At 59.1% G+C, this 56,355-nt stretch carries 56 protein-coding genes and 2 tRNA genes; 18 read left to right on the forward strand and 40 right to left on the reverse strand.

Features of this window, described 5'->3' with window-relative positions; genetic code table 11:
• Positions 1-85: 85 nt before the first annotated feature.
• Positions 86-883 carry a class I SAM-dependent methyltransferase gene (locus QRN33_RS09835; RefSeq protein ID WP_285408288.1) on the reverse strand — a complete coding sequence of 266 codons (798 nt, stop codon included), beginning with the start codon at positions 881-883 and terminating at the stop codon, positions 86-88.
• Positions 884-1,114: 231 nt separating this feature from the next.
• On the opposite strand from QRN33_RS09835, the gene relB reads away from it, so the two are divergent.
• Entirely contained in the window at positions 1,115-1,423 is a 309-nt protein-coding gene (relB, locus tag QRN33_RS09840; RefSeq protein WP_350310279.1) for a type II toxin-antitoxin system RelB family antitoxin, read from the forward strand.
• Here relB and QRN33_RS09845 read toward each other — a convergent pair.
• The gene (locus tag QRN33_RS09845; protein ID WP_024012435.1) at positions 1,398-2,297 is read right to left on the reverse strand and encodes a LysR family transcriptional regulator; all 900 of its coding nucleotides are present in this window, start codon (positions 2,295-2,297) and stop codon (positions 1,398-1,400) included. The two genes, relB and QRN33_RS09845, sit on opposite strands and share 26 nt — an antisense overlap.
• A 160-nt stretch (positions 2,298-2,457) precedes the next feature.
• Here QRN33_RS09845 and QRN33_RS09850 point away from each other — a divergent pair, with 160 nt between their 5' ends.
• Entirely contained in the window at positions 2,458-3,480 is a 1,023-nt protein-coding gene (locus QRN33_RS09850; protein ID WP_285408289.1) for an alpha/beta hydrolase, read from the forward strand.
• A gap of 108 nt (positions 3,481-3,588) precedes the next feature.
• The gene (locus QRN33_RS09855; protein ID WP_042609478.1) at positions 3,589-5,016 is read left to right on the forward strand and encodes a mechanosensitive ion channel family protein; all 1,428 of its coding nucleotides are present in this window, start codon (positions 3,589-3,591) and stop codon (positions 5,014-5,016) included.
• Positions 5,017-5,226: 210 nt separating this feature from the next.
• Here QRN33_RS09855 and ycaC read toward each other — a convergent pair whose 3' ends face one another.
• From ycaC to QRN33_RS09890, 7 genes are all read right to left on the reverse strand, one after another.
• Entirely contained in the window at positions 5,227-5,850 is a 624-nt protein-coding gene (ycaC, locus tag QRN33_RS09860) for an isochorismate family cysteine hydrolase YcaC (RefSeq protein ID WP_016774080.1), read from the reverse strand.
• Between the two features lie 68 nt (positions 5,851-5,918).
• Positions 5,919-7,757, reverse strand: a complete 1,839-nt coding sequence (locus QRN33_RS09865; RefSeq protein WP_042609477.1) for an amidohydrolase — start codon at positions 7,755-7,757, stop codon at positions 5,919-5,921.
• A gap of 40 nt (positions 7,758-7,797) precedes the next feature.
• Positions 7,798-8,424 (reverse strand): antibiotic biosynthesis monooxygenase, encoded by a 627-nt coding sequence (locus QRN33_RS09870; protein WP_285408290.1) that lies wholly within the window; start codon positions 8,422-8,424, stop codon positions 7,798-7,800.
• Entirely contained in the window at positions 8,417-8,830 is a 414-nt protein-coding gene (locus tag QRN33_RS09875; RefSeq protein WP_024012430.1) for a DoxX family protein, read from the reverse strand. The genes QRN33_RS09870 and QRN33_RS09875 overlap by 8 nt, the downstream gene beginning before the upstream one ends.
• Positions 8,831-9,272: 442 nt before the next feature.
• The gene (locus tag QRN33_RS09880) at positions 9,273-13,310 is read right to left on the reverse strand and encodes an RCC1 domain-containing protein (protein WP_285408291.1); all 4,038 of its coding nucleotides are present in this window, start codon (positions 13,308-13,310) and stop codon (positions 9,273-9,275) included.
• A 113-nt stretch (positions 13,311-13,423) separates the two neighbouring features.
• Entirely contained in the window at positions 13,424-14,347 is a 924-nt protein-coding gene (locus QRN33_RS09885) for a LysR family transcriptional regulator (RefSeq protein ID WP_042609475.1), read from the reverse strand.
• A 54-nt stretch (positions 14,348-14,401) separates the two neighbouring features.
• The gene (locus tag QRN33_RS09890) at positions 14,402-15,385 is read right to left on the reverse strand and encodes an MBL fold metallo-hydrolase (protein WP_502944975.1); all 984 of its coding nucleotides are present in this window, start codon (positions 15,383-15,385) and stop codon (positions 14,402-14,404) included.
• A gap of 235 nt (positions 15,386-15,620) precedes the next feature.
• On the opposite strand from QRN33_RS09890, the gene QRN33_RS09895 reads away from it, so the two are divergent.
• A complete protein-coding gene (locus tag QRN33_RS09895) occupies positions 15,621-16,052 on the forward strand; it encodes a helix-turn-helix domain-containing protein (RefSeq protein ID WP_123418609.1) in 432 nt (143 codons plus the stop codon).
• A 134-nt stretch (positions 16,053-16,186) separates the two neighbouring features.
• Positions 16,187-19,024 (forward strand): ATP-binding protein, encoded by a 2,838-nt coding sequence (locus tag QRN33_RS09900; protein ID WP_285408292.1) that lies wholly within the window; start codon positions 16,187-16,189, stop codon positions 19,022-19,024.
• On the opposite strand, the gene QRN33_RS09905 is transcribed toward QRN33_RS09900, so the two are convergent.
• Positions 18,989-20,461, reverse strand: coding sequence for an ATP-binding protein (locus QRN33_RS09905; protein ID WP_252881696.1), 1,473 nt, complete (start codon positions 20,459-20,461; stop codon positions 18,989-18,991). The genes QRN33_RS09900 and QRN33_RS09905 overlap by 36 nt on opposite strands.
• A gap of 90 nt (positions 20,462-20,551) precedes the next feature.
• Positions 20,552-21,502 carry a GlxA family transcriptional regulator gene (locus QRN33_RS09910; protein WP_285408337.1) on the reverse strand — a complete coding sequence of 317 codons (951 nt, stop codon included), beginning with the start codon at positions 21,500-21,502 and terminating at the stop codon, positions 20,552-20,554.
• Positions 21,503-21,721: 219 nt separating this feature from the next.
• Here QRN33_RS09910 and QRN33_RS09915 point away from each other — a divergent pair, with 219 nt between their 5' ends.
• A complete protein-coding gene (locus QRN33_RS09915; protein ID WP_042609469.1) occupies positions 21,722-22,444 on the forward strand; it encodes a pirin family protein in 723 nt (240 codons plus the stop codon).
• A gap of 41 nt (positions 22,445-22,485) precedes the next feature.
• On the opposite strand, the gene QRN33_RS09920 is transcribed toward QRN33_RS09915, so the two are convergent.
• A complete protein-coding gene (locus QRN33_RS09920; RefSeq protein ID WP_042609665.1) occupies positions 22,486-22,923 on the reverse strand; it encodes a hypothetical protein in 438 nt (145 codons plus the stop codon).
• A 250-nt stretch (positions 22,924-23,173) separates the two neighbouring features.
• Positions 23,174-24,049, reverse strand: a complete 876-nt coding sequence (locus QRN33_RS09925) for a LysR family transcriptional regulator (protein WP_042609468.1) — start codon at positions 24,047-24,049, stop codon at positions 23,174-23,176.
• Between the two features lie 111 nt (positions 24,050-24,160).
• Between QRN33_RS09925 and QRN33_RS09930 the strand changes: the two genes are divergently transcribed.
• From QRN33_RS09930 to QRN33_RS09940, 3 genes are all read left to right on the forward strand, one after another.
• The gene (locus QRN33_RS09930) at positions 24,161-25,360 is read left to right on the forward strand and encodes a YbfB/YjiJ family MFS transporter (protein ID WP_285408295.1); all 1,200 of its coding nucleotides are present in this window, start codon (positions 24,161-24,163) and stop codon (positions 25,358-25,360) included.
• Positions 25,361-25,420: 60 nt separating this feature from the next.
• The gene (locus tag QRN33_RS09935) at positions 25,421-26,419 is read left to right on the forward strand and encodes an NAD(P)H-quinone oxidoreductase (protein WP_285408296.1); all 999 of its coding nucleotides are present in this window, start codon (positions 25,421-25,423) and stop codon (positions 26,417-26,419) included.
• 114 nt (positions 26,420-26,533) lie between these two features.
• Positions 26,534-27,478 (forward strand): alpha/beta hydrolase, encoded by a 945-nt coding sequence (locus QRN33_RS09940; protein WP_064363945.1) that lies wholly within the window; start codon positions 26,534-26,536, stop codon positions 27,476-27,478.
• Between the two features lie 29 nt (positions 27,479-27,507).
• Here QRN33_RS09940 and QRN33_RS09945 read toward each other — a convergent pair whose 3' ends face one another.
• A complete protein-coding gene (locus tag QRN33_RS09945) occupies positions 27,508-27,837 on the reverse strand; it encodes a hypothetical protein (protein WP_123418617.1) in 330 nt (109 codons plus the stop codon).
• Positions 27,838-28,032: 195 nt separating this feature from the next.
• On the opposite strand from QRN33_RS09945, the gene QRN33_RS09950 reads away from it, so the two are divergent.
• A complete protein-coding gene (locus tag QRN33_RS09950) occupies positions 28,033-28,308 on the forward strand; it encodes a hypothetical protein (RefSeq protein WP_083353150.1) in 276 nt (91 codons plus the stop codon).
• Positions 28,309-28,381: 73 nt separating this feature from the next.
• Here the strand turns inward: QRN33_RS09950 and QRN33_RS09955 are convergent, their stop codons facing one another.
• The 3 genes from QRN33_RS09955 to QRN33_RS09965 all read right to left on the reverse strand — a co-directional run bounded on the left by QRN33_RS09955 (position 28,382) and on the right by QRN33_RS09965 (position 31,272).
• Positions 28,382-28,669 carry a hypothetical protein gene (locus tag QRN33_RS09955; RefSeq protein ID WP_042609462.1) on the reverse strand — a complete coding sequence of 96 codons (288 nt, stop codon included), beginning with the start codon at positions 28,667-28,669 and terminating at the stop codon, positions 28,382-28,384.
• A gap of 175 nt (positions 28,670-28,844) precedes the next feature.
• Positions 28,845-29,873: an RNA 3'-terminal phosphate cyclase gene (gene rtcA, locus QRN33_RS09960; RefSeq protein ID WP_285408299.1), complete on the reverse strand. Its 1,029-nt coding sequence runs from the start codon at positions 29,871-29,873 to the stop codon at positions 28,845-28,847.
• Positions 29,874-30,045: 172 nt separating this feature from the next.
• A complete protein-coding gene (locus tag QRN33_RS09965) occupies positions 30,046-31,272 on the reverse strand; it encodes an RtcB family protein (RefSeq protein WP_285408301.1) in 1,227 nt (408 codons plus the stop codon).
• A 193-nt stretch (positions 31,273-31,465) separates the two neighbouring features.
• Here QRN33_RS09965 and rtcR point away from each other — a divergent pair, with 193 nt between their 5' ends.
• On the forward strand, positions 31,466-33,070 hold the full coding sequence (rtcR, locus tag QRN33_RS09970; protein WP_285408302.1) for an RNA repair transcriptional activator RtcR: 1,605 nt from the start codon (positions 31,466-31,468) through the stop codon (positions 33,068-33,070).
• A 764-nt stretch (positions 33,071-33,834) separates the two neighbouring features.
• On the opposite strand, the gene QRN33_RS09975 is transcribed toward rtcR, so the two are convergent.
• The 10 genes from QRN33_RS09975 to thrS all read right to left on the reverse strand — a co-directional run bounded on the left by QRN33_RS09975 (position 33,835) and on the right by thrS (position 41,542).
• The gene (locus QRN33_RS09975) at positions 33,835-34,011 is read right to left on the reverse strand and encodes a hypothetical protein (RefSeq protein WP_172667921.1); all 177 of its coding nucleotides are present in this window, start codon (positions 34,009-34,011) and stop codon (positions 33,835-33,837) included.
• A gap of 78 nt (positions 34,012-34,089) precedes the next feature.
• Positions 34,090-34,166 (reverse strand) — tRNA-Pro (locus tag QRN33_RS09980).
• 89 nt (positions 34,167-34,255) lie between these two features.
• Positions 34,256-34,612, reverse strand: coding sequence for a MerR family transcriptional regulator (locus QRN33_RS09985; protein WP_003179985.1), 357 nt, complete (start codon positions 34,610-34,612; stop codon positions 34,256-34,258).
• A complete protein-coding gene (ihfA, locus tag QRN33_RS09990) occupies positions 34,593-34,895 on the reverse strand; it encodes an integration host factor subunit alpha (protein ID WP_002553164.1) in 303 nt (100 codons plus the stop codon). Before ihfA ends, QRN33_RS09985 begins: the two co-directional genes overlap by 20 nt.
• Positions 34,896-34,898: 3 nt before the next feature.
• Positions 34,899-37,277, reverse strand: coding sequence for a phenylalanine--tRNA ligase subunit beta (pheT, locus tag QRN33_RS09995; protein ID WP_285408303.1), 2,379 nt, complete (start codon positions 37,275-37,277; stop codon positions 34,899-34,901).
• A 26-nt stretch (positions 37,278-37,303) separates the two neighbouring features.
• Positions 37,304-38,320, reverse strand: a complete 1,017-nt coding sequence (pheS, locus tag QRN33_RS10000; RefSeq protein ID WP_285408304.1) for a phenylalanine--tRNA ligase subunit alpha — start codon at positions 38,318-38,320, stop codon at positions 37,304-37,306.
• 109 nt (positions 38,321-38,429) lie between these two features.
• A complete protein-coding gene (gene rplT, locus QRN33_RS10005; RefSeq protein WP_002553161.1) occupies positions 38,430-38,786 on the reverse strand; it encodes a 50S ribosomal protein L20 in 357 nt (118 codons plus the stop codon).
• Between the two features lie 27 nt (positions 38,787-38,813).
• Positions 38,814-39,008: a 50S ribosomal protein L35 gene (gene rpmI / locus QRN33_RS10010; RefSeq protein ID WP_002553160.1), complete on the reverse strand. Its 195-nt coding sequence runs from the start codon at positions 39,006-39,008 to the stop codon at positions 38,814-38,816.
• 60 nt (positions 39,009-39,068) lie between these two features.
• Positions 39,069-39,620: a translation initiation factor IF-3 gene (infC, locus tag QRN33_RS10015; RefSeq protein WP_169432615.1), complete on the reverse strand. Its 552-nt coding sequence runs from the start codon at positions 39,618-39,620 to the stop codon at positions 39,069-39,071.
• Complete coding sequence (gene thrS, locus QRN33_RS10020) at positions 39,620-41,542, reverse strand: threonine--tRNA ligase (protein WP_042609455.1); 1,923 nt, start codon at positions 41,540-41,542, stop codon at positions 39,620-39,622. The genes infC and thrS overlap by 1 nt, the downstream gene beginning before the upstream one ends.
• A 369-nt stretch (positions 41,543-41,911) precedes the next feature.
• On the opposite strand from thrS, the gene QRN33_RS10025 reads away from it, so the two are divergent.
• Positions 41,912-42,214 (forward strand): hypothetical protein, encoded by a 303-nt coding sequence (locus tag QRN33_RS10025; protein WP_042609454.1) that lies wholly within the window; start codon positions 41,912-41,914, stop codon positions 42,212-42,214.
• 290 nt (positions 42,215-42,504) lie between these two features.
• On the forward strand, positions 42,505-42,717 hold the full coding sequence (locus tag QRN33_RS10030; RefSeq protein ID WP_003179963.1) for a cold-shock protein: 213 nt from the start codon (positions 42,505-42,507) through the stop codon (positions 42,715-42,717).
• A gap of 65 nt (positions 42,718-42,782) precedes the next feature.
• Here QRN33_RS10030 and QRN33_RS10035 read toward each other — a convergent pair whose 3' ends face one another.
• Together QRN33_RS10035 and QRN33_RS10040 are read right to left on the reverse strand one after the other, a co-directional pair.
• Positions 42,783-43,100: an I78 family peptidase inhibitor gene (locus QRN33_RS10035; RefSeq protein WP_042609453.1), complete on the reverse strand. Its 318-nt coding sequence runs from the start codon at positions 43,098-43,100 to the stop codon at positions 42,783-42,785.
• 167 nt (positions 43,101-43,267) lie between these two features.
• Positions 43,268-43,570, reverse strand: a complete 303-nt coding sequence (locus QRN33_RS10040) for a hypothetical protein (RefSeq protein ID WP_123418622.1) — start codon at positions 43,568-43,570, stop codon at positions 43,268-43,270.
• Between the two features lie 130 nt (positions 43,571-43,700).
• Between QRN33_RS10040 and QRN33_RS10045 the strand changes: the two genes are divergently transcribed.
• Positions 43,701-43,901, forward strand: coding sequence for a hypothetical protein (locus tag QRN33_RS10045; RefSeq protein WP_042609451.1), 201 nt, complete (start codon positions 43,701-43,703; stop codon positions 43,899-43,901).
• Between the two features lie 33 nt (positions 43,902-43,934).
• Here QRN33_RS10045 and QRN33_RS10050 read toward each other — a convergent pair whose 3' ends face one another.
• The 8 genes from QRN33_RS10050 to QRN33_RS10085 all read right to left on the reverse strand — a co-directional run bounded on the left by QRN33_RS10050 (position 43,935) and on the right by QRN33_RS10085 (position 51,543).
• Positions 43,935-44,963 carry a nucleoside hydrolase gene (locus QRN33_RS10050; RefSeq protein ID WP_064363937.1) on the reverse strand — a complete coding sequence of 343 codons (1,029 nt, stop codon included), beginning with the start codon at positions 44,961-44,963 and terminating at the stop codon, positions 43,935-43,937.
• Positions 44,964-44,993: 30 nt separating this feature from the next.
• Positions 44,994-45,398: a D-ribose pyranase gene (rbsD, locus tag QRN33_RS10055; protein WP_041478553.1), complete on the reverse strand. Its 405-nt coding sequence runs from the start codon at positions 45,396-45,398 to the stop codon at positions 44,994-44,996.
• Complete coding sequence (gene rbsK, locus QRN33_RS10060) at positions 45,395-46,312, reverse strand: ribokinase (RefSeq protein ID WP_285408311.1); 918 nt, start codon at positions 46,310-46,312, stop codon at positions 45,395-45,397. The genes rbsD and rbsK overlap by 4 nt, the downstream gene beginning before the upstream one ends.
• Positions 46,313-46,336: 24 nt before the next feature.
• Positions 46,337-47,356, reverse strand: a complete 1,020-nt coding sequence (locus QRN33_RS10065) for a LacI family DNA-binding transcriptional regulator (RefSeq protein ID WP_285408313.1) — start codon at positions 47,354-47,356, stop codon at positions 46,337-46,339.
• A gap of 3 nt (positions 47,357-47,359) precedes the next feature.
• A complete protein-coding gene (locus QRN33_RS10070; RefSeq protein WP_016774040.1) occupies positions 47,360-48,337 on the reverse strand; it encodes an ABC transporter permease in 978 nt (325 codons plus the stop codon).
• The gene (locus QRN33_RS10075) at positions 48,334-49,887 is read right to left on the reverse strand and encodes a sugar ABC transporter ATP-binding protein (RefSeq protein WP_042609447.1); all 1,554 of its coding nucleotides are present in this window, start codon (positions 49,885-49,887) and stop codon (positions 48,334-48,336) included. Before QRN33_RS10075 ends, QRN33_RS10070 begins: the two co-directional genes overlap by 4 nt.
• 55 nt (positions 49,888-49,942) lie before the next feature.
• Positions 49,943-50,899 (reverse strand): sugar ABC transporter substrate-binding protein, encoded by a 957-nt coding sequence (locus tag QRN33_RS10080; RefSeq protein WP_285408316.1) that lies wholly within the window; start codon positions 50,897-50,899, stop codon positions 49,943-49,945.
• A 197-nt stretch (positions 50,900-51,096) separates the two neighbouring features.
• Positions 51,097-51,543 carry a hypothetical protein gene (locus QRN33_RS10085; protein WP_285408318.1) on the reverse strand — a complete coding sequence of 149 codons (447 nt, stop codon included), beginning with the start codon at positions 51,541-51,543 and terminating at the stop codon, positions 51,097-51,099.
• Between the two features lie 335 nt (positions 51,544-51,878).
• Between QRN33_RS10085 and QRN33_RS10090 the strand changes: the two genes are divergently transcribed.
• The 3 genes from QRN33_RS10090 (at position 51,879) to QRN33_RS10100 (ending at position 54,129) form a co-directional block, all read left to right on the forward strand.
• Positions 51,879-52,967: an asparaginase gene (locus QRN33_RS10090; protein WP_039762072.1), complete on the forward strand. Its 1,089-nt coding sequence runs from the start codon at positions 51,879-51,881 to the stop codon at positions 52,965-52,967.
• Positions 52,968-53,165: 198 nt separating this feature from the next.
• The gene (locus QRN33_RS10095; protein WP_016774035.1) at positions 53,166-53,435 is read left to right on the forward strand and encodes a DUF1654 domain-containing protein; all 270 of its coding nucleotides are present in this window, start codon (positions 53,166-53,168) and stop codon (positions 53,433-53,435) included.
• Between the two features lie 4 nt (positions 53,436-53,439).
• Entirely contained in the window at positions 53,440-54,129 is a 690-nt protein-coding gene (locus QRN33_RS10100; RefSeq protein WP_016774034.1) for an endonuclease, read from the forward strand.
• An 85-nt stretch (positions 54,130-54,214) separates the two neighbouring features.
• Here QRN33_RS10100 and QRN33_RS10105 read toward each other — a convergent pair whose 3' ends face one another.
• A complete protein-coding gene (locus QRN33_RS10105) occupies positions 54,215-54,580 on the reverse strand; it encodes an SPOR domain-containing protein (protein WP_083353158.1) in 366 nt (121 codons plus the stop codon).
• Positions 54,581-54,830: 250 nt separating this feature from the next.
• On the opposite strand from QRN33_RS10105, the gene csrA reads away from it, so the two are divergent.
• Positions 54,831-55,025, forward strand: a complete 195-nt coding sequence (gene csrA / locus QRN33_RS10110; RefSeq protein ID WP_003179932.1) for a carbon storage regulator CsrA — start codon at positions 54,831-54,833, stop codon at positions 55,023-55,025.
• 219 nt (positions 55,026-55,244) lie between these two features.
• On the opposite strand, the gene QRN33_RS10115 is transcribed toward csrA, so the two are convergent.
• Together QRN33_RS10115 and QRN33_RS10120 are read right to left on the reverse strand one after the other, a co-directional pair.
• Entirely contained in the window at positions 55,245-55,700 is a 456-nt protein-coding gene (locus tag QRN33_RS10115; RefSeq protein WP_123418631.1) for a DUF2214 family protein, read from the reverse strand.
• A gap of 462 nt (positions 55,701-56,162) precedes the next feature.
• A tRNA-Val gene (locus tag QRN33_RS10120) sits at positions 56,163-56,239 on the reverse strand.
• Positions 56,240-56,355: the final 116 nt, after the last annotated feature.

Consider the following 56,355-nt stretch of genomic DNA (forward strand, 5'->3'; position numbering starts at 1 on the left):
CGAACTGTTCGTCCCACCACCCCTTCAAGTCTAACCATACAAGCGAGCCTGCTCGTGAAGAGGCCCGTCGTCGCGACAATGACTCTCAGACCTTGCTCGCCACCAGGCTAAAGCACATCGGCATCTGCGCCTGCTGGTTCAGGTAGCAGTCATACACCTCTTCCCGATTCGAATGCGCATACTCCTGAAAGTCCACAATGCTCAGCCCCGCTCCAATGGCGCCGCTGAAGATCGCGCCCAGCGTGTGCACGAACCAGTACGACTTTGCCGCCGGTTGCTCGACTTTTCCTACATAAACGATCGGCTCTTCCTGCACAAATGGCTCGGCACGGAAATACGAGCTGACGAGGCGCAAAGGATCATCTGCTTGCGGGTCAACCATCTCCAGAAACGGATGTGTTTCGTAGATCACCAGTTTGCCGCCCGGCTTCAGCACCTGCGCGACATGACGGAAGAATTCGCCGATGTCAGGCATCCAGTTGAGTACCCCGATGGTGATCAGGGCGACGTCGAATCGGTTATGCAGTGACGCGGGGAGACGGTGGATATCACTTTCGATGAACTCAGCATCGTGCGGCGAGCGGCTGTTCAGCTCGCGGGCCTGTGCAAGAAAGGCTGCCGATTGATCCACGCCGACCACACTGCGCGCACCCAGCGCAAACAGCGACAGGCTTTCCCGACCGTTATTGCAGCCCAGTTGAATCACGTCTTTACCGTCGACTTCCAACAAGCCGCGCAAGGTGTCATCGAGACAGCAAAACTCCGCCTGCACGACATCGCGGAGCAATGCCTGCCAGTCCGGTGAATCCTGATGATGGCGGGCGGAATCGTTCCACGCCTGACGATTGCTTTCGATGGCGGTTTTGGGGTTGGGCACTTCCATGGCGCACTCCGGTGAGGCTCGTGATTGAGCGGCCTGAGTCTAGAACAGACCCGGAGTGGCGATTGTTGCAATGTTGTAAGCCCGCAACACGGCGCGAAACAGCGAGTCCTACAGAAAAAGGAAGAAACTCGGGAAACCCCAACCGTTTTCCTACATCTTCCGTCGGTTGGCCGTCGGAAGCGCTCAGTCTAGGATTTGTCGAACTACAGATACTCATGGAGCTCGACCAAGATGCAGTTCATCCAGACAACGACGACAGCAATCCCTGTACCGACTGGACTGCCAGGCATTGACCTCGGAGGCACTATGGACAGCAAAATCTTCCCCGTCGATTCAGGGTTTGAAAGCGACGAGCAGGCTGCCAGTCATGATCGCTGGTTGCGAGCCAAGGTGCAGGCGTCCAGAGATGATCCCCATCCGAGCCTCCCCCATGAGGACGTGATGGCGGACATGCATGCCTTGATCGAATCCATTCGCTCAATCGAAAAGCGCCAGTTCCCTGAAAGTCCCACTATCAAAGATTCACATGACTCTGGTTAAGCCGCTCGCGCAAAAACTCCACCAGCGCCTGCACCGGCCGCGAAGCCTGGCGATGCTGCGGATAAACCGCCGACAAGGTCAATGGCTCCGGGCGTAGATCATCCAGCACCGGCACCAGCCGCCCGTCCTTCAGCGCCGCGCCGACGATGAAGGTCGGTAGATAAGTAATCCCCATCCCCTGCACCGCCGCGTCCCGCAGCAGTTCGCCGTTGTTCACCCGCATGCGCCCGGTGACGTTGATCAGCAGCGGTTTGCCCGGTGCTTCGTTGAAGCGCCATTGCACCGAGCGCCCGTGGCCGTAAGGCAGGCAGTCGTGGCTGTGCAGGTCTTCGGGTTTGAGTGGCGTGCCGCGTTCGGCAAGGTACGCCGGGCTGGCGCAGTACACCCGTTCGATGCTGGCAATGCGTCGGGCGATCAGTGTCGAGTCTTCCAGCACGCCGATGCGCAGGGCCAGGTCATAGCCCTCGCCGAGCAAGTCGACCGGGCGATCGCTCAAGTCGACTTCGACGGTGACCTCACGGTACCGCTGCAAGAACAGCGGCAACAGACAACCCAGATGCGCCACGGCAAACGACAGCGGCGCGCTCAGGCGGATCGTGCCGCGCGGCTCGGCGGTTTCGCCGGCGATGCCCTGCTCGACCTGCTCCACCTCGCCGAGCAAACGCAGCGCCGATTCGTAATAGCTCTGCCCCAGCGGCGTGACGTCGAGGCGGCGGGTCGAGCGATTCAACAAGCGCACCCCGAGGCGCTCTTCCAGTTGCATCAGACGGCGGCTGACGAACTGCTTGGACAGGCCCAACTGATCAGCCGCGGCGGTGAAGCTGCCGGAGTCCATGACCTGGCAAAAAATACGCATGTCTTCAAACGGGTTCATTGTCACTCTCTGGTGGACAGTTAAACGCTTTATAGCCGCTTTTTCGCTTTTCAGCAGCCCATTAATCTGTGCTCACGGTGTTGCTGAGGCCGCAAACCCAGTGCCACAGCAGCCCGAAACTCAGGCAAACAATCAAAATTATTCAAAAGGATTTCCACCTATGAACATCGTCAAGAAAACCCTCGCCGCCTCCCTCCTCGCCCTGTCGGTCAGCAGCGCTTTTGCCGCTGGCAGTCCCGGCGTCGAACACAACACTCAGGCATTCCTCGACGCCCTCGCCGCTGGCGGTGGTCGCCCGCTGGAACAGCTGAGCCCAAAGGACGCCCGTGCAGTCCTGACCGGTGCGCAGGCTTCGGTGAAGGTTGATCTGTCCGGTGTGGAAGTCAGCGACAAAGCTATCAAGGTCGACGGCCAGACCATCAACCTGAAAGTGGTGCGCCCGGCCAAGGTCAAAGGCGAGTTGCCGGTGTTCATGTTCTTCCACGGTGGCGGCTGGGTGCTGGGTGACTTCCCGACGCACCAGCGTTTGATCCGTGATCTGGTGGTCGGCTCCGGCGCTGTTGCGGTGTATGTCGATTACACGCCGTCGCCGGAAGCGCAGTACCCGACCGCGATCAATCAGGCATACGCCGCGACGAAATGGGTGGCCGAACACGGCAAGGACATCGGTGTCGATGGCAAGCGTCTGGCGGTGGCCGGCAACAGCGTCGGCGGCAACATGGCGGCGGTCGTGGCGTTGATGGCCAAGGAACAGAAAGCCCCGGCGCTGCGCTTCCAACTGCTGATGTGGCCGGTGACCAACGCGCAATTCGACGACGGCTCTTACCAGCAATTTGCCGAGGGTCACTTCCTCACCAAGGGCATGATGCAGTGGTTCTGGGACAACTACACCACCAACCCGGCCGAGCGTGCGCAGATCCACGCCTCGCCGCTCAACGCCAGCGCCGAACAGCTCAAGGGCCTGCCCGCTGCGCTGGTGCAGACCGCCGAGTTCGACGTGCTGCGTGACGAAGGGGAAGGCTATGCGCGGCATCTGGATGCAGCCGGTGTGGCGGTGACCTCGGTGCGTTACAACGGGATGATTCATGACTTCGGCCTGCTCAATCCGCTGAGCGAGATTGCGGAAGTCAAAGCGGCGGTGCGTCAGGCTGCGGCTGAACTTAAAACCCACTTGCAGCCTTAACCGCAAAAGATCGCAGCCTTCGGCAGCGCCTACCCTGGAATACCATTTCCGGTAGGAGCTGCCGCAGGCTGCGATCTTTTTTCTCACTAGCGTCGCGGAGTACCGGTCATGACTCTTTTCTACGCCCACCTGCTGTCCTGGAGTGCCGTGCTGTTGCTGCTCGACGCGGCACTCTGGCATTTCTCGCCCTTCACCCATCGCGCGCCGCGAGTCGGTGTGCGTCTGGCGCTGTTTCTGGCATTCAGCGCGCTGGTGATCAATGCCGGTGTCAGCCCGTTGCAGGCTCCGATATTCGCTGATGATCGCGTGGCACAACTGGGAGCGACGGCGCTGGGGATTCTTTGGTGGCTGTACGCAGCACGGGTGCTGACCGAAGTGATTGGCCTGGCGCTGATGCGCCGCATCGGTCACAGCGGTCGCTTGCTGCAAGACGTCATCGGTGCGCTGGTGTTTCTGGTCGCCATTGTTGCGGCGGCCGGCTACGTGCTGGAGCTGCCGGTCAAAGGCCTGCTGGCCACCTCCGGGGTGGTCGCCATCGTTGTCGGTCTGGCCCTGCAGAGCACTCTCGCCGATGTGTTTTCCGGCATCGTCCTCAACACCACCAAGCCCTATCAGGTGGACGATCTGGTGATGATCGACGGCGTCGAAGGCAAGGTCTTCGATATCGACTGGCGCGCCACGCACCTGCTGACCAGCGCCGGCACCATGGCGGTGGTACCGAACTCGGTGGCGGCCAAGGCGAAGATCGTCAACCTCAGTCGGCCGAGCAACATGCACGGCGTGTCGATCAGCATCCAGGTGCCCAACCACATTCGTCCGCGACGGGTGCTCGACGCCCTTGATCGCACCTTGCAGGGCAGCAGTTCGCTGTTGCTCAGCCCGGCGCCGAAAGCCGTGCTCAAAGAGGCTGGCGAAACCATGTCCGAGTACGTCGCCAGCGGTTTCATTGCCGAGCTGGGCAAGAAGAGCGAAGTGCGCAATCAGCTGTTCGACCTCGCCCACCGCCATCTCGAAGCGGCGGGCATTTCGCGCCATCCCGACGGCGTAATCGAACCGTCGAGCCGTGCTCGTGCGTTGCTGGATGAGGTGAAGATTTTCCGCTCGCTGAGCAGTGAAGAACGCGATCGCCTCGCTGAGTCGATGGTTGCGCAACAGTACACGGCGGGTCAGGTGGTGCTGGATCTGGACGAAGTGCCGGACAGCCTGTTCGTGATTGCCACGGGCGTGGTCAGCGCGACGGTGCCGGACGGCAATGGTCAGACCGAGGCCGGACGCATGGGGCCGAGCGAAGTCATGGGTGAGCAGAGCATCCTCGCCGATACGCCGTCGCAGGCGACGTTCACGGCGCTGACGTCGAGCATCATCTATCGCCTCGACAAGCAGTTGACCCGTGAGTGCATGGACAAGCGCAGCGAAGTCGGCCGGGCCTTGAACAAGTTGCAGGCGGTGCGTCAGCAGAACAGTCGCCTCGCGTTGATGGCCAAACCGGTGGCGGTGAAAAAAGGCGGGTTCTTAGGTTGGTTGCAGAAGCGCTGATTCGAGGGCTTGAAAATCAAAAGCTTACCCCCCTCACCCCAGCCCTCTCCCCCCAAGGGGGCGAGGGGGAAAGGGAGCCGATCTCCATGCGTTTCAAGAGCGGAGCTCGGCTCGGTATTGCAGGTCGATGCAACTCTAGCAAACAACGCCGTCAGTCCCCTCTCCCTCCGGGAGAGGGCTAGGGTGAGGGGCTTTTGACGTTCGACCAAATTACTTGGCGGTGAACTTGGTGTAGCTGTTGATCAGGTTGCGATAGTTAGGCAGACGCTCGGACAGCAGGTGCGCCAGGCCTTCCATGTCGTTGCGCCAGTCGCCCTGCAGCTCGCAAGCCACAGCGAACCAGTTCATCAGGTGGGCACCGGCGGCGGACATCCGCGCCCACGCCGCTTGTTGCACGGTGGTATTGAAGGTACCCGACGAATCGGTCACGACGAACACTTCGAAGCCTTCAGCAATCGCCGACAGGGTCGGGAAAGCTACGCAGACGTCGGTCACGACACCAGCGATGATCAGTTGCTTGCGGCCGGTGGCCTTGATCGCTTTGACAAAGTCTTCGTTGTCCCAGGCGTTGATCTGGCCTGGACGCTGGATGAATGGCGCGTCGGGGAATTGCTCGAGCAGCTCGGGCACGATCGGGCCGTTCGGACCTGCGTCGAAGCTGGTGGTCAGAATGGTCGGCAGCTTGAAGAACTTGGCGATGTCGCCCAGTGCCAGCACGTTGTTCTTGAACTCGTTCGGCGAGAAATCCTGCACCAGCGAGATCAGACCGGTCTGGTGATCGACCAGCAGGACGACGGCATCATCTTTGTTCAGACGCTTGTAAGGAACGCTCATGGCAAAACTCCTGGATGGATGGTTGTTGCGTGAAGCGCCGGCCCTGATGACCGGCGCCTTTTTCGAACTCAGAACGCGAAGCAGGAACAGCCGAACGCGCCCCAGAAACCGGCGAAGTCGCTGACGGGTGCATTCGACATCCGCGCTTTTTCATGGCTGTGGGTGTGCACGGCGCACGGCCCGCTGCACTGGTGAACCTGCGCCTGGAGTGGCGAGTTCGGGCGCCAGTGGCCCGGAACCTTGACCACCGGCGACCAGTCCGGCAGCACCGGAATCGAACGCGGACCGAGGTCTTCGAAGTCGCCGGCGGCGTAGACAATCTTGCCGCCGACCACGGTCATCACCGACTCGATCCACTTGATCGCTTCTTCTTCGACGCTGAAGAAGTCCGCGCTCAGCGCGGCCAGGTCAGCCAGTTGACCGACGCGGATCTGGCCCTTCTTGCCCTGCTCCGAGGAGAACCAGGCGCTGCCGTGGGTGAACAGTTCCAGCGCGGTGCTGCGTGGCAGACCTTCTTCGTACAGGGCCAGACCGCCAACAGTGCGGCCGCTGACCATCCAGTACAGCGAGGTCCACGGGTTGTAGCTCGATACGCGCGTGGCGTCGGTGCCGGCGCCGACCGGCACGCCTTCAGCGAGCATGCGCTTGATCGGTGGCGTGGCTTCCGCGGCTTGCTTGCCGTAGCGATCGACGAAGTATTCGCCCTGGAACGCCATGCGATCCTGAATCGCGATGCCACCGCCCAGCGCCTTCACGCGCTCGATGTTTTGCGGGGTGATGGTTTCGGCGTGGTCGAAGAACCACGGCAGACCATTGAACGGAATGTCGCGATTGACCTTCTCGAACACGTCGAGCATGCGGCTGATCGATTCGTTGTAGGTGGCGTGCAGACGGAAAGGCCAGCGCTGCTCGACCAAGTGGCGCACCACCGGCTCCAGCTCCTGCTCCATGGTCTGCGGCAGGTCCGGGCGCGGTTCGAGGAAGTCTTCGAAGTCGGCGGCGGAAAACACCAGCATCTCGCCGGCGCCGTTGTGGCGCAGGTAGTCGTCGCCCTGATGCAATTTGACGCTGCCGGTCCAGTTCTGGAAATCGGTCAGCTCTTCTTTCGGCTTCTGGGTGAACAGGTTGTAGGCGATGCGTACGGTCAACTGGTCGTCTTTGGCCAGTTGCTCGATCACTTGGTAATCGTCCGGATAGTTCTGGAAACCACCGCCGGCGTCGATCGCACTGGTCAGGCCGAGACGATTGAGTTCGCGCATGAACTGGCGGGTCGAGTTGACCTGATATTCCAGCGGCAGCTTCGGCCCCTTGGCCAGTGTCGAGTAGAGAATCATCGCGTTCGGCCGCGCAACCAGCATGCCGGTCGGGTTGCCGTTGCTGTCACGGACGATCTCGCCACCTGGCGGGTTCGGCGTGTCGCGGGTGTAACCGGCCACGCGCAGAGCGGCGCGGTTGAGCAGCGCACGGTCGTAGAGGTGCAGGATGAACACCGGGGTATCCGGCGCCGCCTGGTTGATTTCTTCCAGGGTCGGCATGCGTTTTTCGGCGAACTGGAATTCGTTCCAGCCACCGACCACGCGCACCCACTGCGGGGTCGGGGTGCGATCGGCCTGATCCTTGAGCATGCGCAGCGCGTCGGCCAGCGACGGCACGCCTTCCCAGCGCAGTTCGAGGTTGTAATTCAAACCGCCGCGAATCAGGTGCAGGTGCGAGTCGTTGAGGCCAGGAATGACGCAGCGGCCTTTCATGTCGACCACTTGCGTGGCGCTGCCCTTGAGGGCCATGGCCTCGGCATCGTTACCGACGGCAACGAAGCGGCCGTCCTTGATTGCCACGGCGCTGGCCAGTGGTTTTTCCCGGTCTACGGTATGAAATTGGCCATTGAATAAAATCAGATCGGCGCTCATCGCAGTTCCTCAAGCAAAAGTGAAAAGAAGCAAACCCCGCTCAACGCGGCGAGGTTTCTTGGGAATCGAGGTGTTCATGGGCCTGGCTGGCTTCCAGCCACGGGGTGAACAAACGGGTGACTGGCGGCATTACCACGTACACCACCGAGAGGACGATGGTCAGGGTGATCAGCAACGTGGCGACCACGTAGTTGGACAGAAGCGGATGCAGCGCCAGCAGCGGCCCCCAGATCAGCGGCACCAGCAAGGTGTGCGGCAGAATCACCAGCAGCGAAACCACGGCCTGCTTCCAGCGCGGCGGCGGCGAAGCGGCATCGGCCAGGGGCGAGAACCAGAACTCGTTGACCGGGGCGACTTCAGTCTGATCACCGTCGGCCAGCATCGGCGCAGCTTCGGCGACCAGCGCCTGACGCTCGGAGGATTCCAGCCAACCCTGCATGGCCTCGGTGGAGCTGAAGCGCAGCACGCAAGTGTAAAAATCCAGACGCCCGCGCTTGCCACGCACCACGTCCACACCCAGATGCCCTTCGCGCTGCCCGGCAACGCGCACGATGTTGCGCAGCCACGCTTCATACGCTGATTCGAAACCGGCCTTGACCGAGTGTTTGATGATCAACGTGACAGTCTCATCGGCCCCCGGTGCTTGTTGATTAAGGACTTCAGGCATAACGCAGCACTCCGGGCAAACGAACAGGAATCGCCAGCCGTCCAGGCCCAGCGATCAATACAGTGGTGAAAAGAATCAACAGCAACCAGCCGAACTGCCCTTCAGCCACACTCCATTGCGGATGCACGACCAGCAACGCCACCAGCAGCACAAAGAGAATAGGCAAGCAGGCCAATCGCGCCAGCACGCCGGCGACGATCAGTAGGGGGCAGAGGACTTCGGCGAAGATCGCCAGGATCAGGGTCAGGTGGGCGCCGAGGTGAAACGGATCTTCGATCAGTTGCAACTGCGCGGTGAAGTCCAGCAGCTTGGGCAAGCCGTGCACCCACAACAGAAACAACCCGCCGCTGACCCGCAGGAACAGCAACCCGATGTCGCGCGCCTGTTCATCCCTCGTAGCAATCATGACCCGACCCTTTGAATGTCATTGAGGGAATGATGCCAAGGCCGGGGCGGGAGAAATTGGATGGGTGTGCTTAGTTGCTTTCCATGCCCAGACCGTCTGCCGCCAACGACAAACAAAGGTGGGAGCGAGCCTGCTCGCGAAGGCGTCAGGTCAGTCGAAAAATACTTTGAATGACGCACCGCTTCACTTGAGTCGCGCTAACCCCGAGGCCCTGCCAATACGTGTCCTTTACACATAATCACGGTAGGCCATGCCGTCATAAGGTTTGATTCTGACCGTCACGCCTTTGGCCGGAATGTTTGCAGGATCGAGTACATCGTTCTCCGCTTCGTCTACTGACGGTTTGAGCGGGATGTTTGTTGTTTTGTGCAGGGTGAGACCTCACACGGCGCTCGGTCGAGCGCCGTGTTCCCGGGTTGAAGCAAGGCTCAAGGGCAAGCGTTCATCGCTCGGTATTCAGCTCGGCCCAGCGACTGGCCAGAAGTGCCCGGCCTCTGGAGGTCGGTGTAGCGTGATAAGACACCTTGCCCCTCAGCCGCTCCTGTACGGCGCTGCTGTCCCCGCCGCCATCGGCATGTCCCCAGGTCACGACGCGGCCGTCAGCGGTGAGCGCAGTAAATCCATGAGTGTTGTCGTATAGCGCTTGTACCTGAGTCAGCTCGGTGACGACCGTCGAGGTGTCGCCACCTACGGTCGCATCCCCCCAGGCGACCACTGTGCCGTTCTTGCGCAACACGGCGAAAGCCATGGAGGAACCACACACCTGAACAATGTCATCGAGCGCCGCGATTTCGGCAGGCACCAGACCACCCTCCGCGGGAGTGCCCCATGCCACTACATGACCGTTGCCTCGGCGCGCTGCGAATGCGCGCCAGGTGGAACTGACCTCGACAATGTCCGTGAGCCCGCCAATCAGCGCGTCGATCGTCCCGCCATACGCGGCCGTTCCCCACGCCACCACCTGCCCGGTGGCACGCCTTGCAGCGAAGGCCTGCGCATTGGCGCAGCTCAATTCGATGATGTCGGTCAGAGACGCAATTTCAGCCGGCACAACGCCGCCATAGGTGGCGTCGCCCCAGCCGACAAGTCGCCCATTGCCACGATGCGCGGCAAAGGCACCATAGCTGCCGATCAGATTGTCGATATCGGTGAGGCCTGCAATTTCACCGGGAACCACCCCACCATTTGCCGCCAAGCCCCAAGCCACAACATTCCCGGCGGATCGTTTTGCTGCAAAAGCCTGACCCGCCGCCACCACTCGTACAATATCCGTCAGCGCGCTGATCTCTATGGGAATACTACCTCCATCGTCAGGTGTGCCCCAGGCAACCACCTGCCCGGTCGTCTTCAACCCGGTGAACGCGGTCGCATTACCGATGACTTCGACAAAACCCAGCGGATCTATACCGCTCATGCTTCCGCCCTCGGCGGCGGTTCCCCAGGCGACAACTGCACTATTGGCGCGGCGAGCCGCATAAGCGCTGCGCGTGCAGCTCACCTCAACGATGTCATCCATGGTGATAATGGTCGGAGGAATATCGGCGCCGTAAGCAGCGTTGCCCCAACCGGCGACATCCCCGACATCCCGGTGAGCGACGAAAGCAGCGAAACCAGTGACCGTGGTGTCGATCCCGTTGCCAATGATATTCGCCGAGTTGAGCGTGACCAGATCATCGGCAGTGCGCACCTGCAGCAGCTGCTGCGGTGCGGTGTCGCGCCAGATGGCAGCGGTCATCCACTCTGTGTCCGAAGCGTACTTCCACTGCGCTTGCAGCGGCTGCCCCGTGGTGGCGTTGAATGCGCTCAGCACACGCGTGGCACTGGACGCGCGATAAGTACTGCGGTTATAGCGCGCCCCCATGATCTTCAAGGTACCGCTGCCAATAACCCGGCGAACATCGTAAACCGTCGGCGTCGACGGGCCATCGGTCCCTCCCGCCTTGCGCTTGACCTCATAACTCAACGCGATGCTGTCATCGAGGTTGGCGCTGATGACCGTGTGGGCCACCTTGATCACGCTGAGTTCTTTGTCGGCCTCTGCTGCCAGAACCCTGTGGGTGTAAGGAGTGGAGGTTTTACCGACCACGGTCACGGTAACTTCATCGTCGGTCTTCAATTGCGCGGTGGCCGGGATCACCACCGTCGCGCCGCTGGGGTAGACATCGTCCGGGTTCAACTGATCCTTCTGTGTCCCCGTGGCTTCCCTGAAGGTGGCAACCGGTAGCCGGATCTCTTGCGCTTGCACGTTGAAGTCATAAGGTTTGCCGTCGGCCTCGCCGCCGTCAAACAACTCGACCCGATAATCGATAGTCACTTTTTTGTTCAAGCTGGCCTGCACAACGGACAGGTCAACAGTGAACTCGATCGGCTTGCCCTTGTTGTTGCCACTGACCGCTTTGTCATCGGTGTGATTGACCACTCCATCCGATGATGTCCAGGTCATATAGAAGTGATCGCCGGCATTCTCGGGATCATTGGCCGGTATCTCGACTGTCGCTCCGTCTGGAGTATTGGCCGGATCGAGTATGTCATCGGCCGCCTGCACAACGCGGGCCGGATCCAGCAATTGTGTGGACTCGCCGACGGAGAACACGAGGGGGTTGGAATGACTGATCGTGTCAGTTTCTTTGCGCCAGATTTCGTAACTGGCCGTGATCTTGGCACCGCGATTGGGCTCGATATGCTCGGCCACAAACTTGTCGCTGAGCCGGAATGGCACGTCGCTGTTCTCGTTGAGCGCAGTAATGTCGATGGAGTCGCCGGTCTTGCCTGATTGTTCCCCATCCCATTTGTAAGTCACCTTATCGCCGCGTTTCGTCGGTGTGACGATGGGTTTGGGAACAGTCAGCTGACCAACGCCGTTGGGTAAATCAGCAGGCTCCAGTGAGCCATTGCTTTCTCCGAGCACGATCGGTTTAACCAACTCGAATTTTCGCTCGCCTACGCTCAGCGTTGCCGCGGGACGTGACACACGCCTGACAATGGCGCCGCTCCCATCCACACTCAGATGGACATATGACAACACCAGTGTTCCGCCCTCAATGGACTTCAAGTGCAAGCCTTCGACAGTGAGGAAAAAACCGATCGGGTCGGCGATTTCCTCCCGGCTCGGTATATACCTTTCGAATTCCGGGACATAGACGCTGCCTTCCGAACGTTTACCGAACCACACCAGTTCAAACGCATCGCCATAGTTGAACGCCGAATCAGAGCGAATCAGAACCCGGGTATATTCCAGGTCAGGTTCAATGGCACCCTGGTTTTCATCCTCAGCAACAGGGGCATCCAGGCGCGTGGCCTCACCGTTGACTTGCACGAACTGACCTTTGGATTGCAGATCGGAAGTTCCTTCACGCTTGACCTCATAAGAAAAAATCACCTGGGTTCCGACAAGCCTGCGCAGATCGGCATTTTCGAAATCGAATTCATAGGTGTGGGGAAGATTGTCGACCTCCTGCCTGGGCGCAGTGAACGTGACGGTTTGACTGTCCACTGTGGTACCGCTGACTTTTACTTCAATCCAGTCCTGATGTTTGAATTCGCTCGAAGTTGCCCAGACCTGGACAACGACGTTTTTATCACCCAACCGGTCAAGGTCCACGACATTGTTGAGCGCATCCTTGGCAATAGGGGCAACCAGCCGATTGGTGTTGAGCGAAACCCTGATCCGGGTTTCTCTACACCAGTCCTCCGAATAATTGTGGACGATATCCCGCACGCGAAAGCTCACGGCCAGGCCCACCTCATCGGTATCACCTGCCTTTTCTATAACTGCCCGCTTGACGTAAACAGTGATGGGATTCTTCACCGGATCACTGATTTGCTCCGCCGTCACCGGGTCGGACAAGATCAGAATGCCCCCCCAACTGAGCTGAACTTGATCGCCCACGGCAATACCAGGATAGGGTTCGCCGCTACCGGATGCGTTTCGAATGACGATAGGCAAACCTACTGTCGGATCCGGATCATCCGGATCCTCCTTCGGCGGAGCGTTCCCGCTGTCAACTCCACCAGAGACAAACTCCGGCGGGATGAACATGTATAGATTGGAATGCCCCGGCCCCTCCTCCGTATCCTGTCCGCCGGGAATTTCCAGCTTGACGAATATTTTCAATGGCGGCGCGTACGTCTCGGCGGGATCCAGGCCTAAACGCTTTACCCAATAGTCGATTTCATGGGATCCCGAAGCAAGATGCCGTGGAGCAACGAACAGGGTCGCACGCTGATCAGATTCTGATTGATCACGAATGGTGTACCGATCCACCTCGACAGAGCCTTTCCTGAGCACCACCAGGTCGCCTTTATTCTTGGTCGCCCATGGGCTGAGGTAGACCTGCAATCCATCGTCCGGATAGATCCCTTGCGCCGCAGCCCGATTGATCCCCCACTCTCCCGAAGGAAGGATGGGAAGCATGCGACCGGTGATATCCGGGTCAGGAAGTGCCAGCGTTGCGACGTGTTTCTTGAGTTTCAAAAGCATGACAAAACACTCCTGCCGAGGGATTAGGCGACGGAGTGATTAACAGTCAGAAACAGTAAATCGTCACCTGTCACATCTGACAGGTGCAGAGCAGTTTCCGACGAACGGAGGGCTCAAGGTGACGGTATGTCCAGCGGTGCCGCCATGAACTGGCTGATGCGCGAGCGTAGCCACTTCTCCGCCGGGTCGTTGTCGTGCACCCCGCTCCACGCCATCGACAACTGCGCGGCATCAATCGGGAATGGCGGATCTTCGGCACGCAGGGCGCAGCCTTCGACCAGTGCACAGGCCGCATAATCCGGCACGGTGGCGATCATCTCGGTACCGGCGAGCAAGGCACGCAAGCCACTGAATTGCGGCACACCGAGAACCACCCGGCGGCAGCGGCCGATCTTCGCCAGATCGAGGTCGATATTGCCGCTCAGGTCACCCGAGAACGACACCATCGCGTGCGGACGCTCGCAATATTCGTCCAGCGTCAGCGGCCCCGGACGATCATCGCCGCGCAGCACTTTGCAGGGGATGTCGCGCAGCTTCTTGCGCTTGGCGTTGGCGGGCAGATCCGTGGTGTAGCTGACACCCACGGAGATTTCCCCCGAAGCCAACAACGCCGGCATCAACAGGTAGTTGGCGCGGCGCACCACCACGACAATTCCCGGCGCCTCCTGCTGGAGCTGGCGCAACAGCGGTGGAAACAGACCGAACTCGGCGTCGTCCGACAGACCGATGCGGAACACGTCGCAACTGCTCGCCGGTTCGAATTCCTTGGCGCGGCTGACCGCACCGGAAATCACGTCCATCGCCGGTTGCAGCTCCTTGAGGATCGCCAGCGCCCGCGCCGTCGGCTCCATGCCGCGACCGTTGCGCAGCAGCAACGGGTCGTCGAACAGATCGCGCAAGCGGCCCAGCGCCGCACTGACCGCGGGCTGGCCCATGAACAGTTTTTCGGCGACGCGGGTCAGGTTCTTTTCGAACATCAGCGCTTCGAAAATCACCAGCAGGTTCATGTCGACGCGGCGCAGATCGTTACGGTTCATGGGCGTGGTTTCCTTATCGGTGTCAGACGCTTTTTGCCACTGGCGCTGGGCACTTTACTCGATCAATGGCACTTTCGCCGCGCGTTTGTACGGGCCGTACTCCACCGGTACCCACTGGAAATGTTTGCCCTCGGCGGTGATGTGGCCGATGCCCGGGAACGGCAGATGTGCTGCGGTCACCCAGGTCTTGCTTGCTGCCGCGGCACTGAACACGGCCTGACGACTGCTGATCGCTTGCTGACTGTTGACGTCAAAACCGATCGACACTTCCGGGTGCAAAAACTGCACCGCCAGGTTGTGCACCAGATCGCCCATGAACACGATGCTCTGCTGCTGCGAGGTGAAGCGGTACGTCGTGCTGCCCGGCGTGTGCCCGGCTTCGAGGGTGGCTTCGACCAAGCCTGGCAGCGGCGACTGCCCGGGGGCGAAAGTCTTGAAGCGACCGGCGGCAACGTAGGCCGCGGTGGAATCCTGGGCGATTTTGAAAAACTCCTTGGCGCCGGCCGGAGCCTTGGCCAGTGCAGCAGGATCGAGCCAGTAGTCGGCCTCGGCCTTGGCCGCATACACGGTGGCGTTGGCGAACAGCGGTTTTTTCTCTGCATCGACCAGACCACAGACGTGATCGAGGTGCAGGTGCGTCAAGAGAATCGTGTCGACCTGCTCAAGCTTGTAGCCGGCGGCCTGCATGTTGGCCGAAAGCTGCCCGGCGGTGGCGCCGATGCACTGCCCGGCGCCGGTATCCACCAGAATCAGCTGTCTGCCGGTGTTGACCAGGAATGCATTGAACGCCGTCTGCACGCCGGGGGTTTCAATCGAACGGCGGGCGAGGAGCGCGCGAATCTGGCTCTGGCTCATGCCCTGCAACAACTTCGGCGACAAATCGTTGTAACCGTCGAACAGCGCGGTGACTTCGTAATCGCCCACCGCCAAGCGGAAATAACCCGGCGCCTGAGTCCCCACCTGCGGTGCCTGCGCCATCGCGCCGGACATTGCCAGCATGACCGCCACGGTCGTCGCTGCTTTCACCAAGACTTTCATTGCATTCCCCTTGAACCTGGCGGACGGCGGCCGCGCTTTATCGACATCGTCGCGCAAAGTGCCAGGCGCTGACTTGCAAGGATGTGCTGAGTTCCAGCCCGAGCCATGAAATTAACAACGATTAACTCGTCAGGCTTACGCCCTCGCCCAACAATGAAGTCCTCTGCGCAGCGTTGCTTTTTTGACCTGAGGGAATGCGCCGACCGTGCCTTCCCCACCGACACGGACCTAGGCCATGGCTTATCCACAGCAAACCGTCGCCCTCGCCCCTGCCTGCGAACCGCGTAAAAACGCGACTGGCGGACTCAGTCCACAGCGCGAACGCCAGATCAAACAGTTGATTCTCGATCGCTTGGGCGAAAGTCTCGAAGTGGCTGAACTGGCCCGCGCCTGTTCGCTGTCACGCAGTCATTTCTCCCGCGCGTTCAAGTGCAGCACCGGCCTGTCGCCACAGGACTGGATTCGCGCCCAGCGTCTGGCCCGGGCCAAGCTGCTGATCCAGCACACCGACCTCAGCCTGACGCAAATCAGCCTGGAATGCGGGTTCTGCGATCAGGCACACTTCTGCCACATGTTCACCCGCAGCGAGGGGATCAATCCGTTCGCCTGGCGCTGTCGAGTCATGGGCAAACCGAAAAACAACGCAACGCAGCCTGCGGTGTTTTGACTGCTGCCGTTACGCCACCCGTTGCACTGATGCTCAAACCTGAGGATTATGCCCGGACACCCCGGATCAGACGGCCTGCGCACGCGCCAGGCACTGGTTCGCCCTGTTCGCCGCATTACCGCAGGAGCGCGCTGTTGAGCTTTTCCCCGAATCAGGCCATTGCGTTTGGCCCCTATCGGATTCATCCCGGGCAACGACTGCTGATTGAAGGCCAACAGCCTTTGCGCCTGGGACGGCGGGCGATGGACATCCTCCTGATTTTGCTGGCCCACGCCGGCGAAGTGGTGAGCAAACAGCAACTGATGGCTGGCGTCTGGCCAGACAGTGTCGTTGAAGACATCAACCTGCGCGTGCACATGGCGGCGCTGCGCAAGGCGCTGGGCGACGGACAGAACGGGCAGCGCTACATCGTCACCGTGGCGCAGCGCGGCTACAGCTTTGTCGCACCGATTGTGCTCGACAGCATCGAACAAAAGCCTGCAATGCCCGTCGCCAGGCACAACCTGCCGCTGCGCCGAACACGGATGATCGGCCGCCAGCCGGTGGTCGATCATTTGATTGCGCAACTGCCGCGCCGACGCTGCATCACCCTGGTCGGCCCCGGCGGCATTGGCAAGACCACCGTCGCCCTGCGTGTCGCCGAACAATTGATCGGCCAGTATCGCGACGGCATCCGCCTGGTAGATCTGGCGCCCATCGCCGATCCCGCACTGATCGGCTCGCATCTGGCGACGCTGCTCGATCTGTCCGCGCCTGAAGGCGATGCGCAGGCTTGCCTGGTCGATGGCCTGCGTGAACGGCAGATGCTGCTGGTGATCGACAACTGCGAGCACCTGATCGATGCGGTCGCATCGCTCAGCGAGCAGATTCTGCGCGGCGCGCCCAAGGTGCATATCCTCGCGACCAGCCGCGAGAGCCTGCGTGCCGAGGGCGAGTTCGTGCAGCGTCTGGAATCACTCGAATGCCCGTCCATGTCGACCGCGATGGAGCCGGCCCAGGCGCTGGGCTTTGCTGCGCTGCAATTGTTCGTCGAACGCGCCACGGCGGCGCGGGAAAGCTTTCAACTGAGCCACGCCGAGCTGCCGCAAGCGATCGAGATCTGCCAGCGCCTGGACGGTATTCCGCTGGCACTGGAACTCGCCGCCGCGCAGGTCAGCGAATTGGGCATGGACGGATTGCTCAAACAGTTGCGCGAGGGTTTGCCGCCGCTCTCAGCCAGCCACCACAGCAGCGCCGAGCGCCACCTGACCCTGCGCGCAACGATGGACTGGAGTTTCAACCTGCTCAACGTCTGTGAGCAAACCTGTCTGCGCCGTCTGGGCATTTTCCGCGGCAGCTTCACTCTCGCCTCGGCGGCGGCAGTGGTCATCGGCCAACAGATCGATCCCGGCGCAGTATTCAACGCAATCACGCAATTGGTGGCCAAATCCCTGCTTAGCGTCGAAGTGGGCGACGAAGATGTTTTCTACCGCTTGCTCGACACCACCCGCCACTATGCACTGGAAAAACTCGAACAGGCCGATGAGCTCAGTGCAACCCGCCGACGCCACGCCGAGCGTTGCCTGACCTTGATGCAGCAGGCACAAGCGGATTGGGACAACACCCCGACCGTGCTGTGGCTGGAGCGCTATGCCCGGGGTCTGGAGGATTTGCGTGCGGCGCTGGACTGGAGCCTCAATGGGCCGGGACCGGATGAGCTGGGCGTTCAACTGGCAGCCGCTTCGGCGCCGTTGTGGCAGGAGCTGTCGCTGCTGCGCGATTACAGCCGCTACGTGCGCCGCGCACTGAGCCTGCTTGAGGAAACGACCGCGCCCTGCCCTCGCCTGCAAATCGCCTTGAAACTGGCGCTCGGCAGTGCCAGCTATCACACTTGGGGCGGTACGCCACAAACCATCCAGGCCTTCATCGATGCCTGCCAATTGGCCGAAGAACAGGGCGATCTGGCTGGTCAGTTGCGTGCGATATCGGGGCACATGGCGGTCAATCTGAGTTGCGGGCATTACCGCATGGCGTTGGCCCAGAGTGAGCAATTCGACCGCATCGGCGTGCACGGCGAGCCACTGCTCTCGCTGAGCACACATCGCTTGCGCGTGCTGGCCCTGCATTATGCCGGCGACCAACCGCAGGCGCGCGCGCATGCCGAGCAAGTGCTGCAACGCATGGCCCACAGCGGCCATCTCAATCGTTTCACTCATGGTTTTGGCGTGCAATACGACCAGAGCGTAGCCTCGTTGACGGTGCTGGCACGGGTGCTGTGGCTGCAAGGTCTGCCCGAACAGGCATGGCGCGCCGCAAGGCAGGCGCTGGACATCGCCGTGCAGATCAACCACGGCACCTCGATCTGCTACACCCTGGCACTAGCCAGTTGCCTGATCGCTCACTACAACGGCGACCGCGAAAGCGCCCGCGCGCTGCTGCAGCTGCTGCTGGAGCAGTCGCAGAAGCATTCGGTGTTGCTGTTCAATAATTGGGGCCGGCATTACGCGCAGGTCATTGATCCTGACAATGCCGCGCCCGTGTCAGCGCAAAGCAGCGGGCTGATCCGGGAGGTGATGGTTACGCTGGATGAACGTTTCGTGGATGACGCATTGGTTGAGCGAGCGCGCAATGGCGATGCGGGTTGGAGTGCGGCAGAGATATTGCGCGCGCGCGCGGCGGCATTGTTGATGGGTTCAGAGAAGCCCCTTCGCGAGCAGGCTCGCGAATCGGCCCTCTCGGACACCGCTGAAACCCGAGAAGCCGAACAAACCCTGCAACAAGCCTTGACCATCGCCAGAAGCCAAGGCGCGCTGGCCTGGGAACTGCGCAGCGCCACGGACCTCGCAGAGTTATGGCACCGCCAGTCGCGCTACCGCGATGCCCTGGATCTGCTTAACCCGATCTACCAGCGCTTCACCGAAGGCTACGCCACTCCGGACTTGTGCAAAGTACGCCGGCTACTCGACCGCCTGCGCGACCAGTGCCCGGCCTGACGCATTGCGCGTTCGGCTGAGATAGCGCGCATGGCGATGGTCCAGTTCGAGCTTGTCGTCGCTGCGCTCGAATTGATCACGAGCATAGCGACGCACGGTGTTGAGCATCCAATAGCGGACCGTTGCATGGATCGGTTGCTGGATCAGCAACGATTTGCGTGCCAACCCTTCGATTATCGCGCTCAGCCTGGAACCGGCCAGATCCACGCTGCTGATCACGCTCAGTGCGGCCTCCAGAGTAAAGCCCGTGCTGAACACCGACAGACGCAGCAGCACTTGCTGCTCCATTTCTGTCAGGCATTGATAGCTCCAATCGATAGCAGCAGCCATCGACTGATGGCGCGGTTCCGCGGTGCGCCGGCCTTGGCCAAGCAACTGCAGACCGTTTTCAACCTGGGCCTGTAAGCCGATCAAGCCCAACGCATCGATCTGCGCCGCCGCAAGTTCGATCGCCAGCGGCAGACCGTCCAGTTGACGGCAGATCTCGCGCACGCCTGGCAAATCCTGTACACGCAGACTGAAGCCATGCTGCCGCGCCCGCGCGCGATTGACGAACAACTGCACCGCCGGATAGCCCATGGCTTCTTCGACGGTGTTCAATGCCGAGCGCTTGGGAATCGCCAACAGCGGGACGTAATGCACGGTCTCCTGAGCGACGTGCAAGGCTTCGCGGGCGCTGACCAGAATCGACAGGCGGGGCGCAGCATGCAACAGGGTTTCTACCAGAGCCGCGCAGCTGTCGCGCTGGTGGTCGCAGTTATCCAGTATCAACAAGGCGTGCCGGCCGGTCAGGGTGAAAAAGTCCGTGTTCAGGGTGCGCAACAGGTGCTCGAGCAATGGAATGTCATCTTCGACGCCGGCAAGGTCGACCCACCAGGCGCCATCGCGAAAGTACTGCAGCAGCAATTCCGCCACGCGCAATGCCACAGTGGTTTTGCCGACTCCCGGCGCACCGGTAATTGTCATCAATCGGCACACCGGCATTTGTCGAACCAGACTACCGACCAAGGCATCGCGCCCGCTGACTGGCGTCAGTCGTGCCGGAAGATTATGCACAGGCGTGAGCGCGGCGACGGGCGTGGGCAGCGCATCACTTGTGTGCCGCTGCACCGGGGCGACAAAACTGTAGCCGCATTGCGCCACGTGAACGATGTAACGCTGCCCGTTGGTGCCGTCGCGCAGTGCGCGCCGCAACGCCGCGATGTGCACCCGAAGATTGATCTCTTCGACGATCGAAGTCGGCCACACTTGAGCAATCAATTGCTCTTTGCTCACCACCTCGCCCGCGTTATCGAGCAGCACCTGCAGAATGTCCATGGCGCGCCCGCCCATGCGCAGCGGCTGCTCTCCTTCAAGGACCAGACGCTGGCGCACATGAAAGGCGTAGGGGCCAAAACGCAGCACCGAACCCTGGTTTGTGTCGTTGTGATTATTCATGCCAGACATCTTGGCACCCTTGCGTGACGATACAACCGCCACAGCCGACACAGTACGGACATCCGGCTGCGCCAGACGGACAGAACCGCTCTAGCTGAACTGTTCCCGGTATTGTAACGGTGTAAGACCGAGCTTTTCGGCGAACAGCGAGCGCATGTGCCGGACACTGCCGAAGCCACTTTTATAGGCAATGGTTTTGAGGGGCAGATCGCTGGTCTCCAACAGGTTTCGCGCGCAGTCAATGCGGGCGTTCTGCAGGAACTCCATCGGCGTCATGTTGACGTCACGAGTAAACAGACGCGCGAAGTGGCGTGCGCTCATGTTCGCCAAACCGGCCATGCGCTCGACGGTGAAAGCTTCTTCCAGGTGTTCAAGCACGTAATTCTGCGCGCGGGTGATGGGCGTCTCTTGCGGAGAGACTGCCGCCATCAAAGGGCTGAACTGCGCTTGTCCGCCTTGGCGCTTCATGACCACCAACAAGACCTTGGCCACGTCCTGGGCGATTTTCTTGCCGTGATCCCGGGCAACCACCGCCAGTGCCAGGTCGATGCCGGCGGTAACGCCTCCCGAAGTGATGAGATTACGATCCTCGACGTAGATCTGATCGGTGGTCACCGTGGTTTTCGGAAAGGCCTTGATCAGCCGCTCGGTGTAATTCCAGTGCGTGGTGACGCGATAACCGTCCAGCAGACAGGCATGACCGAGGATGAATGCGCCAGTGCAAATCGAACCATAGCGTTCGGCGCGCGGCACGGCGTTTTTCAACCAGGTGAACAGCTCCGGAAATCTCTGGTTGTAAGCGCCGGGTCCGCCGGGCACCAATAACAGGTCATAGCGCTCGGCGGCATGGTCGATGTGCAAATCAGCCTGAACCTGCACGCCATTGGACGCCCTCAGCAACCCGCGCTCTGTGCCTAACGTCGTCAGCTGATAATGCAAATCCGGTTTCAGATAACGGTTGGCGACTGAAAACACTTCCAGCGGCCCGGCCATGTCGAGCATCAGAAAGTCAGGAAACAGCACCATTGCCACGGTTTTCATGGGAGGCATCACACATTTCAGGGGTAAATACGCACGCTGCAACCCGGGCATTATGGCCAACTCAGGCGTAATCAGCGCACACGAATGGGTGAACCATAACGCAAAACTGTCAACCTGAGCCGGACAGTCTTTCAATTTCCATCTACTTATTGCCTTGTCCGGTAACCAGTAACCTTCTCCTCACTCGGACGAATTCACGTCCCGCCAGGAGATTTCATCATGCTGACTCTTCGCAAAGCCTCCGATCGCGGCCTCGCCAATCACGGCTGGTTGAAGTCGTTTCACACCTTCTCTTTCGCCAGTTACCGCAACCCGCGTGAACAAGGGTTTTCCGACCTGCTGGTGATCAACGATGACCGGGTCGCCGCCGGCAAAGGTTTTGGCCAGCATCCGCACCGCGACATGGAAATCTTTTCCTATGTGCTCGAAGGCGCGCTGGAACACAAGGACACCCTCGGTACTGGCTCGGTGATCCGCCCCGGCGATGTGCAATTGATGAGTGCTGGCAGTGGCGTGGCGCACAGTGAGTTCAACCACTCAGCCGCCAAGCCCGTACACTTTTTGCAAATATGGATCGTGCCGGATGTCAGTGGCGCCAAACCGCGCTATCAGCAGGAGCACTTCAGCGCGGAGAAAAAACGCGGTCGCCTGCAACTGATCATCTCGCCGGACGGTAACAACGGCTCTCTGAAGGTCCGCCAGGATGCGCGGGTCTATGCCGGGTTATTCGACGGCAAGGAAAGTGCCACGCTGAAATTGCCGGCCAATCGTTACGCCTACGTGCACGTTGCGCGTGGCAGCGTCGAACTCAACGGCCAGTCCCTGCAGGAAGGCGACGGTGTGCGGGTTCGTGAAGAACAGCTGCTTACGTTGAGCAACGGTGTCGATGCCGAAGTGCTGGTGTTCGACCTGCGCCCACAGGAGTTGCCTGAAATGCCATGATTTGGCGCGATGCAGAACGGCCTTCCAATGAAGGCCGTTTTTCATTGCGGCGGCACCGTTGTGGGTCGTGCGACTGGTTGGGGGACGGACACCTCCTTGCCAATCTGAATCGCCGCCAGCGTGGTTTGTATTGTGGTCAACACCGCCGCCTGATTGGCGAAATGCGCGCCTACCAGCAACGAAGCCACGCCGAGGAAATGCACGGTGGTGGCAGCCCAATAGTTGGCCTTTACCGTTGATGCCTGCCTGATCGCTTCCCGCGATTCGTCGGCAATTTTCTGCACGCCCATCCACATCAGGTCATAACGCTTGTCCCGTTCCTGTAGGGCCCTGTCCCGTTCAAGATAGACCTTGTTCTGCTCTGCCTGAGCAGCGAGGAACCCGCGAATGTCGGCGCGCATTTCTGCCACGCGGCCGTCCATTCTCGTCTCGATGGTTTCTATCCTGGCATCGAATTCTTCGCGGCTTAAGGTGCTCATGATTTGCCTATCCCGACCGGCGTCCGATCTGTCCGTGACTGCATATTGATTCACTTCCCTGATTTTCAATTCGACACCTTTGTGTGGCTACCGAGGCCTTCCCTGGCGCTTCGTTTCGATGCAGGCCTGAGGTCTGCATCGAACTGCAGTCACAATAAAATTCATCACTGGCGACGACAAGCCGGCCCATTCTGCCTCGGACGTAGGCTGTTTCGTCAGACGTTGTAGCCTCGGCTAAACCCTGAATCCATCATTGGTTTTCCAGCGCAAAAGCCTCAACGATTTGCTCGATGACCGCACGTACTCGCGCGGTGTGACGCAGGTCGGCGTGGGTGACCAGCCACACTTCATACGGCAACGGCCGGGTCCGCTCCGGCCAGAGTCTGACCAGGCCGTCGCGCTCGCCCATGTACACCGGGATCTCCCCTACGCCGAGGCCGGCAGCAAGGGAGCGACGCACCAAAAGGCTGGAACTGAGCGTGGCAACAATGCGCCCTCGGCCTAACGGCTCGGAGACCAGCGTGAGGTCTTTTTTGCTCTGCAAATACGGCTGATAGACCACCAGATCGTGGCCTTCGAAAGCACTGCCCGGCTGCGGTTCGCCGTTGCGATCAACATAGGCCTGCGCAGCGAAAAGTCCTACAGGCCAACGGGCGATTCGCCGGGCGATGAGATCGGGGTTATCCGGCCGGGTATTGCGCACCGCGATATCCGCCTCGCGCTTGGCCAGACTGAGAATCTGCGTCGACGCATCCAGCTGGATCTGCACATCCGGATGCTGATCATGCAGGCGTGCCATCGCCGGGATGATGAAGTCGATGGCCAGCGAGTCAGTGGTGCTGATCCGTACATTACCGGTCAGCCGGTCATCCAGCCCGTGGATGTGCCGCTCCAGTTCCAGCGCCGAATGCTCCATTTTTTCCACGCTTTTGAGTGCAGCTTCACCTACGGCCGTCAACGCATAGCCGTCAGACGTGCGCAGGAACAGCGTCGCGCTCAAAGACTTTTCCAGCGCGGTGATGCGCCGTCCTACAGTGGCTTGGTCAACGCCCAGAACACGCGCCGCACCGCGCAAAGTCGACTCCCTGCAGACCGCCAGAAATACTCGCGCATCATCCCAATTCATACCGGCTCTCCCAGAAGCATTTTTGCATCACTCTGCCGCTTAATCGCTGCGTATACGCAGCAACGATAGCCGATAAGCTGAGCGCCATACACCTCTGATGAGATCGCTATCATGCGTACTGCTAACTCTTCCGGCATCTGGCTGCCGATCTTCGCCGGACTTTGCGCCAGTCTGGTCAGCATTGGCCTGGCGCGTTTCGCTTACACGCCATTGATCCCTTCGCTGATTCAGGCGCAGTGGTTTTCGGCCAACGATGTCGTCTACCTCGGCGCGGCCAATTTGGTCGGCTATTTGATCGGCGCCCTGCTCGGGCGGCCCATGGCTCATCGTTTGGGTAATCGCAATGCCTTGCGCTTGATGATGCTGGCGGTCACGGGAGCATTTTTTGCCTGTGCTTATCCGCTGTCGGTGAGCTGGTTCTTCGGCTGGCGTTTGCTGTCCGGCATTGCCGGTGGCGCAATCATGGTGCTGGTGGCGGCAACCGTGCTGCCCCACGTTCCGGCGGCGCGCAGAGGTTTGGCCAGTGGCGCGATCTTCCTTGGCATCGGCCTCGGGATTGCCGGCTCGGGAACCCTCGTGCCGCCGCTGCTGAGCCTCGGCTTGCAGGCCACCTGGCTGGGACTGGGCGCGCTGGCGCTGTTGCTGACCGCGTTGAGCTGGTTCGGCTGGCCTGCGGATACCGCGCATCCTGTGGCTGCACACACAACGTCGGCTGATGAGCCGACCCCGCCGGGCGTTTACCTGTTGTTCGCTCAATACGCGTTCATGGCCGCCGGCCTCGTGCCCGCCATGGTGTTTCTGGTGGATTACGTGGCTCGCGGACTGGGCGCGGGGGCACATACCGGCGCAATGGTCTGGGTCATGTATGGGCTGGGGGCGATTGTCGGGCCAGTGACTTACGGTTTTCTGGCCGACCAGCTTGGCGCACGCACTGGCATTCGCGTGGTGCTGGTAGTGCAAGCCATTGCCCTCGGTTTGCTGGCCGTCTGCCATTCGTTTCTGGCACTGGCTTTACTGGCGGTGATTCTCGGCTCGTTCCCGCCAGGCATTGTGCCGCTGGCCTTGGCCCGGGTGCATGAACTGGTGCCATCCCATCACCGCCAACAGATCGCCTGGAGCCGCGCCACCGTGTCGTTCGCCACCTTTCAGGCGCTGGCCGGGTTTGCCTACTCCGCACTGTTCAACGCTTCGGGTGGGCAGCACACGCTGCTGTTTGTGATCGCAGCAGGCGCAATAGTAGTGGCTCTGCTGCTGGAGCAAGCCATGCGCTGGCTGCCCGCTGCGACTGAAACCCGTTGCGCGGCGAACTGAAGGGAATCATTGCCCACTGCCGGCGCTCCCATCTACACGACCTTTTTCACAGGAATCGACATGTCACTGCCCAATGAAATGACCCGTATCGAAATCACTGAACCAGGCGGCCCTGACGTCTTGCAAGCCAGGCGCGTGCCTGTGCCAACCGTTGCCGAAGGCCAGGTGCTGATCCGCGTTCACGCCGCCGGTATCAATCGCCCGGACGCCCTGCAGCGTGCCGGCAAGTATCCGATGAAACCCGGCATGGACCCGATTCCCGGCCTGGAAGTGGCTGGCGAAGTGGTTGCACTGGGGGCCGGAGTAACGCGGTTCGCAGTCGGCGAACGCGTCTGCGCGCTGACCAATGGCGGCGGCTACGCCGAATATTGCGCGGTTCCAGCGGGGCAAACGCTTCCCGTGCCGGACGGAATCGATTGGGTCCAGGCCGCCGCGATTCCGGAAACCTTTTTCACCGTATGGGCCAACCTGTTCGGCCTCGGCGGTGCCAAGGCCGGCCAGCGCGTGCTGATTCACGGCGGAACCAGCGGCATCGGCACCACCGCGCTGATGCTCTGTCGTGAATTCGGCATCGAGGCGTTCGCTACCGCTGGCAGCGCTGAAAAATGCGCGGCAATCAGTCATCTGGGCGGACAACCGATCAACTATCGGGAAGAAGATTTCGCCAAGGTCATTGCCGAGAAGACGGCAGATCAGGGCGTGAACGTGATTCTCGACATCATGGGTGGCTCCTATATGAACGGCAACATCAGCGCACTGGCCATGGACGGGCGTCTGGTAATGCTCGGCTTCCTCGGCGGCGCCCGCGCCAATGACGTTGATTTGTTGGCGATCCTCGGCAAACGCGCGGTGGTCACCGGATCGCTGCTGCGCGCGCGTACCGCTGCGGAGAAAGCCGCGATCGCCGATCAATTGCGCGACCAGGTGTGGCCTGCCCTCGCCGCCGGGCGCTGCCTGCCGATCATCGACAAGGTTTACCCGCTCGCTGAAGCGGCCAAGGCCCATGCCCGCATGGAGGGCGGCGACCATATCGGCAAGATCGTGCTGCAGGTGGCGTGAGCGATTGCAGCATCTTGTAATCGTTGCGCATGCACGGTGGTCGAAAAATAGTCACGCGCAGACCGAGGCATCTGGTAAAAAGCGTTCTTTGTCTGCGCCGTGGTGAAACGATTAATGTCCCTGTCCTTCCTGACTCGTCTGCGACGCCGCCGCTTGGTGTTTGCCTTGATGGCTGCGCTGATCGTTGGCGTGCCGACGAGTTGTGCCGTGCTGGAACACACTGAGCGCAAACTGCTGTTCCGCATCGAACCCGGCACCGCGGGCTGGTATCGCGGTCTGCCCGGCAGCGTTCAGGAACTCGATCTGCAACCGAAAAGCTTCAAGGCCGGGCAGAACATCCATGCCTGGTGGTGGCCGGCGGAACGTGCCAATGCCCCGGCAATCCTTTATTTGCATGGCGTGCGCTGGAACCTGACCGGGCAATTGTTTCGCATCGAACAGCTGCGCGCGGCGGGTTATTCGGTGTTGGCTATCGACTATCGCGGGTTCGGCCAGAGCAAGGGCGATTTACCATCCGAAAGTAGTGTTTATGAAGATGCCCGCGTAGCTTGGGAGCGCTTCCAGCTGCTGCAACCCGATCCGAACAAGCGCCTGATCTACGGCCATTCCCTCGGTGGCGCAGTGGCGATCGATCTGGCCGCTGAGCTTGGGAAGAATGCCGCGCGCAACCACACGCCTCTGCCGGTGCGCGGGCTGGTCATTGAATCGACCTTCACCTCGCTGGCGGATGTGGCCGCCGCCGTGGCGAAGACCTCGCTACCGGTGCGCTGGTTGCTGTCGCAGAAATTCGACTCCATCGACAAGATTGCCGATATTCACATGCCGCTGCTGGTGGTGCATGGCATGGCTGATGCCTTTGTGCCGCCGCGCTTCAGCGAACAATTGTTCAATGCCGCTGAGCAGCCCAAACGCCTGCTCCTGGTGCCCGGGGCGACGCACAACAACAGCATGGCCCTGGGTGGCCAGGGTTATCGCAAGGCTCTGGATGCGTTGATGCAGACCAAACCGTTGCCGCGGATTGCGGGGCCGGCGCTGGGCAAGGGTTCTCGCGACTCCTGAATCATGTAAACAGCTTCGGTGAAAAAGCATCAGCGCCGGGCCAATTCGTGGCGCACGCATTGTTCATAATAGGTCTGCTTGACCGCTGCCGGTTTGAGCTTAGAACTGCTGTTATAGGTCTGCTCGGTAATCCCCATTGCAGTCATGCGCATCCAGGGCTGCTGAAACCGGCGAACCTGCAATTGCTTGCGAGCGCCGTACAGCGAAACGCCGGACAGCTTGGATTGCTGCGCACCGGCAGCAATCTCCGAGCCCCACGTGCAGGCAAAGCGATGGCCCTTGCTCAACTCTCTCGCCTGCACTCCCGAAGCGATCAAAGCCAGGGAAAGCGTCGCAACGGTGATGACAATCGTCCGCATATAGCCAACCTAACCTTTTGAAAAAAGGCGATTTTGCCGGGGCGAATTACCTCTGGGGGCCAGCAATTTGCCTGCTGTCGAGAGATTTGTTATCAGGGAGAGTACAAAACAGGCTTCGCCGCTCGTCCACTACCGCGCACCTTTGGCAGGCGGGCCTATCCAAAGCAGTACATCCCCAAGTAGAAGGCCCACGAGATGAACAAGAAAATTCTCGCCCTGTCGTTCTTCAGCCTGTGCTTGATCGGCCCGCTCCATGGCTGGGCAGCCGAAACGACAGCGGGTGCCGCCACCCCTGCCACCGCCCTGCCCGGCGTCAATCACGCAGAAAGCTCTCGCGATCATGATGAGAAGGCAAACAAGAAAGGCGAAGAGTCGTCAGGCGCCAACGCGGGCTCAGAGCCGCATGAGACGGAAAAGGATGCGGCGACGTCGAGCGACTCCGAAGATCTTGAGAAAAAACCCGCTCAGTAGAGTCTTCGATAAACGAAAAGGCCAATGTCATCGACACTGGCCTTTTTATTTCAGTTCTGAGAGAACTGCTTCGTCATTGCTTGGTGCATTGAGCACCCAGCCCCATGCCCATGGAACCCAGAGCAACCATCGGGCCGCTTGGCAGCTCGCACGTGTATTCACCACCTTCGGTTTGAGCGGTGTAGAAGGTTGTATTGAAGTCGCTGCGAATGTTGGAAACCTTGATAACGGGTTTGCCGATGGTGGTCTGTGCTCGATTCTTGAGATCGCTCTCTCCCGGCTTGACGGTCTGGCATCCAGTGACCGCGAGCGCCAATGTTGCGAATAAAGCGAGAACCGGGATAGTCCTTGATGAGTTCATTGCAGATCGACCTTTTTGATTTTCATACCGGAGAAATTCTGGCAATAAGCTGCCAAGCGAAACGACTTTAAAGTCGAGCCGGAACTGGGGCAATTAGGTCGGATGTGCTAATGGCTGAAGGCTAGCGGCGCTCTCGGTCAACGTTTGCAAATGCCTTCAGGATTGCAGGACGCTGCTAATCGGTTGGTAAAATCTCCAGGCGCAAGCGATCACTGCCCTCCTCCTGGCAATCGATACGCACCGGCAAAAACAGCTGGATGACTTCAATGTTGCTGCGCAGATGATCCGTCATACGCGGCGTGGTGAACGATCCGCCGCCGGCCAGCGCCATTGGCAACAACAACTGATCGGCGAGATGTTCAGCGACTGCGGCATCACCGCGCAACCAATCGGCTGCCTGATTGATCGCGGCATCGGCTACCTTCTCGGCACGCAACGACACCCGGCCAAACGCGCTGAACACTTCAGTCACGTACTCAAAAGCATATTCCAACAACAACACATTTCCCGGACCGCGTGCCGGATCAATTGTCACGTGTTGCAGCGCATCCGATGGCCAGTTCAAACGCTTGGCCACATGACTGAGTTCGCGCTGAGCAACGGTAGGCGCAAGTCCGGCAGTCAGCGCCAAAGCCTGTCGTGAAATCGCCTCGCCGCGCTCACACAGATCCAGTCGCATCAGGCTCGAAGGCTGCACTCGAACTGCAATCTCACCACCGCCGGCCGGGACAAAACCATGACGCAGCAAGTCCAGCTCGACATCGCCGCCCATGCGCCGCAGCAGCGGTAGCCAGCTGCGCGAGAGGAAATCAGTCGGGGGCGCCAGCGGATTGTGCGTACCACCGGAGATCGTCACTCGACTGGCCTGCGGTGCCCGCATCAGGGCTGGCAGCAACGTCTGCAGAACCAGCGTGCAACTGCCCGCCGTGCCGATGGCGAACTTGAAATCGCCTGCGCGGATTACGCCCGGTTCGAAGCTCAAGGCCTGCGAATCCAAATGCGCCCCGCAGATCCGTGCACCACAAACCTCCGCAGCCGCCATTACGGCTGTCAGATGCTGCCGCAACAGTCCCGGACGGCTGCGTCTGGCGCGTATCTGTCCAATGCGAAACGCCCGGCCCGTCACCATCGACAGGCTCAGTGCACTGCGCAACACTTGGCCGCCGCCGATCGCGCCGTCCAGTTCAATTACATCCTGTGTCATTGCACTTCCTTACGCGTACAGCACGCCAGTGTCCCTGAGGTACCGATCCAGCCGCCGCGAGTCTTCCTGAGTTCTGAGTAATGTTGGTACTTCGCGGCTCGGTTCACCCGCGATAAACAGTGCAGTGCCGCACGATGCCATCGGTAAGCGCTCTCACCAGCCCTGCAGTCCCTTATCCTTTGACGCACACCACTTGACGCAGGGTGTGCAGCACTTCCACCAGTTCGCGCTGGGCGTGCATGACTTTGTCGATGTCCTTGTAGGCCATCGGAATCTCGTCGATGACCGCTTCGTCCTTGCGGCACTCCACGTGGGCGGTGGCGCGAATCTGGTCGGCGACGGTGAACGTGCTCTTGGCCTTGGTGCGACTCATGGTGCGTCCGGCGCCGTGGCTGCAGGAACTGAACGATTCTTCATTGCCGAGACCGCGCACAATGAAGCTCTTCGCGCCCATCGAGCCCGGAATAATCCCCAGTTCACCTTTCTTCGCCGACACCGCGCCCTTGCGCGTGATCAGTACGTCATGACCAAAATGCCGCTCCTTCTGCACGTAGTTGTGATGGCAGTTGACCGCCTCCAGCGCTACTTCAAACGGCTTGCGGATAATCTGCCGCGTGGCCTGGATCACCGCGCACATCATCAGTTCGCGGTTCTGTCTGGCGAAATCCTGCGCCCAGCCCACCGCCTCCACATAGTCATCAAAATGTCGGCTGCCTTCTTCGAAATAGGCCAGGTCACGGTCCGGCAGGTTGGCGATGTGCTGACGCATATCTGCCTGGGCCATCTGGATGAACAGGTTGCCGATGGCGTTGCCGACACCACGCGAACCACTGTGCAACATGAACCACACCCGGTTGGCTTCATCCAGGCACACTTCGATGAAGTGGTTGCTGCTACCGAGAGTTCCCAAGTGCCCACGGTTGTTGGTGTGGGCCAGTTTCGGATACTTGTCGGTGATCAATTTGAAGCGCGGCTGCAAGCCCGCCCAAGCCTGATCGGCTTGCTGCGGAATCTCGTCCCAAGCGCCTTTGTCTCGCCGCGAACGACTCAAACTGCGGCCATGGGGAACCGCCTGTTCAATGGCACTGCGCAACCCGTGCAGGTTGTCAGGCAAATCGGCTGCGGTCAGCGACGTGCGCGCAGCGATCATGCCGCAACCGATGTCGACGCCCACGGCAGCCGGAATGATCGCGCCAACCGTTGGAATTACGCTGCCGATGGTTGATCCCTTGCCTAAGTGCACGTCCGGCATCACCGCCAGATGCTTGAAGATGAAGGGCATTTTCGCGGTGTTCATCAATTGCGCGCGGGCTTCGTTTTCAACCGGGACGCCTTCGGTCCACAGTTTGATTGGTTTGCCGTTGGCGACTTCTAGAAGCTGGTAGCTCTGATCTTTCATGTTTCGTTGTCCTGTTCGTTTCCATCAGCAGTGCAGCCGCTGTGCCAGCTCATGACTGTCTCTCTACATTTTTCCTAAGTATCTGTTTTTGAACCGTTTATCTGAATTGTAACTGGCGACTTAAAACCCATCAGAGACAAACACACCCTGGAAAATTATCATTGGATATCGTCATTTATCTTATGAGATAAGCATGTCCAGCAAACGCACGGTGGCCATTGGATTTATCGGAACTACCCTCGATCGCGTCAGCAAAGCTGGCAACCGCTGGACCCACTGGCGCCCCACAGTAGGCCTGTGCCAGCAAACAGATCTGCCGGTTCATCGACTTGAACTGATCCACGGCCCCGATGCCCGCGACGTGAGCCTCGCGGAGCGCATTACTGTTGATATTCAGCAGACATCTCCAGGCACCGAAGTGCGCCTGCATCCGATGTCGCTGCGCGATCCCTGGGATTTCGAGGAGGTCTACGGCGCCCTGCACGATTTCACCACTGCTTACAGCTTCGACACTGAGACCGAGGATTACCTCGTACACATCACCACCGGCACCCACGTCGCGCAGATCTGCTGGTTCCTGCTCACCGAAGCGCGCTATCTGCCGGCCCGACTGATCCAGACCTCCCCCGCCAAGCGCGACAGCGATAACGAGCCCGCCTGCGGCACCCATGCACTGATCGATCTTGACCTGTCGCGCTATGATCGCATCGCCTCACGCTTCGCCAGCAAGCGCCTCGAAGGCCTGGAGTTTCTAAAGTCCGGCATCGCCACGCGCAACGCTGCATTTAACCGCTCCATTGAGCAGATCGAGCGCGTAGCGGTGCGCTCCAGAGCACCAATGTTGCTGATTGGCCCGACCGGCGCCGGCAAATCCTTCCTGGCCCGACGCATCTACGAACTCAAACGCAATCGCCATCAGATGCAAGGACGCTTTGTCGAAGTCAATTGCGCCACCCTGCGGGGCGACGGCGCAATGTCTGCCTTGTTTGGTCACGTCAAAGGTGCCTTCACCGGCGCACAGAACGCTCGCGAAGGCCTGCTGCGCGCTGCCAATGGTGGAATGTTGTTTCTCGACGAGATCGGCGAGCTTGGCGCAGACGAACAAGCAATGCTGTTGAAGGCCATCGAAGAGAAACGCTTCTTCCCGCTGGGTTCGGACAAGGAAGTGGAGAGTGATTTCCTGATCATCGCCGGCACCCACCGCGACTTGCGCAGCCGAGTCGCCGAGGGACTGTTTCGCGAAGACCTGTACGCTCGGATCAACCTGTGGACGTTCGACCTGCCCGGCCTCGCCGGCCGCCGCGAAGATATCGAGCCGAACATCGACTTCGAACTGGAACGCCACGCTCGCGAACATGGGCAACGGGTGCGCTTCAATCTCGAAGCGCGCCGACGCTACCTGGACTTCGCCAGCTCACGCGAAGCAGCCTGGCTGGGCAACTTTCGCGAACTGTCCGCATCGATCACGCGGATGGCGACTTTGGCCGACAGCGGGCGCATCGATGAAGAGCAGGTGGACGATGAGATTGATCGATTGCGGTATGCGTGGGGCTTGGCGCAACCCACTGCGGTGTCAGACGAGTTGCCGGGAGATGGCGAGAAGATGGACTTGTTCGACCGTTTGCAACTGAAGGCAGTTCTTGAGGTGTGCCGACAGGCAAATAGTCTGTCGGATGCCGGTCGACAGCTGTTCGGTGTTTCCCGGCAGACCAAAGCGCAGCCCAATGATGCTGATCGGCTGAGGAAGTATTTGGGGCGCTTCGGGCTTGAGTGGGCTGAGATCGCAGGCACGAAGTGAAGTACAGCGCTCCTGATCACACAGGCTCAATGATCACCGTAGAAAAAATGAATTAGCCGGCTGATCTCTCGGTCAAGAATTATGAACGTAGTAAATCTGACGAGGTGACAGCAATGACTATCCAGGCAGAGACACTCGTACAACTGACCGAAGCGCTTCAAGAGCGCGGCATGAAGATGGTCTCAGACGTCCATTTCACCCGCGCACCTTACCGATACAATCACCGCTGGATTTGCATCGTAGAGTGAACATGCTTGTTGCCGGCGCCTGGATCGAAGCATCCAGCCGCCGGCGCCGCTCGCCTTCGCCCCTGAAGCCTAGATGACCATATCCCTATCCATCCCGGCTACGTTGGTAGCATGTTCGATGGCAATAAAAACCCGGCGCGATGGCCGGGTCGATATCGATTGATGGCGGCTATTTCGCGCCGCCGTTATTTCGGCCTGTCTGGGCATCTTGATCAGAGCCAGGATTTCCGGGTGGCGGATTCCAGTCCTCTGGTCGTTCGTCGGTACCCTGCTTTGGCTCAGAGTCAGCTTGCTCCAGACCGGAGTCATGACCCTCGCCAGAGTCAGGTGTTTGCTCGCCTGGTCCCGGATATGGCGCTTCCGGGCCGTTGTTGTCGTCGATCATCATTCTCTCCCGTCAGTGGCGCAGGGGCTGCGCTTATTGTTGAGAGAAGGCGCGCGGATTCAGAGTGCGATCTGCTCGACGAGCGGACATGAAAAAGCCCCGTGCAACGACGAGGCCGAGTGTCCGATAAATCATTTATTCCGCTGCAGCCAACCTATCAACATGAAAGCCACGCCAGGTATCAATAGGCCCGGCGCGACGTGCGCTAAGGTTCCGCTGGCGAGAAGACCATTAAGGCCGAAAACAAAGCCGCAAATTGCAAGTGGCAGCCCAACAACAAACATTGGCTGTTTGAACGCCTTATCCATGACTCGACTCCATTCGCAAATCTCACGCACATGAAAAAGGCCAATGCTTTGAACATTGGCCTAAGTCATTGAAAAATATGGTCGGGACGGAGTGATTCGAACACTCGACCCCTAGCACCCCATGCTAGTGCGCTACCGGACTGCGCTACGCCCCGACTGATGTTGCATTTCGTTCTCCACCTCGAAGAACGCTCAAGAATATATCGCAAGCTTTTGAAAACTGGAAGTATTCAAACGCAGCTTTTTATTTCTTGAGCACCACAAGCACATCTTCCAGTTCGGCAATCATCTGCCGAATCATCTGTTTGTACTGGGTGGTGTCGTCTTTGGCTTCGTCGCCGGAGAGGCGCAGACGCGCGCCGCCGATGGTGAAACCCTGATCGTAAAGGAGCGCGCGGATCTGCCGGATCATCAGCACGTCCTGGCGCTGATAATACCGGCGGTTTCCGCGGCGTTTGACGGGGTTGAGCTGAGGAAACTCCTGCTCCCAATAGCGCAGCACGTGTGGCTTTACGGCACACAGCTCGCTGACTTCACCGATGGTGAAGTAGCGTTTGCCCGGGATGACGGGTAGTTCGTCGTTATGACTTGGTTCCAGCATAAGCCTCAACTCGGGCCTTCAACTTCTGCCCTGGACGAAAGGTGACCACACGGCGAGCCGTGATCGGGATTTCTTCCCCCGTTTTCGGGTTGCGGCCAGGCCGCTGGCGTTTGTCCCGAAGGTCGAAATTGCCGAAACCGGACAATTTGACCTGCTCGTTGTCTTCAAGAGCGTGCCTGATTTCCTCGAAAAACAGTTCAACCAATTCCTTGGCTTCCCGCTTGTTCAGGCCCAGCTCTTCATACAGACGTTCCGCCATCTCAGCTTTCGTCAAAGCCCCCATACGTCACTTCCTTAACGTGGCGTTCAACCTTTGTTCGAGCGAGGTGAGGATATTTTGCGTCGTCGAATTCACCTCATCGTCATTAAGAGTGCGCGATGGATGCTGCCAGGTCAAGCCGACTGCAAGGCTTTTTCTATCAGGATCAATACCTTTACCCTGATACACGTCAAACAGCCTGAGCTCTGTGAGCCATTCGCCTGCATTTTCACGGATTACGTCCAGCACAGCCGAGGCCGCGACGTCTTTGTGCGCGATCAGTGCAAGGTCACGACGCACTTCAGGAAAGCGCGACAACTCGTGGAATTTCGGCATTTTACCGAGCGCCACTTCCGCCAGAACCAGCTCGAAGACAAATACCGGACGATCCAGACCCAGTGTTTTCGACAGCTCAGGGTGAATAGCACCGATAAAGCCTACTTCACGACCGTCACGCTCGATGCGCGCAGTCTGACCCGGATGCAGCGCCGGGTGTTTGCCCGGAGCGAAGGTGAACGAGTCCAGGGCACCGGCGAAACCCAGTACCGCTTCAACATCGGCCTTCACATCGAAGAAGTCGACGGTGTCGCGACCCTGCGCCCAGCCTTCCGGCAAGCGGCTACCGCAGACAAGCCCGGATAGCATCGGCTCCTGCTTCAAGCCTTCAAGCTGACCGACGAAGCGCAGGCCGCTCTCGAACAGACGCACACGGTCCTGCTGGCGGTTGAGGTTGTGCTGCAGAGCCTTGACCAGACCTGGCCACAGCGACGAACGCATGGCAGCCATGTCGTTGGAGATCGGATTGGCCAGCAAAAGCGGCTCGACGCCTGGATTGAACAGCTCGAACTGCTTCGGATCGATGAAGCTGTAGGTGATCGCTTCCTGATAACCACGGGCGACCAGCAACCGGCGCAGCTCAGGCAGATCGCTACGCGCTTCAGCCTTGGCTTGTGGCGCAAGACGCGCTTGCGGGTAGCGAACCGGCAGACGATTGTAGCCGTACAGACGAGCCAGCTCTTCGATCAGGTCGACTTCGAGACTGATATCGAAGCGATGGCTTGGCACTTCGACGCGCCACTGCCCTTCTCCGTCAGCGGTAATGTTCAGGCCCAGGGCGCTGAGCAGACGCTCGACCTGTGCCGAATCCATTTCCATGCCGAGCATCTGAGTGATGCGCTGGGCACGCAGAGTAATCGGCGCGATCGACGGCAGATGCTGCTCGCTGACGGCCTCGATGATCGGGCCAGCTTCGCCGCCGGTGATTTCCAGCAGCAGGCCAGTGGCGCGTTCCATGGCCTCACGGGCCAGCTGCCAGTCAACCCCGCGCTCGTAACGATGCGACGCGTCGGTGTGCAGGCCGTAGGAACGTGCCTTGCCAGCCACTGCAATCTGATCGAAGAACGCAGATTCGAGGAACACATCACGCGTGGTTGCGGAAACGCCGCTGTGCTCGCCACCCATGACACCAGCGATCGCCAGCGCACGAGTGTGGTCGGCGATCACCAGCGTATCGCTACGCAGGCTGACTTCCTGCCCGTCGAGCAGCACCAGTTTCTCGCCCTCTTCCGCCATGCGCACACGAATGCCGCCATTGATTTCGGCGAGATCGAAGGCGTGTAGCGGCTGACCCAGTTCGAGCATCACGTAGTTGGTGATGTCGACCGCAGCGTCGATGCTGCGTACGTCAGCGCGACGCAGACGCTCAACCATCCACAGCGGGGTTGGCTTCGATAGGTCGACGTTACGGATGACCCGCCCCAAGTAACGTGGACAGGCGGCTGGCGCCAGCACCTCGACCGAACGCACTTCGTCGTGCACCGCTGCAATCGCAGCCACCGCAGGGCGGCTTACCGGCACGGCGTACAGCGCGCCGACTTCACGGGCCAGACCGGCCAGGGACAGGCAATCGCCGCGGTTCGGGGTCAGGTCGACCTCGATGCTGGCGTCTTCCAGATCCAGGTACACACGGAAGTCTTCGCCCACTGGCGCGTCGGCCGGCAGTTCCATCAGACCGTCGTTGCCTTCACCGACCTGCAACTCGGCTTGCGAGCACAGCATGCCGTTGGACTCGACGCCGCGCAGCTTGGCTTTCTTGATCTTGAAGTCGCCCGGCAGTTCTGCGCCGATCATGGCGAATGGAATCTTCAGGCCCGGGCGCACATTTGGCGCTCCGCACACGACCTGAAAGGTTTCCGCGCCATTGCTGACTTGGCACACGCGCAACTTGTCGGCGTCCGGGTGCTGTTCGGTGCTCAGCACCTCGCCCACCACGACACCACTGAATACACCGGCGGCCGGAGTAACACTATCGACCTCAAGACCGGCCATCGACAGACGGGCAACCAGCTCGTCGCGATCTACCTGCGGGCTAACCCAGCCACGCAGCCATTGTTCACTGAATTTCATCCTGCTCTCCTAAGAATTCGTTACGACTAGCGAAATTGCGCGAGGAACCGCAAGTCGTTGTCGAAGAACAGACGCAAGTCGTTCACGCCGTAACGGAGCATGGCCAGACGCTCGACGCCCATGCCGAAGGCAAAGCCGGAGAATTCTTCCGGGTCGATGCCGGACATGCGCAGCACGTACGGGTGAACCATGCCGCAGCCCATCACTTCCAGCCAGCCGGTCTGCTTGCAGACGCGGCAGCCTTTACCGCTGCACATCACGCATTCCATATCGACTTCGGCGGATGGCTCGGTGAACGGGAAGTACGAAGGACGGAAACGTACGGCCAGTTCTTTCTCGAAGAACACCCGCAGGAATTCTTCGATGGTGCCTTTGAGATCGGCGAAATTGATGTCGCGATCAACCAGCAGGCCTTCGACCTGGTGGAACATCGGCGAATGGGTGATATCGGAGTCGCTGCGATATACGCGGCCAGGGCAGACGATGCGGATCGGCGGCTGCTTCGATTCCATGGTGCGGACCTGTACCGGCGAGGTATGGGTGCGCAGCAACATGTTGGCATTGAAATAGAAGGTGTCATGCATCGACCGGGCCGGGTGATGGCCTGGGATGTTGAGCGCTTCGAAGTTGTGATAGTCGTCTTCGACCTCTGGGCCTTCGGCAATGCCGTAGCCGATGCGGGTGAAGAACTGCTCGACACGCTCCAGAGTCCGGGTGACCGGATGCAGACCACCAGAGGTCTGGCCACGGCCCGGCAATGTCACGTCGATGGATTCGGCGGACAGTTTGGCAGCCAGTTCGGCTTCTTCAAACAGGGCCATGCGCGCATTGAGAACGCCTGTAACACGTTCCTTGGCAACGTTGATCAGCGCACCGACTTGCGGACGCTCTTCGGCCGGCAGATTCCCCAGGGTCTTCATCACCTGAGTCAATTCGCCCTTCTTACCAAGGTATTGAACCCGGATTTGCTCCAGGGCATTGATATCTTCAGCGCTTTGCACAGCCTCTAGTGCTTGAGAGACCAGCGCATCCAGGTTTTCCATGTACAGACTCCAGATACAAAATAGGGGAAGAGCTTGAAGGCTCTTCCCCTATTTATGACGTTTAACACCTGGCCCCACAGAGGTGAGGCCGGGTGACTGTCGGGGGTACTTAAGCCAAGGTGGCTTTAGCTTTCTCGACAATCGCAGCAAACGCCGCTTTTTCGTTCACTGCCAGATCAGCCAGAACCTTGCGGTCGATCTCGATGGACGCTTTTTTCAGGCCAGCGATGAAACGGCTGTAGGACAGACCGTTAACACGAGCACCAGCGTTGATACGAGCGATCCACAGAGCGCGGAACTGACGTTTTTTCTGACGACGGTCACGGTAGGCGTATTGGCCTGCCTTGATTACCGCTTGCTTGGCAACACGGAATACGCGGGAGCGTGCGCCGTAGTAGCCTTTAGCAAGTTTCAGAATTTTTTTGTGACGCTTACGGGCAATGACGCCACGCTTTACACGAGCCATGAGTTACTTCCTCTATTCTTGACTAAATTAACGAAGGCGCAGCATGCGCTCGACTTTTGCCACGTCAGACGGATGCAGCAAGCTGCTACCGCGCAGTTGACGCTTACGCTTGGTCGACATTTTAGTCAGGATGTGGCTCTTGAAAGCGTGCTTGTGCTTGATGCCGTTAGCAGTTTTCAGAAACCGCTTGGCAGCACCACTTTTGGTTTTCATTTTTGGCATGTTCGGATACTCCGCATTCAGTTGATAAACATAATCAGAAGGCCTGCCGTGCCCTGTTGATTACTTCTTCTTTTTCGGGGCGATGACCATGATCAGCTGGCGTCCTTCCATCTTAGGATGCTGTTCGACCGAACCGTACTCGAGCAGGTCTTGTTCAACCCGCTTGAGGAGTTCCATCCCCAGCTCCTGGTGGGCCATCTCACGGCCGCGGAATCGCAAGGATACCTTGGCCCTGTCCCCGTCACTCAGGAAACGTACCAGGTTGCGCAGTTTTACCTGGTAATCCCCTTCCTCCGTCCCTGGACGAAACTTGATTTCTTTAACCTGAATCTGCTTCTGGTTTTTCTTCGCCGCGGCAATCTGCTTCTTCTTCTCGAAGATCGACTTGCCGTAGTCCATCACCCGGCAAACAGGCGGGACTGCGTCGGCGGAAATTTCCACCAGATCAAGCTTTGCTTCTTCAGCGATACGAAGCGCTTCATCAATCGAGACGATGCCAATCTGCTCGCCATCAGCGCCAATTAACCGAACCTCGCGTGCCGAGATATTCTCGTTGATCGGGGCTTTCGGTGCAGCTCGTTTATCTTGTCTCATTTCACGCTTAATAATAATTACTCCGAATCTGGGCGACCACGCCGGGAAACCGCTTGCGCGAGAAACTCAGCGAACCGGGCGACGGGCATCGAGCCCAGGTCAGCACCTTCACGAGTACGCACAGCGACAGTCTGCATCTCGACTTCCTTATCTCCGATAACCAAAAGATAGGGAACCTTGAGCAAAGTATGCTCGCGGATTTTAAAGCCGATCTTTTCATTTCTCAAGTCGGACTTGGCACGAAATCCGCTTTCGTTGAGAGTTTTTTCAACCTCTGCAACAAAATCTGCCTGTTTATCAGTGATATTCATGATCACCGCCTGGGTTGGCGCGAGCCACGCAGGGAAAGCACCTTCGTAGTGCTCGATCAGAATCCCGACGAAACGCTCGAACGAGCCGAGGATCGCCCGGTGCAGCATCACAGGGTGTTTGCGGCTGTTGTCTTCGGAGACGTATTCAGCGCCCAAACGGACAGGCAGGTTAAAATCGAGCTGCAAGGTACCACACTGCCACACGCGACCGAGACAATCTTTCAGCGAAAATTCGATCTTCGGACCGTAGAAAGCACCCTCGCCCGGCTGCAGATCGTACGGCAAGCCAGCGGAATCAAGGGCTGCAGCCAATGCGGCCTCAGCGCGATCCCACAGTTCGTCGGAGCCAACGCGTTTTTCCGGACGAGTGGACAGTTTCATCTCGACTTCGGTAAAGCCGAAATCGCGATAGACGTCCATGGTCAGCTTGATGAACGCAGCGGACTCGGCCTGCATCTGCTCTTCGGTGCAGAAGATGTGCGCGTCGTCCTGAGTGAACGCTCGCACGCGCATGATGCCGTGCAACGCACCCGACGGCTCGTTACGGTGGCAGGCTCCGAACTCGGCCAGGCGCATCGGCAACTCGCGGTAGCTCTTCAGGCCCTGATTGAACACCTGTACGTGGCACGGGCAGTTCATCGGCTTGATCGCGTAGTCGCGGTTTTCCGACTGAGTGGTGAACATGTTGTCGGCGTAGTTGGCCCAGTGCCCGGATTTCTCCCACAGGCTGCGGTCAACGACTTGAGGGGTCTTGATCTCAAGGTAGCCGTTGTCACGCTGGATCTTGCGCATGTACTGCTCGAGCACCTGGTACAAAGTCCAGCCGTTCGGGTGCCAGAACACCATGCCCGGAGACTCTTCCTGGGTGTGGAACAGGCCCAGGCGCTTGCCGATCTTGCGGTGATCGCGCTTCTCGGCTTCTTCGATGCGCTGGATGTAAGCTGCCAGCTGCTTCTTGTCAGCCCAGGCGGTGCCGTAAACGCGCTGCAATTGCTCGTTCTTGGCGTCGCCGCGCCAGTAGGCACCCGACAGCTTGGTCAGCTTGAAGGATTTCAGGAAGCGCGTGTTCGGCACGTGCGGACCGCGGCACATGTCGACGTATTCTTCGTGATAGTACAGACCCATGGTCTGTTCGTTCGGCATGTCCTCGACCAGGCGCAGCTTGTAGTCTTCGCCGCGAGCCTTGAACACTTCGATCACTTCGGCGCGCGGAGTGACTTTCTTGATGACGTCGTAATCCTTCTCGATCAGCTGCTGCATGCGCTGTTCGATGGCCGCCATGTCTTCCGGCGTGAAAGGACGCTCGTAGGCGATGTCGTAATAGAAGCCTTCGTCGATGACCGGGCCGATGACCATTTTCGCGGTCGGGTACAGCTGCTTGACCGCGTGGCCGACCAGGTGCGCGCAAGAGTGGCGAATGATCTCCAGCCCCTCTTCATCCTTTGGCGTAATGATTTGCAGGGTCGCGTCGCTGCTGATGATGTCGCTGGCGTCGACCAGTTGGCCATTGACCTTGCCGGCGAGCGTGGCTTTGGCCAGGCCTGCACCAATGGATGCGGCGACCTCGGCTACGGAAACCGGGTGATCGAATGAACGTTGACTGCCGTCGGGAAGAGTAATAGTTGGCATGGCGCCTCCTCTCCTAGTGGTGACCCCTACCAAAGGTCACGTGGGTTGGGATGAGCCAGTACAAGATCCGATCCAGGCCATTCAATGACGAACGCCTGCCTTACAGCGGCAGGAGCCTTGCGGCCAACCGGAAAACCGAACCAGAGTGACTGGGATTCAAATCGGAAAAATTCGCACGCCGACCGCTTCGGGACTGAAGGTCATCCGAAGCCTGAGAACGCTTGAGCCCGGCATGCTAGCACAGATGAGCGGTCGCTCACGCCCTGATTTGGCAGAAGGCCAAATGTCCGTTTTTATGCCAGAGTGCTGAACTTGATCGGCCCTTGCGCCCTCAGATAACAAGACATTGACCCACAAGGAGCATCCTCGATGCGTCTGAAAAGCTTATTCGCCGCCGTCGCCCCCGTCGTTCTGCTGCTGCCACTGAGCGCCCATGCCGACTGGCCGAAGGGCGAGCGCGAGAAGTACATGGCCCAGTGCACCCAGGCTGCCACCCCACAAATCGGTGCTGCTGCAGCTAAATCGCACTGCGCTTGCGGTGCTGACGCCATCAAGTCCTATCCGGCCAGCGATATTCAGGCATTGATGGACAACAAGGCGGCTCCGGAACTGCAGCAGAAAGCCCTTGGTCAGATCGCCAAATGCAAGGCAAATACCCCGGCGAAAAAATAACAAAACCGAGCATCCTGATCGCTTGAAAGGCCGAAAAAAGTGTTGGAAATGAGCCTTTTTGGACGATTTATGCAGGTTTTACAGGTTTTTTTATCGTCTTTACGTTTCGCTGCAAGCCTTTCAAACCGGGGCTTTCAGCAGAAACAGGCGGTAAAGAAAACACGACTGATTGGCAAACAGCACGTCCGGGGGGCTACCAAAGCGAACATTTCGACTATGATACCCGGGTGTGCCCAGTTGGCCTGAGCAGCACAGTACTACTGAAAATATATGTTTCTTGGAGATACACCATGTCTAATCGCCAAACCGGCACCGTTAAATGGTTCAACGATGAAAAAGGCTTCGGCTTCATCACTCCTCAAGGTGGCGGTGACGACCTGTTCGTACACTTCAAAGCTATCGAATCCGACGGTTTCAAAAGCCTGAAAGAAGGCCAGACCGTCTCTTTCGTGGCTGAGAAAGGCCAAAAGGGTATGCAAGCTGCACAGGTTCGCCCAGAGTAATTTCTCGGCGCACTAAAAAAACCCCGTCCAGGTGACGGGGTTTTTTATGCCTGACACAAAAGCACTCAGCCGCAGTTGACGCGGGTAACTACCAGGCTGTTGTCAGTGTTCAGGTTCAGGCGGTCGGAGCGATATTCCAGCGTGATCATGTCGTTCGGCTTGAGGAAACGCGCATTTTGCGCTCCAGCCTTGGCACGCGCCTGATCCAGCAGCTCAGGAGATGCTTTCTTGCCAACGGCAAATTGTGCTGCCGATGCTTCGCAGCGGCTATTTCCGGATTCAGCCGCCACGGGCTCCTTTGCCGACTCGCTGGAGGTTGTGCTGCAACCGGCCAATAGAGCAGCGGCCATAAGTGCACCCAGTGTCGCGAACTTCAAAGGCATGAAGCCTCCTTGTTTTCAAATGTTTAAGCAGAGATCGTGCGACCGCCATCTCGGCGTTTGGTTTCACGGCCAGAGCCATGCCCTGCCCCACGAGCGGAAAAATGCCGAGTGTGCCTGAGCTGCCCTGCCCGGCTCATCAAACAATCGTGACTGAATATTAACGACGCTTAATAAACGTCGATGTAGTCAAAGGGCGGATTCGGCCAGTTGTCCCTGAGCGCGTTGAAAATCTGCATGACCCAGACTTCATCGCTGGCCGCGACCTTGCCGACATAGCCCGAGCCCTTCGCCCAGGTTTCAAGACGAAACAGCAGACCGTCGATATCCTGCCCGCCAGTCACGCTGGATAAATAGGCGATGCCGCCCTTGGTCACGCGCAATTGAGTATGTTCGTCGTCGCTGCCCGAGGCGAGCAATTGGCGCACAGCGTCGAGCGTGAGGCCGTCAGGGGTATTCAGATCGATCTGCACAACAGGGTCCTTGGTAGGCCGTAAAAGACCAAGTGTCGCATAGCACTCCGCTCATGCCTAAGTCGCAGTGCCAAACGCCGCGCAAAATGGTTAACTCGAAAAACAGACACCCTGACCTTCGAGCCTTCTCATGACCAGCCTCAGCATCGACGCCGACATCAAAGCCAAATGGGCAGACGGACACAGCTCTTATAGTCCTGGTACGACGGAAGAGCTGGCGCTGATCGGCATCGACCTGTTGGTCAAGGAGCTGGGAATCGAGGCGGCGCAGCAATTCATCAATCAGGTATTCGAACGATACCCGACCGTATCGGCCGAACACGCCCAGTGAAACCCGCAGGCAGCGGCCTGCGGGTCAGCGGACTTATTTGAGGCGCTTCAGGCGCTCGGTCAGCAGATCAAAGAATCCCTGGGCGTCGCCATTTTCGACCCAGAACGCATTCTTCGGTGCTTTCAGACCGTCGTACCAGTCGACAATGGTCTGGCCGAATGTCGGACCTTCCCGACTATCCACCACGACATTGACCGCCCGACCGGTAAACAGCTCAGGCTTGAGCAGGTACGCCACCACAGTCGCGTCATGCACCGGGCCGCCGGGAATGCCGTAGTGCTCCATATCGCCCTTGATGTATTCGTTGAGAATGTCGCCGACGATCTTGCTCGCATTGTTGTTCAGCGCGGCAATCTGCTTCAGGCGTGCATCACTGGTAAGGATCTTGTGCGTCACGTCCAGCGGCAGATACGTCAGCTTCACCCCGCTCTTGAGCACCACCTCGGCAGCCTGTGGATCAGCGAACAGGTTGAATTCGGCGACGGGGGTGATGTTGCCACCGTTGAAATGCGCCCCGCCCATGATCACCACTTCCTTGATGCCCTGAACGATCTCGGGCTCCTGGATCAGCGCCAGCGCCAGATTGGTCTGCGGACCGAGCATGGCGATGGTGATGCTGTGTGGCTTGGCCGATTTAAGGGTGTCGATCAGATAATTGACCGCATTGCCTTTCGCCAGGCCTTTTTTCGGTTCGTGAACCGTAACGCCCGACAAGCCTTCCTTGCCATGAATGTTCTCGGCGTAGATCGGCGTGCGCATCAGCGGTTTCGGCGCGCCGGCGTAAACCGGTACATCTTCGCGCCCCGCCCATTCGCGAGCCAATCGCGCGTTACGCGAAGTCTTGTCCAGACGCACATTCCCGGCCACCGTCGTCAGCGCGCGAATATTCAGTTCATCCGGCGACGCCAGAGCGAACAGCAAGGCGACCACGTCGTCAGCGCCAGGATCGGTGTCGATGATCAGGTCGATCTTTTCCGCCGCCTGAGCGCCGGTCGCAGTTAGCACGGACACAAGCAGCAGGCTCCGGATCAGTTGATGAAGTTTTTCAGCATAGCGTTGCATGGCGCATTCCTTGTGCAGGTGAATCGGAAATCAGAATGTAACCCCGGCGACCAGAACGATGTTGCAGTACGGCTGACATTCTCCTGTACGAATGATCGCCCTGGCCTGTCGGCTCAGCACCTTGAACTGTTCGTGGGTGAGCAGATCCCTACGGCCCAGGGCGCCCTCTTCGTTCAAGGCGTCCAGATCCGCCAGTGCCGTCGGTTGCTTGTCGAAGATCTCCTTGGCCAGCACATGGCTTTCCACCTGCATTTCGCTGAGCACGACTTTCAGTGTGCTGACGAAATCAGGGATGCCATGGGTCAGCGCCAGATCGATCAATTCGACACCCGGCGGCACCGGCAAACCGGCGTCGCCAATCACGACCATGTCACCGTGGCCAAGAGATGCGATCAGTCGCGACAGCGCGACGTTGAGCAGAGGAGTCTTTTTCATGCGGGTCTGAACGCCTGTACTTCGGACATGGTTGGAATGGAGGGTTGCGCACCGGCACGGGTGACCGACAGTGCAGCAGCAATCTGGCCATAGCGAATCGCCTCCGCCTCAGACTTGCCATTGGCCAGCGCTGCAGCGAAACCACCGACAAAGGTGTCGCCCGCCGCCGTGGTGTCCACCGCCTTCACGGTCGGTGCGGGAAAATGTTCGAAGCCTTTGCCATCGGCGAACAACGAACCCTGCGCGCCTAACGTGACGATGACTTTGCCCGCGCCCATGGCAATCAATTGAGTGGCGGCCGTTTCTGCCGACTGCAGCGAGTCGACAGCGAGCCCGCTCAATGCGGCTGCTTCGCTCTCGTTGGGAATCAGATAGTCGATGGCGGCGAACCAGTCTGCCGGCAACGGGCGACTGGCCGGCGCCGGGTTGAGGATTACGGTTTTGCCCAGTTCACGCGCACGCTTGAGCGCATGTCCGACCGTCGCATCGGGAATCTCGAGCTGGCAGATCACCACATCGGCGGCCTGCAACACCGCATCAAAACGGTCGATCACTGCCGGGGTCATCGCGCCGTTGGCACCGGCGACGATCACGATGGCGTTCTGGCTGTTGTCATCGACCACAATCAGCGCTACGCCACTGGAATCCTCCACGACGCTGACAGCCTGGCAATCGATGTGCTCGGCCAGCAACGCATCGCGCAACCGCACACCGTAGTCGTCATTCCCGACGCAACCGATCATCGCCACCTGCGCGCCCAGGCGCGCTGCGGCAACTGCCTGATTGGCGCCCTTGCCGCCGGAAACGGTGGCGAAGGTATGACCGATCAGTGTTTCACCGCCGCGAGGCAGCCGTGGCGCCCGGGTCACCAGGTCCATGTTCAGACTGCCTATTACCACTACATTTGCTGGCATACATCACTACTCATCAATTCGGTTTCAGCGATATTCGGTGAGCACGCCGGACAGCGGCGCGGTCGATTCGCGCAGGACAATGCTGGGAGTCACGATGCGTTGCTCGGTACCTGAATCAGGCGCAGCAATTCTTCGCAAGAGCACTTCGGCAGCCATTTCGCCGAGTTGCAGGATCGACTGGCCGACCGTGGTCAGCGCCGGATAGACATAACGACTCATTTGAATGTCATCGAAGCCGATCACCGATAACTCGGCCGGCACTCGCACGTTACGTTCGGCCGCTGCACGCAGCACACCGATGCCAATCATGTCGTTACCGGCAAAAATCGCACTCGGCGGATTGCTTTCAAGCAAGCGGGCGGCGGCGTTGTAACCACCGGTGCTGGTGAAGTCGCTCTCAAGCATGCGCTCCGCGCGCGCCTCGATTCCCGCCTCTTGCAGCGCCCGGCAATAACCGGCCTGACGCATTTGCGCCACGCTGGTACTCGCCGGACCACCGATGGTGGCGATGTCGCGATGCCCCAACTCAAGCAGGTGGCGCGTCGCCAGATAAGCGCCGTATTCGTGATCGATGCGCACCAGATCGGCATTCACACCCTCCAGGCCACGGTCGACGATCACCATCGGCGTCTTCACGCCCGCCAGCCCTTCTGCCAGACCGCTGTCACCGCCGGCGGAGGCAACGATCAAGCCGTCGATGCGCTTTTCCAGCAACACGCGCAAATAACTGCGCTGCTTTTCCGGGTTGTCGTCGGAGTTGCAGAGGATCACGCAGTAGCCATTACGCTCGCAATAATCCTCGATTCCCCGCGCCAATTCGGCGAAGTACGGGTTGAGGCTGTTGGGCACCAGCAGGCCGATGGTCGCCGTGGTTTTGGCTTTCAGCGAGCGCGCCACGGCACTGGGCACGTAGTCGAGGCTCTTGATCGCCGCCTCCACTTTGCGCCGCACTTCCTGACTCACCGGGCGGGTGTTGTTTACCACGTGCGACACGGTCGTGTAGGAAATGCCCGCGAGTGCCGCTACATCCTTGATCGTTGCCATGGTTCAGCCCCGGCGACTGGCGCGTTGACTGCGATAGGTGTCGAGCACCACGGCGATGACGATCACCGCACCGGTAATAATGCGCTTGGTCGGCTCCGTCGCACCAATCTGTGCGAGTCCGGCAGCGAGCACGGAAATGATCAACACGCCAAAGAAAGTGCTGATCACCGAACCGCGACCACCCATCAGGCTGGTGCCGCCGATGACCACGGCTGCGATCACTTGCAGCTCCAGGCCCGAACCTGCGTTCGGGTCAGCCGCTTCCAGACGCGAAATCTGAAACAGCGCAGCGATGCCCGCCAGCAAACCCATCAGGCTGAACACCAGAATCTTGTAGGGCTTGGGATTGATCCCGGCCAGACGCACCGCCTCTTCGTTGGTGCCGATGCCGATCAGGTAGCGACCGAAAACGGTGCGGGTCAAAACCGCCTGCGCGATGAAAATCACCAGCAAAGCGATGATGAACGAGGGGGAAATACCGAACGCGATCGGATTCGACAGCCAGGCAAACGCATCACCAATGTAAGCGGTACGCGAGCCGGTCATCTGATAGGCCACACCGCGGGCCATCTCCAGCACGCCGAGGGAGACGATGAACGACGGAATCCGCCAGGCCACGGTGATCGAGCCCGTGATGGTCCCGGCCAGAGCTGCTACCGCCATGCCGAGCAGGGCTGCCGGTAAAACGCTCCAGCCCCAACCGAGAATCGCAACGCTGACCGTAGATGCAGCCAGCGCCAGCACCGAGCCAACCGACAGGTCGATGCCGCCGATGATCAGCACGAAGGTCATGCCCACTGCCAGCACCATCAGGTCGGGAATCTGGTTGGCCAGGGTGCTGAACGTGTTGTACGAGAGGAAATGGCTGCTCAGGACCGAGAACAGCGCAATCATCGCCAGCAAGGCACCGGCCAGGCCCAGGTAAGTACCCAGGCCGAAAAAATTGCCACTACGTTTACTGGCAGAGGATGCAGTTTTCATGGGAGATCCCTAGGCGCTGCTTCGTTGAGCAACGCATCACGTTTTTGGTAGCCGGCGAATGCGGCGGCAAGCAAATCATCCTGGGTCCAGCTGTCGCGCTCGAAGGTGTCGATCAGGCGCCCCGCCGAGAGCACGCCGATCCGGTCGCAGATCAACATCAACTCGCGCAAGTCACTGGACACCACGACCAGCGCTTTGCCCTGACGGGTCAGTTCGCCGAGCAAACCGTAAATGTCGAACTTGGCGCCGACGTCGATACCGCGAGTCGGCTCGTCGAACAGCAGCACTGAGCAGTCGCGTTCCAGCCAGCGGCCGATCACGACCTTCTGCTGATTGCCGCCCGACAGCTCCGAGACCAATTGCGTCGGGCTCGAACTGCGGATGCGCATGGCCTCGATCTGACGCTGTGCCAGGGAGATTTCGTCGCCGTCATTGATGAACCCGCCACTGGATATTTCCGGCATGTTGCCCAAGGCAATGTTGGCGCTGATCGATTGACTGAGCAGCAGCCCTTCGCCCTTGCGATCCTCGGTGATCAGGGCAATGCCATTGCGCACGGCATCCACTGGCGAGCGAACACTCACAACTTTGGCCGGGGAGCCGAGCGCGATGGTTCCGCTGTCGGCCGTGTCGGCACCGAAGATCAGCCGCAGCAATTCCGTGCGCCCTGCCCCGATCAACCCGGAAATGCCGTAAATCTCTCCGGCACGCACTTCGAAGGAGACGTCACGGACTTTGTCCGAACGCGTCAGGCCGGTGACCGTCAACGCCGGAGCACCGATCTTGCGCGGCCCCATGTCGATGTGTTCGCCCAGTTCGCGACCGACCATCAAGGTGACCAGTTGCTCGCTGTTGTAGTTGGCCATCGGCTCGACGCAGACCAGATTGCCGTCACGCAGCACCGCAATGCGCTGTGCCACCCGCGCCAGTTCTTCGAGGCGGTGGGAAATATAAATGATGGAAACGCCACGGGCCTGCAATCGGGTAATCTGCTCGAAGAGCATTTCGACTTCGCGCGCCGTGAGCATCGCGGTCGGCTCATCGAGGATCAGCACGTGGCAGTCGCCGATCAGGTTGCGCGCGATTTCGACCATCTGCTGGTGACCGATACCGAGTTCGCCGACCAGCGTGTCCGGATCGATCGCATCGAGGCCGACCTGCGCCATGGCTTCGATCGCCGCCTTGCGCAATTGCTTGCGGCTGATCCAGCCAGCGCTGCTCGGCAGATTATCCAGAAAGAGGTTTTCCGCGACCGACAGCGTCGGCAACAGATTGAGTTCTTGCATGACCATGCGCACGCCAAGCTCTTCAGCCTGGGTACGGCTGCCCGGACGGTAGTCCTTGCCCTGGAATTGCATCTGGCCAGTGGTGGGCGTGACCAGACCACCAATGATTTTCGACAGGGTACTTTTGCCGGCACCATTTTCGCCGGTCAGCGCCAGTACTTCACCGCGCATCAGCGTCAGATCGATGCCGGTGAGCACCGGTTGCGCATAGGTCTTGCCGATACCGCTGACCGAGAGGACAGCGTTCGGAGCGGAAACTGACATAGGAATCTCCACGCGCTCGCCCGGACGGACGAGCGCCGTTGTATCGCCAGATGACTTACTTGGTGACCAGCTCGACCGGTGTTTCGATCACGCCGTTGGCACCGCTGTCGACTTTTTCGCCCTTGATGATCTTCAGCGCGGTTTCGATGCCGAACACGGCTTGCTTGGCAGCAAACTGGTCAGCCGTAGCCAGCACGCGACCGTCCTTGAGCATTGGCTTGATCGCGTTGATGTTGTCGTAACCGACGACCTGAACCTGGCCCGCCTTGCCGGCGGCACGGACCGCGGAAACGGCGCCGACCGCCATGCTGTCGTTACCGGCCAGCAGCGCTTTGACGTCCGGGTATTCGCTGAGGATCGAAGCCGCAACCTTGTTGCCCTTGTCGATCTCCCAATCACCGGATTGCAGCGAGACCACTTTGATCTGCGCGGCTTCCATCGCGTCCTTGAAACCGGCCGTGCGCGCCTGCGCGTTGGTGGTGGTGGACACGCCTTCGATGATACCGACCTGGTCGCCCGCCTTCAGTTGTTTGGCCAGGTATTCGCCAACCAGACGCGCACCCTTGCGGTTGTCCGGCCCTACGAACGGCACGTTGATGTTTTTGCTTTTTACCACGGCGGGATCGAGCTGATTGTCGATGTTGATTACGGTGATACCGGCGTCTACAGCCTTCTTGATCACCGGCACCATGGCTTTGGAGTCAGAAGGCGCGATCACCAGTGCGTTCACCTTGGCCAGGATCATTTGTTCGACGATGCGGGTCTGCCCGGCAGTGTCGGTTTCGTCCTTGATTCCGTTGGAAATCAGATCGAAATCGGCGGAGTGTTCTTTCTGATAGGCCTTGGCGCCGTCTTCCATGGTCAGGAAGAATTCATTGGCCAGGGATTTCATGACCAGCGCGACCTTTGGTTTTTCCGCAGATTCGGCGAACGCCGAAGAGACAGGTAGTGCAGCGGCGGTAGTAGCCAGCATAGCGACAGCAAGAAGACGTGCGGCGAAGGGCAGCTTCATGGGTTCACTCCGATCTTATGATTATTGTGAGCAACGTTTGCGCTGACGTAAGCTACATCACGGCAGTGTGCATCAGCCCTGTTGAAGCCGCGCAAACGTTTGCGTAGACCGAACTATGAGAATCCCGCCGACTTTTGTCAACAATCAGAAATCGACATTTGTTGTAGGGCGAATCGCTGACTCGCCCCTACGACACATTACGCGGTGGTGTTGACCAGGCCACCACTGGCGCCCTTGGACATTTCCTTGACCAGTGCACCGGCGACTTCCGTCATTGCCGCGCTGGTCTGCGCGATCTGCCCCTGAATGGACATGATGGCCTGGGACTTGGCTTCGGGCGTTGGATAACTCGCAGCCTGCGCTGCGGCCAATTGCTGCTGCTGTTCCTGAAGCTGCTTCTGCAACTCCTGCATGCGCTTGAGCAACGTCTTGACGGTGACGCTCTGGTTGCCGCCGCTCTCGGTTTTGGGCTCTTGCTGTACAGGACCGCCACCGGTTCTGACCTGATTTGTTTCGGTCTTCTCGGTACCCAGCGCCTGCGCCGCTGCCTCATTGGTCGCGTCGTTCAGGGTGTTGATCGTCGCTGCAGTTTTACCGCCGATGGTGACTGCAGCGGGATTGGCAAAACCGACCGTCAGTGACATGTGAACTCCTAAGATTTGGTTTCCTTGAGGACGCATCGGCCTGAGAGCACATTTCTTTAGCGGGTATTTGCTATTCAGCAGGCGTTAAGCGATTGCCTATCGGTGAGCCGAACACGAATCCGTCCGTCGTTCGGAATCCCGGATGGAACAGTCCGCAAGAACATTCCGACTCTCGACAAATATTGATTTAAATCATCGGGTTAAACATTTTCCGCAGGCACATTACCCATGGTATGAATCCTGCTCCCCTCCCTGCACCCCAAGCATTCAGATCGGCTTGGGGCGCATCTAGATGAACCTGCATCAGCACCGTCTCACGACTAGAGAGAAAAATAATGAAATCTGCTTTCAATACCTTGGTTCCGGGCGCATTGGCCCTACTGCTGCTCCTGCCCACTGCCCTTCAGGCAAAAGAAGTCGAAACCCAGACCAAACTGGCCAACGTCGTTGTCCTCGCTACGGGAGGCACGATCGCCGGCGCCGGCGCGAGCGCCGCAAACAGCGCCACCTATCAGGCAGCGAAAGTCGGTATCGAACAACTGATCGCCGGCATTCCCGAGTTGAGCAAACTGGCTAACGTGCGTGGCGAACAAGTCATGCAGATCGCATCGGAAAGCATCACCAATGACAACCTGCTGCAATTGGGCCGTCGCGTTTCCGAACTGGCGGACAGCAAGGACGTCGACGGCATCGTCATTACCCACGGCACCGACACCCTGGAAGAAACCGCGTACTTCCTGAACCTCGTCGAGAAGACCGACAAGCCAATCATCGTCGTCGGCTCGATGCGTCCTGGCACCGCGATGTCGGCAGACGGCATGCTCAACCTGTACAACGCTGTAGCCGTGGCGAGCAGCAAGGAAGCGCACGGCAAAGGCGTGCTGGTCACCATGAACGACGAGATCCAGTCCGGTCGCGACGTCAGCAAGATGATCAACATCAAGACCGAAGCATTCAAAAGTGCCTGGGGCCCGCTGGGCATGGTCGTCGAAGGAAAATCCTACTGGTTCCGCCTGCCGGCCAAGCGTCACACCATGGATTCGGAATTCGATATCAAGAACATCAAGAGCCTGCCTGACGTCGAAATCGCCTACTCCTACGGCAACGTCAGCGATACCGCCTACAAGGCACTCGCCCAATCCGGTGCCAAAGCGATCATCCACGCCGGCACGGGCAACGGTTCGGTATCCTCTCGCGTGGTCCCTTCCCTGCAAGCCTTGCGCAAGGATGGCGTGCAGATCATTCGTTCGTCCCATGTCAATGCCGGCGGTTTTGTCCTGCGTAACGCCGAACAGCCTGACGACAAATATGACTGGGTTGTCGCTCACGACCTGAACCCGCAAAAAGCCCGCATCCTGGCGATGGTCGCACTGACCAAGACCAACGACAGCAAAGAACTGCAGCGGATGTTCTGGGAATATTGATTGACCTTCGCCTGATCAGCTCTCGATCAGGCAATTGCTCACCACCTGCCGGACTTGGCGGGTGGTGGCTCCCTCACACGCTTCAAGCATTCTTCCCACAAAAAACTCGACGAGCCTTACACCAAAATCGGAAACCTGCTGTCAGAGGATTTTCTTGAATTTTAAGCAGTTGCGAAATCGCTTACAGTTAAATACTGTATGCACGTACAGCTTAATAAGGATAACCTCGTGGCCACCTCTCCTGCTGCTCCTGACGCCTACGAACGCATGGGTATGCGCGTTCAGAAAATCATCAATTCCCCTACCGCACAAAAAGCCAAAGCCGCACTGATTTTCCGTTTGCCGGATGAGCCGATGGATGACTGGGAGCGTTTGCTCGAGGAAATCGACGAGAACGACAACGTTACCCTCGCCTATCGCGATGACGGTGGCGTGCAGATTTTTTGGGTTGTGCCGAAGGAAGATTGATTCAATGAGTGTCCGCTGTGTTGCTTTGCTGTTGTTATTTTTTGCCGTGGGCGCCCAGGCTGGCGCCCCACGCACCTTTTCGGAAGCCAAGAAAGCGGCGTGGAAACTCTACGCACCGCAGTCCACGGAGTTTTACTGCGGCTGCAAGTACACCGGCAACAAGGTCGATCTGAAAGCTTGCGGTTACGTGCCGCGCAAGAACGCCAAGCGTGCATCGAGAATCGAATGGGAGCACATCGTGCCGGCCTGGCAGATCGGTCACCAGCGACAATGCTGGCAACAAGGCGGACGCAAGAATTGCACACGCTACGACCCGGTTTATCAAAAGGCCGAAGCTGATTTACACAATCTGGTGCCGAGCATTGGAGAGGTAAACGGTGACCGCAGTAACTTCAGCTATGGCTGGTTGCCGGTACAGTCCGGCCAGTACGGATCCTGCCTGACCCAAGTCGATTTCAAGGCGAAGAAGGTCATGCCCCGCCCTTCGATTCGCGGCATGATCGCCCGCACCTATTTTTATATGAGCAAACAATACGGACTGCGATTGTCGAAGCAGGATCGGCAGTTGTACGAGGCGTGGGACAAGACTTACCCGGTGCAGGACTGGGAGCGTCAGCGCAACCAGAGCGTGGCGTGCGTAATGGGACGCGGCAATGAATTTGTCGGCTCGGTAAATCTGAAAGCCTGCGGCTGATCGCAGCGCGAACAAAAAAGGCCTCGAGCGTTATGCTCGAGGCCTTTTTCATGTCCGGCGTTTACCTGGGTTGAAAGCGCTTCACTTATGGCGTGAGCGGATGCTCAATCACCACCGATTCAATATTTTGTTTCTTGGCTTTTACCAACGCTGCATCCACCTGCACCTTGCGCGCCTCGGCCTCGGCCTGAGAGTTGAACGGACCGATCAGGATTCGTGTTTTACCGCTGCCATCCTTGACGACCGTCGGAACGAAAGCGTGCTCGATCAACCAGCCGCTCAGGTCACTGACGGCCTGAGGCGTTTCGCCACGCACTTCCAGATCCCACTGTGGCGCGGCAGCCGCCGGCGCAGTTGCAACCTTCGTCTCGGGCTTCGGCGCATCTACATTTTTGCCTTCACCGCAGCCTGCCAATGCCAGTGCCGCTACCAGCCAAACCAATTTGCGCACAACGCTGTCCTCGGAATTCGTAAAGCGGCGATCTTATCATTCATAAATACTTCGCGAGCCCCGCAAAATGGGCACAAAACAACGAGAATGATGATTGCAGCCTCTGTATAGTTACGCCCTGGGAATTAATGCCGCATCTGCGCGTCAGAAAGAGGCACCCAAACCGTGAGACTTCGCACTAATCTATAGATACCACCGACCTCTGCACTGTCTGAATCAGGTGCCCTACAAAGCAATCAAGGAGAAGACCATGCTGATACTCACCCGCAAAGTCGGTGAAAGCATAAACATTGGTGATGACATCACGATCACCATCCTCGGAGTCAGCGGCCAACAGGTTCGCATCGGCATCAACGCTCCGAAAAACGTGGCAGTGCACCGTGAAGAAATTTACCAACGCATCCAGGCTGGCCTGACCGCTCCGGACAAGCCGCAAACGCCCTGAGCCACACTGCATCACGTAGCCAGTCCCTTTGCCGCCGCGCAAGACTGGCTAAAGATTCACGCGCCGTTTAGCCATCCGCATTCCCCCCCGCTGGGCACGGCGCCTGAAGCATGCTGACTGTCTTGATTTGCCCCCTCTAACTCCCTTGCGCCGATATTACCTTTCACTCCTGGAGCTGGCTGTCGGACGTTTCCGATACAGAGCGGAGAATTTCGCCCTCTAAGCGAATATCACCCCACGAGCCATGCCTGTGGCCGCGACCATCATCAAAACCAGAAGCAGCGCTTCAACGTGACTGATTCGCGCGTACAACCTCGCCCGTCCGGTATCAAGCGCTGCACCGCGCGAGGATGCGATGCGCCATTTGATCAGGGTGATCATCGGTGCAAGCTCCATGAGAAGGATCAGCACAAACAGCGTCATCTTCAGATGAAACAGCGGCTGATGCAGGTAATAGTCAGAGCCCTTCTCGTAACCGCCAAACGCACGCATCCCGCCCGTGACCAGCAGTGTCAAAGCCGCAAGTCCCCACAGGTTATCCGCGAGCAGAACTCGCTTGACGTCTTCATGACCCGCCGCGAGCTGGCTGAACGCTCTGCCGCGCGTCAGCACCGCCCAGACAGCCAGGGCAAACGCGAATAGATGAACAGCCGCAAGAACCCACTGACTCAGCATCGACGCACTCCCTTACAAAGAGTTGAATATCGGCCAGTCAGTAGTAGACGAAAAAGCGGGGCCTCGCCTGGAGGTCAGGGAGGGACAGGAGCCAAATGCCAAATCGCAGGCAAAAAAAATCCCAAGCAGCTGATGGAAGCTTGGGATTTAAAAATGCATAAACCGTGGTGGTGAACGCGGGATGGATGTTACTTAAATTCACAATCACCAACAAGGTTTTTTCGATAGCCGATTGGGGGAAAAAAGCTGTAAGCCTTTAAATACGCAGGCGTTTTCCACGACGGATCGGAAGCGGAGCGCACCAGAATGGCGCTTGATCGTTTTGCGGAAACACTAATCAGGCGGAATTGAACAAAGCGAGGCGAGATTACCAGAAGCAAGCGTTGTGCAAATCCCAGACAACAAAAAAGGGCCCACCTTTCGGTGAGCCCTTCTAGACCGCCCAGCAGAGCGGATTTTGTTTGGTAGGCGCGATTGGACTCGAACCAACGACCCCCACCATGTCAAGGTGGTGCTCTAACCAACTGAGCTACGTGCCTGCTGTGAGGCGGCATTCTACGGAATTCCGGAGGGGTGTCAACACCTTTTTTCCACCTAACCCTATGAATATGCAAAATATTTAATTTCGGCTTAGCAACGAAGATTTTCCGGTGGC

The organism is Pseudomonas sp. FR229a, assembly GCF_030209115.1.
Lineage (GTDB): Bacteria > Pseudomonadota > Gammaproteobacteria > Pseudomonadales > Pseudomonadaceae > Aquipseudomonas > Aquipseudomonas moraviensis_A.

Bases quoted from the DNA above. Each gene is read 5' to 3' on its own strand.
- QRN33_RS09835 (WP_285408288.1), bottom strand. From the start codon at position 883: ATGGAAGTGCCCAACCCCAAAACCGCCATCGAAAGCAATCGTCAGGCG.
- relB (WP_350310279.1), top strand. From the start codon at position 1,115: ATGCAGTTCATCCAGACAACGACGACAGCAATCCCTGTACCGACTGGA.
- QRN33_RS09845 (WP_024012435.1), bottom strand. From the start codon at position 2,297: ATGAACCCGTTTGAAGACATGCGTATTTTTTGCCAGGTCATGGACTCC.
- QRN33_RS09850 (WP_285408289.1), top strand. From the start codon at position 2,458: ATGAACATCGTCAAGAAAACCCTCGCCGCCTCCCTCCTCGCCCTGTCG.
- QRN33_RS09855 (WP_042609478.1), top strand. From the start codon at position 3,589: ATGACTCTTTTCTACGCCCACCTGCTGTCCTGGAGTGCCGTGCTGTTG.
- ycaC (WP_016774080.1), bottom strand. From the start codon at position 5,850: ATGAGCGTTCCTTACAAGCGTCTGAACAAAGATGATGCCGTCGTCCTG.
- QRN33_RS09865 (WP_042609477.1), bottom strand. From the start codon at position 7,757: ATGAGCGCCGATCTGATTTTATTCAATGGCCAATTTCATACCGTAGAC.
- QRN33_RS09870 (WP_285408290.1), bottom strand. From the start codon at position 8,424: ATGCCTGAAGTCCTTAATCAACAAGCACCGGGGGCCGATGAGACTGTC.
- QRN33_RS09875 (WP_024012430.1), bottom strand. From the start codon at position 8,830: ATGATTGCTACGAGGGATGAACAGGCGCGCGACATCGGGTTGCTGTTC.
- QRN33_RS09880 (WP_285408291.1), bottom strand. From the start codon at position 13,310: ATGCTTTTGAAACTCAAGAAACACGTCGCAACGCTGGCACTTCCTGAC.
- QRN33_RS09885 (WP_042609475.1), bottom strand. From the start codon at position 14,347: ATGAACCGTAACGATCTGCGCCGCGTCGACATGAACCTGCTGGTGATT.
- QRN33_RS09890 (WP_502944975.1), bottom strand. From the start codon at position 15,385: ATGAAAGTCTTGGTGAAAGCAGCGACGACCGTGGCGGTCATGCTGGCA.
- QRN33_RS09895 (WP_123418609.1), top strand. From the start codon at position 15,621: ATGGCTTATCCACAGCAAACCGTCGCCCTCGCCCCTGCCTGCGAACCG.
- QRN33_RS09905 (WP_252881696.1), bottom strand. From the start codon at position 20,461: ATGAATAATCACAACGACACAAACCAGGGTTCGGTGCTGCGTTTTGGC.
- QRN33_RS09910 (WP_285408337.1), bottom strand. From the start codon at position 21,502: ATGAAAACCGTGGCAATGGTGCTGTTTCCTGACTTTCTGATGCTCGAC.
- QRN33_RS09915 (WP_042609469.1), top strand. From the start codon at position 21,722: ATGCTGACTCTTCGCAAAGCCTCCGATCGCGGCCTCGCCAATCACGGC.
- QRN33_RS09920 (WP_042609665.1), bottom strand. From the start codon at position 22,923: ATGAGCACCTTAAGCCGCGAAGAATTCGATGCCAGGATAGAAACCATC.
- QRN33_RS09925 (WP_042609468.1), bottom strand. From the start codon at position 24,049: ATGAATTGGGATGATGCGCGAGTATTTCTGGCGGTCTGCAGGGAGTCG.
- QRN33_RS09930 (WP_285408295.1), top strand. From the start codon at position 24,161: ATGCGTACTGCTAACTCTTCCGGCATCTGGCTGCCGATCTTCGCCGGA.
- QRN33_RS09935 (WP_285408296.1), top strand. From the start codon at position 25,421: ATGTCACTGCCCAATGAAATGACCCGTATCGAAATCACTGAACCAGGC.
- QRN33_RS09940 (WP_064363945.1), top strand. From the start codon at position 26,534: ATGTCCCTGTCCTTCCTGACTCGTCTGCGACGCCGCCGCTTGGTGTTT.
- QRN33_RS09945 (WP_123418617.1), bottom strand. From the start codon at position 27,837: ATGCGGACGATTGTCATCACCGTTGCGACGCTTTCCCTGGCTTTGATC.
- QRN33_RS09950 (WP_083353150.1), top strand. From the start codon at position 28,033: ATGAACAAGAAAATTCTCGCCCTGTCGTTCTTCAGCCTGTGCTTGATC.
- QRN33_RS09955 (WP_042609462.1), bottom strand. From the start codon at position 28,669: ATGAACTCATCAAGGACTATCCCGGTTCTCGCTTTATTCGCAACATTG.
- rtcA (WP_285408299.1), bottom strand. From the start codon at position 29,873: ATGACACAGGATGTAATTGAACTGGACGGCGCGATCGGCGGCGGCCAA.
- QRN33_RS09965 (WP_285408301.1), bottom strand. From the start codon at position 31,272: ATGAAAGATCAGAGCTACCAGCTTCTAGAAGTCGCCAACGGCAAACCA.
- rtcR (WP_285408302.1), top strand. From the start codon at position 31,466: ATGTCCAGCAAACGCACGGTGGCCATTGGATTTATCGGAACTACCCTC.
- QRN33_RS09975 (WP_172667921.1), bottom strand. From the start codon at position 34,011: ATGGATAAGGCGTTCAAACAGCCAATGTTTGTTGTTGGGCTGCCACTT.
- QRN33_RS09985 (WP_003179985.1), bottom strand. From the start codon at position 34,612: ATGCTGGAACCAAGTCATAACGACGAACTACCCGTCATCCCGGGCAAA.
- ihfA (WP_002553164.1), bottom strand. From the start codon at position 34,895: ATGGGGGCTTTGACGAAAGCTGAGATGGCGGAACGTCTGTATGAAGAG.
- pheT (WP_285408303.1), bottom strand. From the start codon at position 37,277: ATGAAATTCAGTGAACAATGGCTGCGTGGCTGGGTTAGCCCGCAGGTA.
- pheS (WP_285408304.1), bottom strand. From the start codon at position 38,320: ATGGAAAACCTGGATGCGCTGGTCTCTCAAGCACTAGAGGCTGTGCAA.
- rplT (WP_002553161.1), bottom strand. From the start codon at position 38,786: ATGGCTCGTGTAAAGCGTGGCGTCATTGCCCGTAAGCGTCACAAAAAA.
- rpmI (WP_002553160.1), bottom strand. From the start codon at position 39,008: ATGCCAAAAATGAAAACCAAAAGTGGTGCTGCCAAGCGGTTTCTGAAA.
- thrS (WP_042609455.1), bottom strand. From the start codon at position 41,542: ATGCCAACTATTACTCTTCCCGACGGCAGTCAACGTTCATTCGATCAC.
- QRN33_RS10025 (WP_042609454.1), top strand. From the start codon at position 41,912: ATGCGTCTGAAAAGCTTATTCGCCGCCGTCGCCCCCGTCGTTCTGCTG.
- QRN33_RS10030 (WP_003179963.1), top strand. From the start codon at position 42,505: ATGTCTAATCGCCAAACCGGCACCGTTAAATGGTTCAACGATGAAAAA.
- QRN33_RS10035 (WP_042609453.1), bottom strand. From the start codon at position 43,100: ATGCCTTTGAAGTTCGCGACACTGGGTGCACTTATGGCCGCTGCTCTA.
- QRN33_RS10045 (WP_042609451.1), top strand. From the start codon at position 43,701: ATGACCAGCCTCAGCATCGACGCCGACATCAAAGCCAAATGGGCAGAC.
- QRN33_RS10050 (WP_064363937.1), bottom strand. From the start codon at position 44,963: ATGCAACGCTATGCTGAAAAACTTCATCAACTGATCCGGAGCCTGCTG.
- rbsD (WP_041478553.1), bottom strand. From the start codon at position 45,398: ATGAAAAAGACTCCTCTGCTCAACGTCGCGCTGTCGCGACTGATCGCA.
- rbsK (WP_285408311.1), bottom strand. From the start codon at position 46,312: ATGCCAGCAAATGTAGTGGTAATAGGCAGTCTGAACATGGACCTGGTG.
- QRN33_RS10065 (WP_285408313.1), bottom strand. From the start codon at position 47,356: ATGGCAACGATCAAGGATGTAGCGGCACTCGCGGGCATTTCCTACACG.
- QRN33_RS10070 (WP_016774040.1), bottom strand. From the start codon at position 48,337: ATGAAAACTGCATCCTCTGCCAGTAAACGTAGTGGCAATTTTTTCGGC.
- QRN33_RS10075 (WP_042609447.1), bottom strand. From the start codon at position 49,887: ATGTCAGTTTCCGCTCCGAACGCTGTCCTCTCGGTCAGCGGTATCGGC.
- QRN33_RS10080 (WP_285408316.1), bottom strand. From the start codon at position 50,899: ATGAAGCTGCCCTTCGCCGCACGTCTTCTTGCTGTCGCTATGCTGGCT.
- QRN33_RS10085 (WP_285408318.1), bottom strand. From the start codon at position 51,543: ATGTCACTGACGGTCGGTTTTGCCAATCCCGCTGCAGTCACCATCGGC.
- QRN33_RS10090 (WP_039762072.1), top strand. From the start codon at position 51,879: ATGAAATCTGCTTTCAATACCTTGGTTCCGGGCGCATTGGCCCTACTG.
- QRN33_RS10095 (WP_016774035.1), top strand. From the start codon at position 53,166: ATGCACGTACAGCTTAATAAGGATAACCTCGTGGCCACCTCTCCTGCT.
- QRN33_RS10100 (WP_016774034.1), top strand. From the start codon at position 53,440: ATGAGTGTCCGCTGTGTTGCTTTGCTGTTGTTATTTTTTGCCGTGGGC.
- csrA (WP_003179932.1), top strand. From the start codon at position 54,831: ATGCTGATACTCACCCGCAAAGTCGGTGAAAGCATAAACATTGGTGAT.
- QRN33_RS10115 (WP_123418631.1), bottom strand. From the start codon at position 55,700: ATGCTGAGTCAGTGGGTTCTTGCGGCTGTTCATCTATTCGCGTTTGCC.